Raw genomic sequence first — 55,861 nt, forward strand, 5'->3', positions numbered from 1 at the left:
CGCCGCGCCCGCCGTCGGTGGTGCCGGCGGCGCGGTACGCGCGCTCTCGGTTGGCCTCGGCGCGGACGCGCTGTCTGGCGCGCTCTCGCGCCGTCGGCCCCGCCTGCGCCGCCGACCGCCGGGCCTGGTCGTGGAGGCGCCCGCTGGCGTGGTACCAGAGGAAGTACGACACGGCGCCGAACGGCACCGCGAGCGCTAACGCGATCGGGTGGAGGACGATCCCGCCGATCACGAGCAGCGCCGTCATGCCGACGAACGTCCCGGCGAGCCCGACGACGATCGTTCGGTTCGTCACGGGCGTAATGGGGGTCGAAGGACCGTAAGACTCTCGCCGCCGCCGGGGCGGAACGCCGTCGGCTCCGCACCGTTTATGCCCGCGGCCGCCCGGATACGGGGTATGCAACCGGCGGACAGAGAGACGGTGACGGGGCTGCCGCCCGGGATCGCCGCCGCCCGCGATACGCTCACGCCGATGCTCTCGCAGTACGCCGACCTGTGTGCCGCCCACGAGGACGCACTCGTGTTGTTCCAGGTCGGCGACTTCTACGAGGCGTTCTGCGAGGCGGCCGAGACGGTGGCACGCGTCTGTGAGGTGACGCTGACGGAGCGGTCCGACTCCACCGGCGACTACCCGATGGCGGGGGTTCCCATCGACAACGCCGCGCCGTACCTGGAGTCGCTGCTCGACGCCGGCTACCGCGTCGCCCTCGGCGACCAGGTCGAGGACGCCGAACAGGCATCCGGGCTCGTCGACCGCGCCGTCACCGAGGTGATCACGCCCGGTACCGTCGTCGAGGACGACCTCCTCGAATCGGGGACGACGAACTACGTGGCGGCGGTGGCGGCCGACGACGCCGCCGGAGAGAGCGGTTCTGCGGCCCGCGTCGGACTCGCCGCCGTCGACGTCTCGACGGGCGAGTGCCTCGTCACGTCGGGCGACGCGGACGCGGTCGCGGGCGAACTCGACCGGATCGCGCCGGCGGAGCTCATTTCGGGGCCGGACGCTCCGGACTTCGCGCCGAGCGACGCGGCCCGCGGCTGGACGCCCCACGAGTACGACGACGGCGCGTTCGACCGCCGGCAGGCGGCCGAGCGGCTGGAGCCGTACCTCTCCGCGCCCGACCGACGCTTCGCGTCCGACGCGGAGCTGCGGGCCGCCGGCGCGGTGCTCGCGTACGCCGAGTACACGCAGGGCGACGACGGGCCGCTCTCGTACGTGACGCGAATCCGCCGGTACGACCCTCACGACCGGCTCCGGCTCGACGCCGCGGCCCAGCGGAGCCTCGAACTGTTCGAGAACCGCGGGCTCGGCGCGAGCGACACGCTGTTCGACGCGCTCGACGAGACGAACTGCGCGCTCGGTCGGCGGTGTCTCGAACGCTGGCTCCGGCGCCCGCTCGTCGACGCCGACGCGATCCGGAGCCGCCACGACGCGGTCGGCGAACTCGCCGACCGGAGCCTCGCGCGCGAGGGAGTCGCCGACGCGCTCGCGACCGCCTACGACCTCGAGCGGCTGGTGAGTCGCGTCTCTCGCGGGCGAGCGGACGCCCGCGACCTGCGCTCGCTCTGCCGGACGCTCGCGGTGGTCCCGGAGCTGAAGGCGACCCTCGCCGACGCGTCGGGCGACGCCGGGGGAACGGACGCCGTCGCCGAGGAAGCGGGCTCAGACGCCGAGTTCCCGCGGACCGACCACCTCCGCGACCTCCGCGAGCGGCTCGACGCGCTGGCCGAGGTCCGCGAGCTGATCGACACGGCGATCGCGACCGACCCGCCACAGGAGATCACGGAGGGCGGCGTGATCCGCGAGGGGTTCGACGACGACCTCGACGACCTGCGCGCCACGGAGCGCGAGGGCCGCGAGTGGGTCGCGGACCTCGAGACCGCGGAGCGCGAACGGACCGGCATCGACTCGCTGTCGGTGGGACACAATCAGGTCCACGGCTACTACATCGAGGTGACCGACGCCAACCTCGACCGGGTGCCGGACGACTATCGCCGGCGCCAGACGCTGAAGAACAGCGAGCGCTACGTCACGCCGGAGCTGAAAGAGCGGGAGGAGTCGATCGTCGGCGCCGCGGAGCGCGCGGACGCCGTGGAGTACGAACTGTTCGTCGACGTCCGCGACCGCGTCGCGAGCGAGACCGAGCGAATTCAGGGACTCGCCGACGCGCTCGCCGAACTCGACGCGCTGACCTCGCTCGCGGCCGTCGCGGTCGAGCGCGACTACGTCCGCCCCGAACTGCGCGCCGAGGCCGAGGGGAGCGTCGAGAGCGACGCGGGGATCGCGATCGAGGGCGGACGACACCCGGTCGTCGAGCGGACCGAGACCTCCTTCGTCCCGAACGACGCCGACCTCCCCCGCGGGTCGGTCGCCGTGATCACGGGGCCGAACATGAGCGGGAAGTCGACGTACATGCGGTCGGTCGCGCTCGCGGTCGTACTCGCGCAGACTGGGTCGTTCGTCCCCGCGCAGGCGGCGACGCTCCCCGTCTTCGACCGCGTGTTCACCCGGGTGGGGGCCTCGGACGACATCGCGGGCGGGCAGTCGACGTTCATGCGCGAGATGAGCGAGCTGACAGAGATCCTCCACGACGCCGGCCCCGACTCGCTCGTCCTCCTCGACGAGGTGGGGCGGGGAACGGCGACGACGGACGGGCGCGCCATCGCCCGCGCGGCCGCGGAGTTCCTCCACGACGAGCTCGGCGCCACCGCGCTGTTCGCGACCCACTACCACGGGCTCACCGACCTCGCAGACGAGCGCGAGCGCGTCTTCAACCTCCATTTCACCGCCACCCGCGAGGACGGTGACGTGACGTTCCTCCACCGAGTCGTGCCCGGCGCGTCCTCGTCGTCGTACGGCGTCGAGGTCGCCGAGTTGGCCGGCGTCCCCCGTTCCGTCGTCGACCGCGCCCGCGACCTCGTCGCCGCCGACGAGGCGGACCGCGATCGCCGGACGAACGGGACCGACGCCGGCGCGCGCGTCGACGACGGAGCGGCGAGCGGCGAGGAACTGTCGGGCGATAAGGACCGTGACGGCGACGCGTCGCTCCGCGAGTTCCTCGCGGAGGAGGCCTCCGACGAGCGCGGCGCGAGCGGCTCGGACTCGGGCGACGTTCCCGGCGCTCCGGCCGAGAGCGGCGACGCCGGGAACCGCTCGCCCGACGGCGACGCGGAGGTCCCGGCCGGGGGCGGGACCGACCTCGCCGCGGCCCTTCGCGACCTCGATCTCGCTCGCATGACGCCGATCGAGGCGCTGAACGCACTCTACGACCTCCAGTCGCGAATCGACGATGACGGGTGACGGAGACGAGGGTCGGGGCGCGCCCGGAGCCGAAGACCGGAGAGGGAACGCCGGCCGCGTGCGCCGGCTCGACGCCGAGACTGTCGACCGGATCGCGGCCGGCGAGATGGTGACGCGGCCGGCCAGGGTCGTCGGCGAACTGGTCGAAAACGCGCTCGACGCGGGGGCCTCCCGGGTCGAAATCGCGGTCGACGGCGACGGGACCGATCGAATTCGCGTCGCGGACGACGGCCGCGGGATGGCTCGGGCGGACGCGACCCGGGCGGTCGAGCGTCACGCCACGAGCAAGCTGGCACCGGACGGCGATCCGGTCGGAGTCGAATCGCTCGGGTTCCGCGGCGAGGCGCTCGCGGCTATCGCCGAGGCCGCCCGGCTCGAACTCGTGACCAGCCCCGGCGACGGCGTCGGGACGCGGGTCGTCGTCGACGGGACCGCGAGCGAGGGCGGTGGCGTAAGCCGCTCGGCGGACGACGCCGAGTCGGGCGCGGCGGTCGAACCGGCGGGGCGAGGCCGGGGGACCACGGTCGTCGTCGAGGACTTGTTCGCGACCCGGCCGGCCCGACGCGAGTCGCTCGCGGGCGCGAACGCGGAGTTCTCGCGGATCTCCGGGCTCGTCGCCGACTACGCCCTGGCGAACCCGTCGGTAGCGTTCGCGCTCGAACACGACGGGTCGACGACGCTCTCGACGCCGGGAACCGACCGGACAGACGCGCTGCTCGGGGTGTACGACCGCGACACCGCGAGCCGGGCGACGACCCTCTCCGCGAGCGTCGACCTGGACGCGGGCGGGTCGTCGCCGGTCTCGCTGACCGTCTCCGGCGTGCTGGCGTACCCGTCCGTCACCCGAGCCACTCGCGACCACGTCCGCGTGTCGGTGAACGGGCGGCCGGTCCGCAACGACCGGCTCGCGGCCGCGGTCCGCGACGGCTACGGCCGGCTCCTCCCCGACGGCCGTGAGCCGGTCGCCGCGGTCGACGCGTCGCTGCCGCCGGCCCGGGTCGACCCCAACGTTCACCCGGCCAAGCGGGAGGTCGGACTCCGCGACTCGGACGCCGTCGCCGACGCGGTCGAGTCGGTGGTCGCGGACGCGCTCACCGGCGCGGACCTCCGACGCTCCGCCGACGTCGACACCGACCTCGAATCGGCGCTCGACGCGGTCGGCGACGAGGACGGCTCGCGGGCCGGGGCGTTCGCGGACGCGGACCCGATCGGGGTGTTCCGCGACCTGTACGTCCTCGTCGAGGCCGGCGACGAACTGCTCGTGATCGACGGCCACGCCGCCCACGAGCGCGTGAACTACGAGCGCCTCGCGCGGGCGTTCGACGGCGACCCGCTACCGACCGCGACGCTCGACCCGCCCGCGACGGTCTCGCTGTCGACGGACGAGGCGGCGGCCGCGAAGGCGCACGCGGAGGAGCTGGCCGCGCTCGGGTTCGAGACCGAGCCGTTCGGCGGCGGGACCCGCCGGCTGCGGACCGTGCCCGCCCCCTTCGGGCGGACCGCGGACGCGGACGCCTTCCGCGACGCGCTCGGCGCGATCTCCGGACCAGACGGCGGCCGCGGCGCCTCGGCGGACGTGCGCGACGACCTGCTCGCGGACCTCGCGTGTCATCCCTCCCTGAAGCGGGGCGAGTTCGACGACCTCGGGGACGAGAAACTCCGACACCTGCTCGACCGCCTCGGCGAGTGCGACCGTCCCTTCGCCTGTCCGCACGGCCGTCCGACCGTCCTCTCGGTCGACGAGGGGACGTTCGCGGCCGGGTTCGGTCGCGATCGATGAGCGGGGGCCGCGCGCGGCGAGCGCCGACCGAACGGGCGTAACTGACCGGTATCTATTAACGCGAAGAACCCGGGGGTGATCGTATGGGAGAGGAGCCGAACGTGACTCGGGGCTCGCTACCGCAGGAGCGGTCCGCCGGCCGGTTCTCCGGCCCGGACGGCTTCCGCGACCTCGTCGAGCGGCTTCTCGCGTGGCTTCGAAACCGACGAGAGTCGGCCTTGGAGAGCGTCTCGACCGCGACGACGATGCGGAACGTCGTCGACGCGGACGCGATCGCCGACCGGACTCCCCCGAAGTGGAGCGTCCTCCACGACGTGGTCACCTACGGGACGGACTCGCTCACGGACGTGCTCGTCTTCAGGCACGGTCCCACCAGACAGGACCTGGTGGTGATGCCGGAGCGGAACACCGAGCCGGAAGGGGAGATCAGCTTCTATCACGCCGACCGCACGAAGGGCGCGCGGCACCTGCTGTCGATCGGTGCGGACTCGCTCACGGCGGCGCTCAGCTACGTGTTAGAGCGCATCGACCAGTTCGAACGGTTGTTCACCGGACGCGGCTCGCAGCTGCCGAGCGGCTACACCGGGCCGTCGGACCGGTAGCTCCGCGGAGAGGCAGGCGACGTATCTTCGACCGCGTAGCGACGGGACCGGAGTCGCTGGGCTCGTCGACCGTTCCTCCGAACGCATCCGAAGGGAGCCGCAGAGAGCAGTGCGGTCCGAGACGACCCCGACGGGGCGGTCTCAGACCGAGGAGTCCACCGGGCGCCCCTCGCCGTCGACCCGCTCGACGCTCTCCTCGCCGCCCGACGTCTCGGGCGGGTGCGAGACCGTCCGCTGCGGGTACGGGATCGAGATGCCGGCGTTGGCGAAGCGGTCCTGTATCTCCTCGACCGCGGTCGCCTTCGAGCGCCACCGCGCCTGCGGAGTCGGGGGGTCGATCCAGAAGCGGAGGTCGAGCAGGATCGCCGAGTCGCCGAAGCCGGACGGGATCGCGTACGGCTGGGGGTTGTTCGCGATCGTCGCGATCTCGGTGAGGACTTCCTCGGCGATCTCGGCCGCCTCCTCGGGGTCGTCGTCGTACCCGATCCCGACCTCCATGTGGATCCGGAGGCGACCCTCGCGGCTCCGGTTCGTGATCGCCTGGTTGGCGACGATGTCGTTGGGCACCACGACGAACTCCCCGTCGAAGTTGCGCATGTGGGTGTTCATGATCGTGATATCCGTGACGAACCCCTCCTCGTTGCCGATCTCGACCCAGTCGCCGATCTCGAACGGACGGGCGAACATCAGCACGAAGCCGGCGATGAGCGATCCCAGCGTCTGTCGGGCCGCCATCCCCAAGACGATCCCGAGGAAGCCCGCCCCGACCAGCAGGCCGCCGAGGTTCACGCCCCAGATGCCGAGGACCGTGATCAGCGCGAGCACGAGCAGCCCGACCTGTGCGAGCCGCGTGAGCAGCTGTTCCTGGTGGGCGGTGATCCGGTCGCTGTCGGCCGACAGGTCGGCGACGTACGTCTCCAGGGCGTCGCTGACCACGTAGGCGCCCCCGAGCAGCATGACCGAGACGATGACCTGCCCGCCGACCCGCACGGCGTTCTCGGCGACGGGCAGCACCGCGACCACGTACTGGAACTGCCCCCACACCGTCAGGACGGCGACGCCGGCGAGCGCGAACAGCGCGAGCTGCGAGAGCCCGACCGCCACCCGCAGGAGGAAAGAGGCCGGGACGCCCCCGCGGAGCGTCTCGATGGCTCCCTCCCCCGACTCGTCCGTCCGGTCGTCGATGACCTGGTCGATCCATCCAGAGACGGCCTGCTCCCCGGTACGAACGGCCTTCGGAAGCAGTAGCCACCCCACGGCGAGCGTGACGAGCGCGATGCCCGCGGTGGCCGCCAGTCGCCCCTCCGTGCTGGCGACGTCGCTCAACACCGCACCGGCGCGAGTTCCGAGTCCCCCGATCACGGTAGGTGGTTCGTCGCCGGCCGGATAACGGATCCGACGCGAGTCTCACCTGAGAGAATTAGCTCGGCGGAGCGACTCTACCCGAGCCGCGGACCGCCTCGCCGTCACCGGCCTCTGCGGAGCTCTTCGATCAGCTGTTCGATGAGCGCCGACTGTCGGTCCAAGCGCTCGGACTGCGTCTCGACGGTGCGCCGCAGCGCGGCGACCTCGCTCGCGAGGTCGGCGTCCTCGACCCCCGCGCTCTCGAACGGCGAGCCGTCGAACGCGTCGTCCGACGGGACGGCGGCGTCCGCGTCCTCCTCCCCGACGGGGCCGACATCGGTCTCGACGGGTTCCCCTGCCGTCGGATCCGCGGTCGCGGCGTCGGCGACCGCCGACTCCGCCGCGACCGATTCGGCGTCGTTCGGCGCCGCAGGCTCCGCCTCGGGCTCTCCGTCCAGCCGGTCGGCAGCGGACTCGGTCCCCGTCGCGTCGGCGTCGAGCGCGGTCGGGTCGTCGACGGTCGCCTCGTCGACGGCCGCGTCGGCGTCGAGCGGGTCCCCGTCGAAGGACTCCTCGCCGAGCGGATCGGCGGCGTCGCTTCCGTCCGACCCGACGACGGTCTCCGGTTCGGTGGAACCGGCGCCGGCCGTGTCGGTCGCGGCGCTGCCGCCCAGACCCGTCGTAGGGGCGGACTCGTCAGAGTCGGTTCCGGCGGCGTCTGCCTCCGCATCGGCTTCCGCGTCGGCGACCGGCGACGCCGAGAGCGGGTCCGGCCCCTCGCCGAAGTCGGTCGCCCCGCCGCCCGTCTCGGCGTCGACCGCCGACTCGTCCGACTCCGCGGCGACGACCCGGAACTCCTCTAAGCTGTCGACCTCGTGGAACGAACACACCGCGTCGGCGAGCGTCTCTCGGAGCGCCCGGGCGGACTCGTTCGGCGCCTTGAAGCGCTCCGAGCGGCCGTCGTGGACGAGGACGACCGCGGTGGCGACGGTTCCGTCCTCGAAGTCGAGGCCGGTGAGGTCAGCGTAGTGGAACTCCTCGAAGTCGGGGTCCCAGACGGCCGACCCGACGTGTTTGACCAGCCGCTCGCTGGTGACGACCAGGGTGAGCTCAGAGAAGCGGAAGGTTCGCAGCACGGTCTCGCCGGTGCCGGTGACGCCGCTCGCGGAGAGGACGCCGGCGAGGAGCGGATGGAGTACGTCGTCGACGCGCTTGCTAGGGACCGAGAGCGTCTCGTCGCCGTCGAGGCCGTACCCGAGGGTGATCTTGGCCTTGCGGCGGCCCGTCGAGACCTCGATGCGCTCGACGTCGTGGCCGTACTCGTCGACGGACTCGTCGGACAGGAGTCCGTCGCCGCGGTAGACGAGGGTCCGGCTGGGCGTGACCGCGAGCTGATCGCCGCCGCCCAGCGGCACCTCGGCGACGACGTCCTCGTCTCCGACCGTCGCCGCGAGCAGTTCGGGAAGGCTCATACGCCTCGGATACGCCGCGCCCGGCATAAATCCGCTGGGTCGACCGCGAGCACGGGCCGATCGCGGATCCTCGACCCTCGAGAGCGACCGCCCGCGGCGCTCTGCGATCGGTTCACACGCTTCCGACGGATGGGAAGGTTAAAGAGTCTCATCGCGGTACGAAACAGTGAGGCCGGGTGGCTTAGCTGGACATAGCGCCGCACTCATAGGGTTCGGAGATTCGGTGCGGTGACGCCTTGGAAGCGTCCGCGTCCTTCCCGTGGCTCCGCCGAGCCTCGGACCTGGGACATGCGGAGATCGTGGGTTCGGAGCCCACCCCGGCCACTCTCACAGTCTGTTTACTCTGCGAGCGATGGCGCTTTTCAACTGTGGTCGTTCTCGGGGCACGTCGTGGGACCGCTCGGCGATATCGAACCCCAGCCGACGGTTCCTACAGCGCGACCGCCGTCCCCGCGACGAGCGCGACCGTGACGGCGACGCCGCCCAGACCGAGCAGCGCGTAGTTGGCGACCGGATTCGCCGCGGTGAACAGATCCAGCGTGTACTCGGTGTCTCGCACGGGCGCATACGGCCGGATCCCCATCGGCGTGAGCGCGTCGGCGAGGAGGTGCGAGACGATCGTCACGGCGCCGAACAGGAACCCGGCGCCGCCGAAGAGGAGCGCCGCGGCGACGCCGCTCCCGAGGCCGAGTCCCGCCCCGACGACGCCGAAGACGGCGCCGACGAGCAGCGCGAACCAGACGGTGTGCGTGATCCCCCGGTGTTTGACCAAGGGGACGCGCGTATCGAGGTCCGGCACCATCGCGGTCGAGGCGATGCCGACGGCGCCGGCGGCCCCGAGCTCCAGCGAGGTGAGGGCCGTGAGGACGAACCCGAACGGTGCGTACACCGCGAGCGACGCCCCGACGTGGCCGTTACGGTACACGCGATAGGCTGCGTTCCCGGCGCGTAAGTCCGTTGCGTCGACTCGCCGGGCGCTCCGACCTCGGGCGGACCGCGGTGCGGGCTCATCGCTCTCGTTCCGCGGCCGGGCGAAACGCCTACCACGGCCGGCCGTGACGGTCCGGTATGACGCTCACCGCCCGCGACCTGATGGAACCGGACGTGAAGACGGTCTCGCCGGACGACGACGTCACCGACGTGTTCAAGAAGTTCGCTCGGTACGAGTTCAGTGGCTTCCCCGTCGTCGACGAGGCGGAGCGACTGGTCGGTGTCATCACCGAGTCGGACCTCGTCGACCTGTTCGAGCCGGAAGACGAGACGCTGTGGATTCCGATCGGGCTCCCCCCGTTCGTGGACACCCTCAGCTACCAGGTGAAGCGACCGTGGGCCGACCTCGACCTCGGCATCGACCTGATCCGCAACGCCGACCGCCCCGTCTCCGAGGTGATGAGCACCGACGTGGCGACGGTGACGCCCGACACGGACGTCGACACCGTGCTGGACCTGCTCGTCGGCGACGACCCCGACATCAACCGCGTCCCCGTGGTGGACGACGACGAGCGGGTCGTCGGGATCATCGCGCGCCAAGACGTGGTCCGCGCGTTCCGCGACCGCCGACTAGAGTAATTCGACGCGAACAGTCCTGACGGCTCTGTTGAAATCCTCTTGTTCGGATAGGTTCTTACCTGAAACAACTGGTCGCTGAAAGGGTGCGTATGTGTTATATCAAGCAGTAAATTTTAGATGATCCAAATTATAAATCATAATCCGAGAAGTACAAATCTAATACCATAGAACACGATAACAACACCCGCGATCCGGCCGACAGTAATCGATAGTTGAGTCATTCCGATATCAGCCGCAGTCTGTTTTGTCCCCCATGATTGCGCGATGCGATAGTATTTATCCATAATAGGGGGATGTACTGCGAACATCCCGCCTATAAATATAGATATAATTCCAAATCCTATCAGCGGAAGACTGATCATAAGATATTGTGGCAGGTACCGAAGAAAATGTCTTGTCCCTCCTGTTCGGTCATAGGTTCATCTTGATACGCACTTGTCCTGTGCTGAGCGATTGGGGTGGAAAACTATCAGTTACTGAGGATTTCCACAGAGCCAGTACAGGATATCTTTGGAACAGTTCCCAGAGTTTACTCGGTGGAAGAGTCGTTCTATTTTTTCTCAGCTACAGGCGATTGGGTCGGGGGAAATCGCCGTAACACAAACGCAACAGTAGATGATACAGTCCCTATTGGGACGCCATACAAAATTGCTGTCCCCACGCCCGTTAAAACTCCATAGTTAGGTTGGGGGTGAGTAAGAGCGGTGACACCGTACAGGGAATAGCCGCTCATGATGATCACGGCGACGGCGATACTCAGCAGTATTCCGTCGTTGCGATATGTGTGTCTCCCTACCAGAATAATCGCTGATACTGTAACCCCAAGTGGACTCATAAGCAAACCAGATGAGTTTCCCATCTCGGAATTTCCAACAAGATAGAGTTGACCGAAGAACAAGGCCATGAGAATGACGGAGTACCCGAGATACCGAAGCGATAGGTTCAACGACTTCCCGAGAAGGAACGATTCTAACCGCGAATCCATACATGTCGATGGGTCACTGGTTGTATAAGCTTTTCATCAAGAAAGCTCTCCGGAAATCAGACATATAGATAGTAGGGGCTCTGTTGAAATACTCCGTAAAGAGTTTTCAGCGACCGGCCGTTTCAGGCGAGAATCTTCCTAAAGAATAGGGTTTCAACAGAACCGTCTTGACGGACATTTTAAAAATAGTCGATCACGCATCGGCGGTGAATGGCTCTAAAGCCCCAGCCGCGAGGACGGCGCACGCTCGCTGCGCTTCTCGGTCGCTCACTTCGTTCGCTCCCTGCGGTGCTTGCGTCGCCTGCGCCGTCCTCGCGGCTGCCCCTTTGAGTCCCACCCGACCACAACCGCACAGCGCCTCACGCCTCCCCAGCCTCGTCAGTCGCCGTCGCTCCGCTCGCCGACTGACTCCCTCGCACGCGCTCCTCGCGGCCGCCTTCGGCGGCCACTCGGAGGCGCGCGCCGACCGCACAGATGCTACGCTGGTCGTTCGCTGATACCGGACGGACGAGATCGCCCGAGGCACCGAGGGACAGCCTCTTACCGGCCGACCGTCAGAAACGGACGGACATGCTGATCGCCGGAACAGTCGTCGCCGATCCAGAAACCGTCATCCCCGACGGCGCCGTCGTCGTCGAGGGAGAAACGATCGCCGCGGTCGGCAACGAGGCCGCCCTCCGAGAGCGCTACCCCGACCACGAGCGGCGCGCATTCGACGTCGTCGCGCCCGGCCTCGTCGGCGGCCACGTTCACTCGGTCCAGTCGCTGGGCCGGGGGATCGCCGACGACGCCGCGCTGCTGGACTGGCTGTTCGACGCCGTGCTCCCGATGGAGGCCGCGATGGACGCCGCGGCCACTCGGGCGGCCGCCGAACTCGGCTACCTAGAGTGTCTCGAATCGGGGACGACGACCGTCGTCGACCACCTCTCGGTCAACCACGCCGCGGAGGCGTTCGAGGCCGCGGTCGAGACCGGGATCCGCGCGCGACTCGGCAAAGTCCTGATGGACAAGGAGTCGCCCGAGGGGCTGCTGGAGGACACCGACGCCGCGCTGGCGGAGAGCGAGGCGCTCATCGAGGAGTACCACGGCGCCGCCGACGGGCGCGTCCGGTACGCGGTGACGCCGCGGTTCGCGGTCACCTGTACGGAGGCGTGTCTCCGCGGCTGCCGCGACCTCGCCGACCGATACGACGGCGTGACGATCCACACGCACGCCAGCGAGAACGAAGACGAGATCGAGACCGTCGAGGCCGACACCGGGCGCCGGAACGTGCTCTGGCTCGACGAGGTCGGGCTCACGGGGCCGGACGTGACGCTCGCGCACTGCGTCCACACGGACGAGCGCGAGCGCGAGGTGCTCGCCGAGACGGACACGGTCGTCACCCACTGTCCCTCCTCGAACATGAAACTCGCCTCGGGGATCGCGCCGGTGCAGGACTACCTCGACCGCGGGATCACGGTCGCGCTCGGCAACGACGGGCCGCCGTGTAACAACACGCTCGACCCCTTCACCGAGATGCGGCAGGCGAGCCTCCTCGGCAAGGTCGACGCCCGCGACCCGACGCGGCTCCCGTCGGGGACGATACTGGAGATGGCGACGACGAACGGCGCCCGCGCCGCCGGCTTCGACCGCCTCGGTACCCTCGAAGCGGGCCAGCGCGCCGACGTGATCGGGATCACGACCGACCGGACGCGGGCGACGCCGCTCCACGACCCGCTCTCGCACCTGGTGTACGCCGCCCACGGCGACGACGTGGTCTTCACGATGGTCGACGGCACGGTCCGCTACGCCGACGGCGAACACGTCGGCGTCGACGCCGCCGCGGTCCGCGAGCGCGCGACGCGCCACGCGGCCCGCGTCGTCGAGGAGGCCGGGATCGAGATCGGCGCGCCCTGATCGATCGAACGAGACCGGTTTTCGACGATAACCCGGAGCGAAGGCGCAAAACGGCGTTGAGTCGGACAAATTCGGACTGAAGACCTCGATTTTATATGCGTGTCGCGCCCCTCGGAGCAGACACCATGACGGACCGATCGCGGACGACGAACGACGACCGCACTCACGACGACCCCGCCGACCGATTCGGACGACGAGAGTTCGTGGCACTCGGCGCCGGCGCGAGCGCGACGATGCTCGCCGGCTGTGCCGGCGGCGGGAGCTCCGGCTCGCCGGACGGCTCGGACGGCTCGGGCGGGTCCGACGGGACCGACGACGCCGACGTGACCACCGGGAGCTTCCGACTGCTCATCAGCGACGCCCCGGCGGACATCGCCGACTTCGACCGGCTCGACGTCACCCTCGACGAGGCCCGCGTGTTCCAGTCCGGGGGCGAAGGGGAGGACGAGGACAGCGAGGCCGACGAGGACACTGAGAGCCCTGACGACGACGAGTCGGACGCCGCGGGCAACGAGACCGACACGGAGGACGACCCCACGGGCAACGAGACCGACACGGAGGACGACGCAGAAGAGGAGGTCGAAAGCGAAGACGACGACTCGGAGACCGAAGAGGAAGACGACGCGGAGGGCAGCCGCGGCTACACCGTCGTCGACCTCGAAGACGCCACCGTCGACCTGACACAGGTGATCGAAGACGACGCGATCGCCGTGTTCGACGGCGAGATCCCGGCGGGCAGCTACGAGAAGATCGAACTCGAGGTCTCCGCCGTTCAGGGTATCGTCGACGGCGGCGAGGTCGACGTGAAACTCCCCAGCGAGAAGCTCCAGATCACGAACGGGTTCGAGGTCACCCCCGACGGATCTGTCAGCTTCGTCTTCGACATCAACGTCGTCAAGCGCGGCCCGAACAACGGCTACATCCTCAAGCCCGTGATCTCCGGGAGCGGGGTCGCCGGGCGCGACGTCGAGGTCAACGAGATCGACGACGATGACGAGGACGACGAAGCGGCGGAGACCGATGGCGACGAGTCGAGCGACGACGGCGACGACACCGATGAGAGTGGGTCGGACGACGATGACGCCGGCAACGAGACCGCCGAGACCGACGGGGACGGCAGTTAGCGACGCCGACGCTCCGACGGACCCGTCGGTCCGCGTCGCGCGGTACTATCGAGAACGTCCGTCCGAGCCCGCCGCGGTCACAGCGTGGATTCGACCGACGGCGCCGAACCGGGCTCGCCGGACGACGCCCACGTCGCGGCGGTGGACGGGTCGTTGAACGCCTCTACCTCGATATCCTCGACGTCTATCGTCCGTTTGAGAAATCGCCGCTTCGAACGCTCGCCGACGACGGCGAAGCGCTCGACGCCGCGGGCCACGGCGATCTGCGCCGACTCCCGGAGCGCCCGCCGGCCGGCGTCCGAACACGGCCGACTCGTCCGCACGATAATCACGACGGCGTCGACCTGGTCGGGGGTGGCCACGTTCCGCCACCGATCGAGCAGCGCCTCGCTGGCGGCGGGACTCAGCCCGGTTCCGTGCGGGAACTCGACGAGAAGGACGTCCCCCTCGACCCGCAGCAGCCAGCGCTCGCTCGGTTCCATGCCACCAGCTATCATATTCTCGATTATAAATCCGCGGCCCAAAATATCAGAGTTAGTAACTGGTCGCGGCGTCAGAGCGACGGGCACCCGTCGCCGAGAGGCGGACGAACGCGTTCACGGGCCGAACGGAGCGAGGAACCACTCCGTTTCTCGTCGAGAGAACCGCCGGCGGCGTCCGCGCCGTCTTACTTACCTCTCCGCTGATGGGTCTGATCCCGACGACGGCGCGGGCGAAGTGCGCCGCGTCCCGTCGTCGACGCGTCACTCCTCGTCTGCGTCGAGCGTCTCCGCGGTCTCGACGTCGAGCGCCTCGACGACCGCGGTCGCGAGCGCCTCGAAGGACGCTTCGTCCGGGACGACGTCGACTTCGATCCCCCTGTCGGCGGCCGTCTCGGCCGTCGGCGGTCCGATGACTCCGACGACCGCGTCCGCCAGTCCCGCTCGCGCCTCGTCGCGAACCCCGCGGTCGGCGGCCGCCGCGAGGAAGTTCTCGACGGTCAGCGAGGAGGTGAACGCGACCGCGGCGAGGTCGCCGGCCGCGGCCAACTCCGCCGAGTCGCCCGCGTCGGTCGGCCGCGAGAGCCGGTACAGCACCGTCTCGGTCACGTCGGCGCCGGCGTCGCGGAGCCCGTCGAGCAGGACGTCGCTGCCGTGGTCGGAGCGGGCGACGACGACGCGCGTGCCCGCGACGCGGTCCGCGAGCGCCGCGACGAGGCCCTCGGAGGTGTACTCGTCGGGGACGACGTCGACGGTCCAGCCGACCTCACTGGCCGCGGCGGCGGTCGCCGGGCCGATGGCGGCGAGGTCCGCGTCGCCGGGCTTCCAGCCCGCCTCGGCCGCCAGCTCGACCCCCGTCTTGCTCGTGAGGACGACGAGGGGCGCGTCGTCGGGGACGGCGCCGGTCGGCTCGACTTCGAGCATCGGGTCGGGCACCGGCTCCGCGCCGAGCGAGCGAAGCAGATCGACCGCCGCCTCGATCCGCTCGTCGTCGGGGCGGAAGACGGCCACTCTCGGGGGGCCGCCGTCGCTCACGCGCCGTCACCTCGACGGTCGTCTCCGTCCCCGTCGGCCTCTCCTCCCTCGTTCGCGGACTGGACGGGCGCCGAGCCGGCGTTCTCGAGGAAGGTCACGACGCGATCGCGGGTCGCGGCCACGTCGCCGATCACCGTGATCGCGGGCGGTTCGATCTCCGCCTCGTCGCGCGCGTCGACGATGGTGTCGAGCGTGCCGGTCGCGACGCGCATGTCGGGCCAGGTGGCGCGTTCGACCAGGGCGACCGGGGTGTCGCCGTCGAGCCCCGCGTCGCGGAGTTCGGCGGTGTACGCCGGGAGCTTTCCGACGCCCATCAGCACGACGATCGTTCCGCCGGTCGCCGCGAGCGCGTCCCAATTCACGGCGGACTCGTCTTTCGTCGGGTCCTCGTGGCCGGTGACGAACGAGACCGACGAGGCGTGGTCGCGGTGGGTCACCGGGATGCCGGCGACCGCAGGCCCGGCGATCGCCGAGGTGACGCCGGGCACGACCTCGAACGGGACCCCCGCCTCGGCGAGGTGTTCCGCCTCCTCGCCGCCGCGGCCGAAGACGAACGGGTCACCGCCCTTCAGCCGGACGACGCGGTTGCCGTCCTCCGCCAGCTCGACCATGCGCCGGTTGGTGTACTCCTGTGGCGTCCACTCGCCGCCGGCGCGTTTCCCCACGTCCTCGCGTTTCGCCTCGGGGATCTCGCCGAGGATCTCCGGGCCAGGAAGCTTGTCGTGGAGGACAACGTCGGCCGACTCGATCAGGCGCTTCGCCTTGATCGTGAGGAGGTCCGGGTCGCCCGGCCCGGAGCCGACGAGAAAGACGGTGCCGACGCCGTCGTCGCGTCGGCGGGTCGGCGGCTCGTCCGCGCCGGCTCCCGGGCCGGCACCCGTCCCGCCCTCAGTCATCGGCCCCCGCCTCCGATTCCGACTCCTCGCGGGCCTCGGCGATCAGGTCGGCGGCGCCGCGGTCAGCGAGATCCGCGGCGAACTCCGCGGCCGCCGTCGCGTGCGACCGGATCGGCAGGTCGCGGGTGTCGGCCACCTCCTCGGTCCCGTCCGTCGACAGCACCCGCGCCCGGACGTGGACGTGTTCGCCCTTGACGAGCGCGGAGACGCCGATCGGCGCGATACAGCCGCCGTTGAGTTCGCTCAGCACCGTTCGCTCGGCCGTGACGGCAACGCGGGTCCGCGGGTGGTCGACCGCCTCGCGGACCGTCTCGATCACGTCGGGGTCGCTCGCGGTGACGGCGATGGCTCCCTGCCCCGCCGCGGGGACGAACTCCTCGCGCGGGAGTCGCGTGGTCTCGACCTCGTGGAACAGGTTCGAACGCCGGAGCCCCGCTTCCGCGAGGACGACCGCGTCGTACTCGGTCTCGACTCTCCGCTCCATCGCGGCGCGTTCGAGGTCCGACAGCGAGTCGAACCACTCCTCGACGCTCTCGTCGAACTCCTCGTCGACTTCCTCGCCCTCGTCTTCGTCCGCGTCGGTCTCGGCGTCGTCGGCATCGTCCCCGTCACCCTCCGCGGTCAGCGCGCCGGCCTCGCCGGAGGCGATCAGCCGCCGCTCGTGTTCCGCCTGGAGCCCGGGGGCGAGCAGCTTCTCCAGCCGCGTGTCGACGTTTCCGCGGATCGGCTCGACGGTGAGGTCGGGCCTCGCGGCTCGGATCTGCGCGCCGCGGCGGAGCGAGCCGGTCCCGACGACGGCGCCGGACGGGAGGTCGTCGATGCCGAGCCCGTCCGGGTGAACGACCACGTCTCCCGAGGGGGCGCGCTCGGGGACGCCCGCGACGACGAGGTCGTCCATCTCCTCGGTCGGGAGGTCCTTCAGCGAGTGGACCGCGAGGTCGGCGTCGCCGGCGAGTACCTCTTCGTCGAGGGCGCGCACGAACGCGCCGGTCTTTCCGAGGCGGTGGATCAGTTCGTCGGGGATCTGGTCGCCGCGCGTCTCCACCTGCCGGAGTTCCACGTCGCGGCGCCGGCTCGACAGCGCGTCGCGGACGGTCTCGGCCTGTCGGAGGGCCAGGTCCGACCCGCGGGTAGCGAGCCTGAGCGTTTCGGTCATACGCGGACTCAGGCCCCCGCGTTCAAAAGCGCACCAGTTCGGTCGCCTCGGCCACCGCTACGGCGACGTGCTCGTCCGACCCTGTGCGCCGGGCCTACGGCTTCCGAGGCAACTCCCGCCACGGTCACGCCCCCTTTATCACTCCGCCCCGAAGCGACGGGCGAGATGACACGCGCGAGCGCCGGGGCGCGGCTCCACTTCGGCTTCTGTAACCTCAGCCTCTCGCACGAGCGCCTCTACGGCGCCCTCGGGGTCAGTCTCGCGGACCCGCGGGTCGTCGTCGACGCTGAGCCGGCCGACGGCGTGACGGTCTCGGTCGCGGACGTCGCGGGCGGCGCGGGCGGCCGGGGAGGCTCGGAGCGTGGCGCCCCGGACGGCTCCGGCGACTCGGACGCGGCCACGATCGCCGCCGACGCGCGCGAGTACGCCCGGTTCGCGGTCGAGGCGCTCGGGGTCGACGGCGCCCGCGTCACGGTCCGCGAGTCGCTCCCGCGACACGCCGGGCTCGGCAGCGGGACCCAGCTCGCGGCGGCGACGCTCGCGGCGGTCGCGAGCGCCCACGGCGAACCGGCTCGGGTCAGGGAGCGGGCGCCGACGATGGGGCGCGGCGGCCGCTCGGGGATCGGCGTCGCGACGTTCGAGGCGGGCGGGTTCGTCCTCGACGCCGGCCACCCGACCGCGCGGTTCACCACCGACAGACCGGCCGACGGCGAGTGGACGGTTCCGCCGGTCGCCGCGCGCCACGCGGTGCCGGACGACTGGCGGTTCCTCCTCGTCGAACCGGCCGCGGAGCCGGGGCGGAGCGGGGCCGCCGAGGACGACGCGATGCGGACCGCGGTCGAGCGCGCGGACCCCGGGCTCGCCGATCGGATCGGCGGGATCGTCACCCGACGTGTCCTCCCGGCCGTCGCGACCGGGAACGCCGAGGCGTTCGGCGCTGCGGTCGCCGAGATCGGTCGGCTCAACGGCGCATGGTACGCCGACGAGCAGGGCGGCGTGTACCGCCCGCCGGTCGGCGACGTGGTGGCCTCGCTGTCGGAGCAGTCGGCGGTGTTCGGCGCGGGTCAGTCCTCGTGGGGACCGACGGTCTACGGCGTCACCGACGCCGCGAACGCGGACGCGGCGGCCGCGGCCGGGGAGCGAGCCCTCGACGAGGCGGGCGTCGCCGGGTCGGTCTCGGTGGTCCGAGCGGCGAACGGGGGAGCGCGGGTGACGACGGGCGGCGACGAGGGGTAACACTAAGCCCCGCCACCACCCGGTGTGTGACATGTCGAGTCTACCGTTCGGAGTCGCGCGCCTCGACTCGATCCTCGGGGGCGGGGCGCCGCCGGGCAGCGTCGTGCTGCTCGCGGGCGAGTCCGGCGCGGGCGCCCGAGAGTTCTGTTACACCAGTGCGGCGATGAACGCGTTGGCGCGCGCCGACGAGGAGCTGTTCGACCTCTACTACGGCGACATCGACCCCGGCGCCGAGCTTCCGGAGTCGGTCCACTACATCTCTTTCACCGCCGACACCGGCGCTATCACTCGGGAGATGGAGTACACGATGGCCGACGAGATAGTCGACGCCGCGGTCGACGAGATATCGTTTCGTGACCTCTCGCCCGAGTACTTCCAGCTGTCGCCGGTGCCGCGAGACTGGTACGAGACCGAGACGACCTCGATAACGGAGCTCGGCGACCGCGGCGAGTACGAGGACGTACTCACCGCCTTCGGAGACTACCTCTCCGAGCACGGACGAGGCAGCCTCGTCTGTATCGACTCGGTGACCGACCTCGTCTCGATGGTTTCGGACGACACCGAGTGGAGCGACGTCGCCATGGTGATGAAGGGGCTGAAGAAGGCCGCCTACGAGTGGGACGCGCTCGTGCTCGTGCTGGTGAACGTCGACTCCATCAGCGACCGCGAGTTCGGCACCCTGATGGACGCGGCCGGCGGGACCTTCCAATTCAGCTGGGAGAGCGGCGGCTCACAGCGGGCCCGGACGATGTTCGTTCGCGAGTTCCGCGGCGTCCTCTCCCGGCTGGAGGCGGAGAACATCGTTCGCTTCGAGACCGAGATCCACGAGGGCGGATTCGACATCAGCGACGTTCGCAAGATCCGGTAGCGGGCGCTCCGGGCTCCGGTCGGGTCGCCGCCGAGTATCGATTCGGAGAACGGCGCGACAGGTTACTTAACCCTCGCCACTTAACGTCGCACAGATGACGGAGGAACCGCGATGAGTGACCTCGACCCGGTGGCCTCTCTCGACGCGGCCGCCGATGAGGCCGGCGTGACCCGTGAGGAACTCCTCAAGCGCGCTATCGTCGCGCTCGCGGAGTCCGAGGGGGTCGACGTCCCCGACGCCGATGAGGTCGCGGCCATCGAATCGCGGCTCGACGACCTCGACGAGGAGCTAGACGAGAAGGTCGGCGACCTCCGCGAGCGGTTCATCGACCTCTACCGCGAGGTCGAGTCGCTCGAATCGGCCGACGCGGGCGCGGCGAGCGAAACCGCGGACGAGACCGCGGCTCGTCTCGACGAACTCGCCGACGAACTCGAGGGGGTCTCGTCCCGTCTGGACCGCCTCGACGCGACGGCGGCCGACGCCGCGTCCGCGGACCGCGTCGACGACCTCGGCGATCGGATCGAGGCGATCGACGCGCGCCTCGACGGACTGGACGTGGTCGGCGACCGGCTCGACGGCGTCGACGAGCGCGTCGACGCAGTCGGCGGCCGAGTCGACGAGATGGACCGGCGAGTCGCGAGCGTCGAGTCCGACCTCGACGAGATATCCACGGAGGGGCTGACCGAGGTCGACGACAAGCTCTCGCGGGTCGCGAACGCGGTCGTCAAGGTCAAACGCCGGCTCGAAGCGGCCGAGCGCGACCGCGCGGACCGGGAGCGCGTGGACGCGCTGACCCGCACCGCGAACCGGCACGGCGTGCGGAGCGCGGACTGCGACCACTGCGGCGGCGGCGTCGAACTGGGGCTGCTGTCGACGCCGGAGTGCCCCCACTGCGGACACCGGTTCGAAGATCTAGAGCCGAACACGGGCTTTCTCGGCACGTCGCGACTGCTCGTCGGGGACCGCCCGGCGATCGACGGCGACGTCTCCGATGACGGCGCGGAGGCCCGAGACCCGACCGACACGAACAACGCCGCCGCGAGCGACGGCGGCGCGGACGGCGACCGCCGATGAGCGACGACGAGCCGGACGACGAGTTCGAAGCGCCCGACTCGGACGAGGTCGACGACCCCTTCGCGGCGCTCGGCGACGGGGTCGACGACGGCGATCTAGGTGACGAAACCGGCCTCGAGGAAACCGGCTTCGACGATGGCGACGACTCGGACGACCTCGGCCTCGGCCGATCGACGGACGCCGCCGATCGGGCGGACCCGGCGCCGGCCGCGACCGACGAGGACCCGTTCGCCGAACTGGACGCCGACGCCGGCGACGCGGACGGAGGCGATCCCTTCGAGTCGATGGAGGTCGGCGACGTGGGCGATGAGGACGTGTGGGACGCGCTCGACGAGGAGGGCTCGGTCGGCGCCGACGCGGGGACGTTCGACGACCACGAGGCCGGCGCGGCCGCCGACGCGTCGACTCGGTTCCCCGGGGCGGCGGGGCCCCCGGAGGCCGGCGACGAACGCGTGATCGACAAGCGGAGCTACTGCCAGCAGTGCCCGCACTTCGCGGAGCCGCCGGAGACGGCGTGTACCCACGAGGGGACCGATATCGTCGAGTCGGTCGACTTCTCGCGGTTCCGGGTCCGGAACTGTCCGATCGTCGAGGCCAACGACCCCGCGTTCGACGGCGAGTAACCGGAAGCGGTTTCTCGCAAGCGTTCCCGTAGGTCCGAGCGATTGCTGAACACGTTCAAGCGCGCTCGGACGAAAGGGCGCGCGTCTCGTGATACGGCCCGCATCGAAGGGGAGTCGGTCGGTCGAGTTCGGGTCGGGAGCCGTCACCGGCGCGGTAGGGGATTCGATTACGGTCGTCCCGCTCGTCGTCGCGCTGGCGCTGCTGACGGACGTGTCGCTGCCGCACGCGCTCGCCGCGTTCGGCGCGTTCCAGATCGTCTGGGGAGTTCGGTACGGACTGCCGGTGTCCGTCGAGCCGATGAAGGCGCTGGCCGCGCTCGCCATCGCGGGCGCGCTCACCTACGCCGAACTCGCGCTCGCCGGCGTGATCCTCGGTGTCGCCCTTCTCGCGATCGGACTGACGGGGACGCTCGCGCGCGTCGAGCGCTGGATCGGCGAGCCGGTCGTCCGCGGGGTCCAGTTTGCGGTGGGGCTCGTCCTCTTCGAGACCGGGGTCGGACTCGCGGTCGACGACCCGGCGGTGGCGCTCGTCGGCGTCGCAATCGCCGCCGCGCTCGCGCTCGCGGGGCACGGGAAAGCGAGCGCGCTGGTCGTCGCCGCCGTCGGGGTCGCGAGCGCGCTGGTCGTCGCCGGGTTGCCGACGCCGCGACTGCCCGGCACGCCGCCGACGCCGGCGTTCGGGTCGGCCCCCACGCGCGCCACGCTCGACGGCGTCGTCGCGCAGTTGGCGATGACCATCGGGAACGCCGCGCTGGCGACCGCGCTCCTCTTCTCGGACCTGCTCGACGCCGAGGTCACGCCCGACGAACTGTCGACGAGCATGGGCGTGACGAACCTGATCGCGGTGCCGCTCGGCGGGATTCCCATGTGTCACGGCTGCGACGGCGTGGCCGGCAAGCACGCGTTCGGCGCGCGCACCGGCGGCGCGAACGTCGTGTTGGGCGTCGGCTACCTCGCGGCCGCCATGTTCGCCACGCCCGCGGTGATCGCGGCGTTCCCGCTGGCGATGCTCGGCGCGCTGCTCGCGGTCGTCGCCGTCTCGCTCGCGCGCAACGTCACCGACTCCGGGAACCGCGCGCTCTCGGTCGGGATCGGGCTGCTCGCGCTGGCGACGAACCTCGGCGTCGCGTTCCTCGTCGGGATCGCCGCACACCTCGCGTGGGAGCGGATCGGCGGATAACGGGTCAGTGGGAGGAGACCAGTTATAAACAGGATGCGGTGGCGTGTGCCTGCGAGCGGCCGCTAGGCCGCGAGCCAGCACGCGCGAGGGAGTCGGCCGACCGAAGGGAGGCCGACGAGGCTGGGGAGGCGTGAGGTGCGGTGCTGTGCGGGGCGGCCCTCGCGGCTGGGGCTTTGGAGGAGTTCTCCGCCGATCTACTGACACCCATTCATAAGCAATCGGCTGGGGCTTTGGCGGTGTTCGCCGGCGATTACCCGACGACACCGAGATCTCGGGATACGAATCCATCACCTCACGCGACGTATTCGACCGTACCCGCCGAACCTAAACCGCTCAACCACGTACCGAACGAGTATATGCAGTTCTGTGACGACTGCGGCTCGATGATGGTCTCTCGCGACGGAGAGATGGTGTGCCAAAACGACGACTGCGGCGCCACGACCGAGCGCGACGAGACGCTCGCCGCCGCCTTCGAGTCGACGACGGAACAGACCGGCGACGAGGTGATCGAGACGGAGGAGGGGGCCAACTTCGAGGGGAAACCGACCGCCACCGACGTCGTCTGCGACGAGTGCGGTCACGGCGAGGCGTGGTACACGATCAAACAGACCGGCGCCGCCGACGAGCCGCCGACCCGCTTTTTCAAGTGTAAGGAGTGCGGCCGCCGCTGGCGGGGGTACAACTGACGCCGATGGCCGGCAACGGGCGCACGAGCCGGACGCCGCAGGCCCTCCTCACACTCGCGGTGACGCTTCCGGCCGCGTTCCTCCTCGGCCGCGCGCTGGGGTTCTGGCGGCTCCGGCTCGCCGTCGGCAAACTGCTCGCGCTGCTGCCGGACGAGGGGGCCCCGGACCACGTCCGGGTGTTACCGCCGCCGGCCGACGAGTACGCCGGGACGCTCCCGACGACGCCGGCCGAGACCCGCGACCGGCTCCCCGAACACGGCTTCTCGGAGCTGGTCCGAGCGTACTTCCACGCGTACGAGCGCGACGGCGACCTGATTCACGAGGTCGGCAGCTTCGTCCACCGCCCGGAGGGGCTCACCGGCGACTGGCAGGTCCACGTCCGGCTGTTCCCCGCCCCTGACGGCTCGACCGAGGTGTGGGCCCACTGGGAGCGGAACCCGTACGTGGCGCCGCTGGCGCATCTCAGGATGGAGGGGTACGACCCGGCCCGCGGCGAGCGGATGGCGGCGGAGCTGATCGACGACCTCCGGTGAGCGCCCCCGCCCCAGTTCGAGCATCTCCGAGCCCCTCCGACTCCCTGATGAACCCCTCTCATTCCTCTTTTTCGACCGCACCGAGAGCAGCGCAAAGATAGTCGAATGTGACGTAGCGGTCCGGTGCGCGCGACGCCATCGCCCGGGTCGAACCCGAAGTCGCCCCCGATCGAGTCATTCGGTGTCAGTGTGAATGTCAACTATCACCATAGCAGTTCCGTCAGCCGATTTATCTGAATCGGTCGAGATTAAGGGCGTAAATCCGGCCCAAACACGACTGAATTCCGCTGTAGCGTTTGGCCGGTTCATAGGGCTCGACGAGAGAGGTCGGGGCACGATGAACACCGAACGCATCGCACTGGTCGCGGTCACGCTGGCGCTCGTCGTCGGCGGGGTCGCGACGCTGCTCGCACCGACCGTCGTCTCCGGCCCCGGGGGCGCCCCCGGGCAGGCGTCGGCGACCACCGTCGTCACCGACGGCGGACTCGGATCGCTGTTCGGGGTCGCGCTCTGGGGCGTGACGCTCCTGTTCGGCGCGACGGCGCTCGTCTGGTTCGTGCTCACGACCGTCGTGGGCGCGGGCCACGAGACGCCGCCGAACGAGTACGGCCTCGACGAGGTACAGGTCCGGATCATGACCGTCGACGCCGCCGAGGTCGTTCAGGAGACGGTCGACTCGCTCCCCGACGGGCTCGACGACGTTCACGTGATCGCGGAGTCACCCATCGACGCGCGCGGGGCGACGGTTCACGCCGTCCCGGACGAGTTCTCGTGTCACGCGGTCCGGAAGGGCCGCGCACAGGAGTGGGCGCGGCAGGCGCTGGACTGTCGGAAGGAGTTCGTCCTCTACCTCGACGAGGACAGCGTCGTCGAGTCGTTCGACGGCCTTCCTGACGCTGACATCGTCCAGCTGCGCGAGAAGCCGCGTCGCACGGACTCGAACCTCAGCTACCTCGCCGACGTCTACCGGATGGGCGTCCAGCTCGAACAGCGCGCGTTCGCGCGGCTCTCGATCCCGCTTTTCGCCTGGGGCGGCGGCATCGCCGTCCGCACCGAGGTCGAAGAGCGGACGACGTGGGACCGCGAGACGCTGGTCGAGGACACCGCCTTCGTCTGGGCGGCCTTCCGTGAGCTCGACGTGACGTTCGCGCTGTCGGACGCGGTCTGTCGCAACGAGGCGCCCCCCTCGCTGTACGAGATCCTCCAGCAGCGCCGCCGCTGGGCGGCCGGAAACGTTCAGGCGTCGGCGATGCTGCCGCTGCGCTACGAGCTGTTGACGCGGGTCCGCAACTACGCGTGGGCGCTCTCGCCGATCGTCACCCTGCTCGTCGTCCCGCTGTCGCTGCTCAGCGTGACCATCGTCTACAGCGGCCTCTTCTTCGCCGCGTCGATGGGACTGGCGCTGTGTACCCTCGGGTGGTTCCTGCTCGGCGTCCACTACTACGGCGACGACCACCGTCACTGGGCGCTCGCGGTCCCGCTCGCGCCGCTCATCACCGTCGTTCACTCGATGGGGACGGTCGCGGGCATCCTCAACCCGCCGGAGACGTTCCGGGTGACGACGAAGGTCGGGAGCGACTGATCCCGCCGCGAGGCGGCCCTGATCCGCGTTCGCGGACCGAACTCACGAGTCGCCGCGCAGTCGCGGGGCGAAGAACTCGGCGACCGCTTCTCCCGCGCGCCCCGCTCGGCCGACGAAGAAGTGGTCCGACTCGAACGCGACCGTCTCGACGCCCAGTTCGGTCGCCCGCTCGACGACGGGCTCCCAGTCGGCGGTCGAGTCGCGGGTCGCGTACAGCACGCGAACCGGCACCCCGTGGTCGACGACCTCGCCGAGCGCTTCGACCGCGTCGACGTCGGGGTTCAGCCGCGCGGTCGGGGCGAGCGCGCAGACGCCTGCGAGACCGGGTCGCGACGCGGCCGTAACGAGCGCGACCGTCCCCCCGAACGAGAAGCCGAACAGCCCGACGCGGTCGTAGCGGTCGCGCGCCCACCTCACCGCCTCGTCCGCGTCGGTGGTCTCCCCGTAGCCCTCGTCCCAGTCCCCGTAGTCGAACCGGAGGCAGTCGATCCCGCGGTCGGTCAGGGCGTCGCTCACGGCCGTGAGGCGCTCGTCGCCGCGGTGGCCCCGCTGTTGCGGGTGCGGCGGACAGGCGACGACGACCGCGTCGGCGCGGGAGCCGTTCCCGGTGGCGTCGCCACCGCCGTCGCTCGCGGCGGTGTCGAGGGTGGCGCGCACGTCGCGGCCGCCGGGAATCAGGACGGTGTCGCTCACGGGTGTGGTGGCGTCTCGTCCGGCCCGCTCAGGGCACCTGCGTCACGCGGTCGACGTTGCCGAGGGCCGCGAGGTCGTCCGCGAGCGCCTCTTGATCGACGTCCGCCTCGTAATAGAACACGAGGTCGAAGGCGCCGTCGCGGAGCAGCTGCTGGCACTCCCAGACGAACGACTCGTCGTCGAGGGTCAGCCCTTGGAACTGGTTCGACGCGAACTCCGTGTCGTCGTTGCCCGCTTCGATGTACGTCTCGCCCTTCTCCGCGTGGTCGGCGATGACCTCGTTGGCGGCGACCGTCAGCTCGTGCATCTCGAGGTCCTGTTGGCCGTCGAGGTCCGTGTGGACGATACAGCCCGCCAGCTCGATGTCGCCGGGCTCAAGCAGGGCTTTGGTGCGGGCGTACAGGTCCGCGTCGACGGTCTCGCTCATACCCGATCTTTCCCGCTCCCGTAATAAACGGGTGACGGTTCCCGCGGCGGGCCGGAACGAGGTCCCGCAAACACGGAGCGCGAATTCACGGTCCACTTCGTCCGATTCGGTGACCGCCTGCTTCACCGGCGCAGTACGAGCGGGAGAGACCGACTCCTACTCTCTGCGGCGTCGTGGACCACCGAGACGAAACGCTCCGTGTCCAGTGCACTCATGGCGACCCACACTGTAGTCCGTTCGTATGCCTGACAGCGTTCTCGTCGCGTTCGACGGATCTCCTCCCTCCGAGCGTGCCCTCACATACGCTGTCGAGAACTTCCTGAACGCGACCATCGTCGCGACGTACGTCATCAACCCGATTGACTCGATAGCGGACGTCGAGTCCGGCGGTCTCCCCGTCGCCGAAGGGTGGTACGACGACGCCCAAGAGCGAGCAACTGCCATCCAGACGACTGCCAGAACTCTCGCAGCAGATCACGATATCGAACTCGAGACTGTCACCGGAGTCGGGAAACCGGCACGAGAGATCGTCAGATACGCTGAGGAACACGACATCGATCAGATCGTCATGGGAAGCCACGGCCGATCAGGCGTCGGCCGTGCGATCCTCGGGAGCGTCGCCGAGGCCGTTACCCGCCGAGCACGGATTCCGGTGACGATCGTCCGATGACCCGTTTCGACCGGCGAAGCGGTATCAACACAACAGGTGCGCTGTCGATGAAAATACCGGTCCATAGACGACCAGACAACGACTTGTCGCCGTACAGCCCTCGTGAGACACGCGCTACCCGTCGGGAGGGAACGCGTGACAGTAACTGAACCGGCCCCGCCGTCGACGTGTACGATCCGGATCGAGCGTCGAGGCGGTCGGGGTGAAGCCGGCGCACGGGCCCTCGAACGACGGCTCCGGACCGCTCCCGGCGTCCGCGACGTCGAGGTTTCGTTTCGGACGGGAAGCGTCCGGATCACCTACGACGAGAGCGCCACCTCGGAGAAAACGCTCAGACAAGCGGTCCGTGATCGTAACGTCGCGGTCCGAGCGGACGCCGAGCCAGCAACCGACGACGGGAGCTCCCGATCGGAACTCAGGCGGGAGGCAGTGTTCGTCAGCCTGACTCTCGTCGGCATGGTGACCGGCCTAGCGACGGAGTGGCTCAACGGACCGACACCGCTGTTGTGGGCCGGCTACGGCGTCGCATACGTCTTCGGCGGCTGGTACGGACTCAGGGGCGCAATCGAGACGCTCCGCCACCGCGCCGTCGACATCGACCTGTTGATGATCATCGCCGCGCTCGGTGCGCTCTCGATAGGAGCGCCGTTCGAGGGCGCGATGCTCCTCTTCCTGTTCTCGCTGTCGAACACGCTACAGCATTACGCGATCGGGCGCTCGCGGCGGGCGATCAAGTCCCTCGTCGAGATGCGACCGGACGAGGCGCAGGTACTACGCGATGGGCAGGAAGTCACCGTCCCCATCGATGAGGTCACGGTCGGCGACGTGTTCGTCGTCCGCCCCGGCGACCGAATCCCGCTCGACGGTACCGTCACGTCCGGCGAGGGGACAGTCGATCAGGCTTCGCTCACCGGCGAGTCGGTGCCCGTACCGAAGGTACGTGGCGACGAGGTGTTCGGCGGGACGATCAACGAAAGCGGGAGCCTCGAAATCGAAGTCACGCGGCAGGCCCACGAGTCGGCGATCACGCGTCTCATCGACATGGTCGAACGCGCCCAAAGCGAGAAGGCCCCGACCCAGCGCCTCATCGACCGCCTCGAACAACCGTACGTCCTCGGCGTGTTCGCGCTCACGATCGCGGCGATCGCGATTCCGCTCGCGCTCGGCGGCGAGTTCACCGGCACGTTCTACCGTGCGATGACGCTGATGGTCGCCGCCTCGCCGTGTGCGGTCATCATTTCGACGCCGGCGGCGGTCCTTTCGGCGATCGCCTCCGGCGGCAGACAGGGTGTCCTCTTCAAGGGCGGCGAACACGTCGAGGCGGCCGCGAACATCGACGCCGTCGCGTTCGACAAGACGGGGACGCTCACGCGGGGCGACACGCAGTTGACCGACGTGTTCGTCCGTGAAGGCGCGGCCGGCGGGGTCTCGACCGACGACGACCTGCTCTCGCTCGCGGCCGCGGTACAAGCCCGGTCGGAGCACCATCTCGCTCACGCGACCGTGACGGCGGCGGAAGCGCAGTCCCTGGAGGTGCCGAGCGCACAGCGGTTCCAGTCGGTCGCCGGAAAGGGGGTTCGAGCCGACGTCGGAGACGGAACCGTCCACATCGGGAATCGCAGTTACTTCGAGACCGTGCTCGGAGACGCGTCGATCGACGGTATCGAACCGGGTCTCGACCGACTCCGAACACTGGAGGCGGAGGGAAAAACGAGCGTCCTCGTCGCCCGGGCGCGCGGCGGCGACACCACGGTGTTGGGCTGGCTCGCGTTCACTGACACGGTTCGACCGGGCGCCGCCGAGATGATCGACGACCTCCGCTCGCTCGGGGTCGAGCACATCGTCATGTTGACCGGTGACAACGAGCGCGTCGCACGGCAGATCGCCGACGAGGTCGGCATCGACGAAGTACAGGCCGAACTGCTGCCGGAAGAGAAGGTAGCGACCATCGAAGCGCTGGTCAGGAGACACGAGCACGTGGCGATGGTCGGCGACGGCGTCAACGACGCGCCGGCGCTGGCCACGGCGACGCTCGGCGTTGCGATGGGTGGAGCAGGGACGGACGTCGCGCTCGAAACCGCCGACGTGGTGCTGATGGGCGACGACCTCAGCAAGATCTCGTACGTCCTCGGATTAGGGCGGAAGGCTCGTCGGACGCTCACGGTCAACCTCGCCGTCGCGTTCGGCGCTATCGCGCTCATGGTCGGCGCGATCCTCCTCAGGGGAATTCCGCTCCCGCTCGCAGTCGTCGGCCACGAGGGATCGACGGTCCTCGTCTCGCTGAACGGGCTTCGGTTGCTCGGGTACCGGAAGTGAGCTACCGGAGTCGGGCGGTCGTCTGATCGTCCCGGCTCTCGACTCGGACGAGGCCGTCCGCAGAAAGGTCCGAGAGGAGCCCCCGAAGCCACTCACGGCCGTGTTCGCCGTCGGGGGCGTAGTCCACCCGGATTCGATGGCCGAGCGCGTCGAGGGCCATCTCCTCGTGCTCGCCGAGCAGTCGGACGATCCGCCCGCGGAACTGGCGGCGACTCCCCTCGAAGCTCGGCTGCTCCGGCACGTCGGGCGCGGTGAAGTCGCCCGTCTGGTAGGCGTGACACCACTCGCGCCACGGGCACCCCGCCTCGTCGCACTTCGGGGACTTCCCGCAGGCGACGCCGCCGAGTTCCATGATCGCGTTGTTCCAGACCCGGGACTCGCCGTCCGGCATGAGCGCCGAGGCGACCCGGGCGAACGCGTCGTCGTCGTCCGGCACGTCGAACGCGCGGTGGAGGACGCGTTTCACGTTGGTGTCGACGACGGCGTCCCCGTCGTTGAACGCGAACGACGCCACCGCGTTGGCGGTGTACGGCCCCACCCCCATCAGTTCCTGTAGTTCGTCGGGCGTCCGGGGGAACGCGCCGCCGTACTCGGACTCGACCTGTCCGGCCGCCTCGTGGAGGTACTTCGCGCGGTTGTTGTACCCCAGCGAGTGGTCCGACCAGAAGGCGACCACGTCGGCCCGGTCGGCCCCCGCGAGCGCCGCGGTCGTCGGCCACTCGTCGACGAAGTCCTCCCAGGCGGACACCACCCGGTCGAGCTGCGTCTGCTGGCTCATCACCTCGCTGACGAGGATCTCGTAGGGGTCGTCGGTGCGACGCCACGGGAACGCCCGGTGGTCGGCCTCGTACCACGCCACGAGCGCCTCGCGGACCGCGTCGACGTCGTCCGGGAGCTCCGGTTCGTCGGGGGGCGACCCGCCGCCGGCGTCGCCCTCGCTGGGGGCGCCGTCGGCGTCGGCATCCGAGGAGGACCCGTCCGGCTCGGTCATGTTCGTCGGTCGGGCCGGCGACGGTTTATCGGTGCTGTTCCTCGTCGGTGCGGACCGGCGCCATGGTCCGCGGGTCGCGGTCGGGGCCGGGGTACTCGCCGCCGACCGCGTCCGGGTAGAGCTTTGCGGGGTCGAACACCGCGGCGAACGCGCGCGGCTCCCGAACGCTCACGGGCAGACGCTCGCGCAGCCCGGCGGCGGCCCCCGGCCCGGTCAGCGAGGGGTCGAGGCTCACGATCTGCATCGCGCCGCCCCGGTACGCGGACGCCAGCGCGGGATGGTCGCCCGGCGGCTGTGCGACCGGCTCCCGCCACGCCTCGGCCGCGTCGCGCCAGTCGGCCGCCAGTTCCGGGTCCGAGAGCGCCGCGATCACCGCCTCCGCGTCGTCGAGGAGCCGGTCGCTCGCGAGCAGCGTCGTCCACGCGTGCGAGCGCAGCGCGTCGAGCCCCTCGCGGGCGGCCCCGCCGACGAGGAGGTCGGCCGCGAGGGCGTCGGCGTCGGCGACCACGCGAGCCGGACTGGGGTCTGGGGGGTCGGCGGCGAGGTCGCCGGTCGGCTCGTCGTCCTCGGTCGGGTCGTCGTCATCGGTCGGTTCGTCGTCCTCGGTCGGCGCCGACCGCACCTCGTCGAGCGCGCGTCGCACGGCCGCCTCGTCGGGATCGCCGGCGCTCGCGGCCGCGCGGTCGAACAGGTCGCCGAAGGTCATGCTCGTCGGTCGTCGCCGCGGGCGTATCGTCCTTGCGGCCCGAACCACCGCGATGACGCCCGTTTTTACCGCTCCGGCCACAGGTGCTGGTATGAGCTCTCGTGACGAATCCCTGCTGGAACGGCTCAAGCGACCGGAGTACACCGGCGAGAACCGATGCGTGCCGTGTACCGTGCTCAACGTCGCCATCGCCGGGGTGTTGACGCTCGTCGCCGCCGTCCTCGGACCGATCTCGGCGCTCGCGGTGTTCACCGCCTCGATGGTGAGCATCTACTACCGCGGGTACCTGATTCCCGGAACGCCGGAGTTCACGCAGCGGTACCTCCCGGAGCCGGTGCTCGCGGCGTTCGGCAAGACGCCGGACGGCCCCCGCGACGGCTGGGAAGGCGGCGAGCCGACGGTCGTCACCGAGGAGACCGCGGTCGGCGACGACGAGGCCCCCGGTTCGACCGGCGAGTCGGAGCGTTCCGCCGCGGGCGACGATGAGGGCGCAGACGCCGGAACCGACGACGACGAGTACGAGTTCCAGACCGTCGAGCGGATCGAGAACCGCCGTGAGAACGCGGTGGACCCGGTCTCGTTCCTCCTCGACGTCGGCGTCGTCGAGGAGACGGACGGGCCGGAGCAGCTGGCGTTCGAGCCCGCGTTCGCGGACCGCGTCGCCGAGACGGTCGCAGACATCGACCGCGACGCGGTCGACCGCGAGACGCTGGCGGCCATGTTCGGCGTCGAGCCCGACGAAGTGACCTTCGAGGGGCGCTCGTACCCCGCGATCACGGTCCGGCGGCGCATCCGGAAGTGGCCCGGCGACGCCGCGTTCCTCTCCGACGTCGCCTCTCACCTCGCGCTCGCGGACCGCACCGACCGGTGGCTCGACGTGCCGTCCGCACAGCGGCTCTCCATCCTCCAGTCGCTCCGGTCGTTCCACGAGACCTGTCCGGCCTGTGGCGGCGAACTGGTGTCGACGGCCGACACCGTCGAGTCCTGCTGTCTGGCTCACGAGGTCGTCGCGATCCGGTGTGACGACTGCGGCGAACACGTCCTCGAACTGGACCCGAAGGAAGTGAGCCGCGACGCCGAATCGACCGGTATCACGCCCTGAGTCCTGGTTCTTTCTGTTCTCGTCGAGCTCGCGGGACCTATCCGATGTCGACCCGCGGATCGAGGTACCCGTACGCGAGGTCCTGGACGACGTTCCCGATCACGCCGACCCAGATGATGACCACGGTACCGCCGAGCAAGACGGGGAGGTCGCGGTTCTCGACCGCGTCCAGAAGCAGCAGGCCGAACCCCTCGATCCCGAACAGCACCTCGATCACGAACGTCGCGAGCACCAAGAGCCCGAGCGCCTCGGTGAACAGCATCGAGAAGAACGGGATCGCCGCGTTCCGGAGGACGTGAGCGGCCACGCGGCGGTCCGAGGCGCCCTTGGCCCGGACGAGCGAGACGAAGTCGGCGCTCGCGTACTCACGCGAGTGCGCCCGCGAGTAGCTGACGTACCCGCCGAGCAGCGTCGCGGCGGCGAACGCGATCGGGAGCAGGTGGTCGTACAGCAGCGGCGACGCGGCGGTCGAGTCGCCGAGCGTCCGCGAGTAGAGCAGTCCGCCGATCCAGAAGTTCGGGAGCGCGAACAGCAGGTACGCCGCGCCGATTCCGCCCGACGCGAGCCGCCCGTCGGGGTTCAACGCCGCGTACGTCCCGACCCCGACGCCGACGGCGACGGCGATCACGAGGGCCGGGAGGACGTACGTCGCGGTCCGGACGACCGCGTCGGTGACCAGCGGGAAGACGGCGTCACCGCCCAGCGACGTTCCCCACTCGAGCGTGACCATCCTGCCCAGATAGTCGGCGTACACCTCCGTGAGCGGGCGGTCCAACCCGCGAGCGGCGAAGTACTCCGCGCGGATCTCCGCGAGCACTTCGGGGTCGTTCTCCCCGGCGAACCGGGCGGCCCCGATCTGCCCTTGGAGCACCCAGTCCTGCGTGAGGGTGAACAGTCCGAACACCGCCGTGAGGACGACCCACGCGGTGGCGACCCCCATGAGCGCGCGCTTCGCGAGGATCCGGAGCGGGTTCATCCCCGCTGACCTCGTCGTCGACGGGAGGTCGGCTGGTTCGGCGCGGGGCGGCTCGTTTCGACGACCGAAATCGACCGTTTCGGAGGGCATCGGAGCGGCATGGGGCGGACCGACACGGGGAAACAACCCGTCCGAATCCACATCAAGCCACCGGACGGGTTCGAGCCATCGGACGCGTCTCCCCGGAGGCGACCGTTCTCGGGACCCTCGGGGGTCGACGCCGGCCGCCGCGGCGGGTGGTTTTAACTTGTCGTCGGCGAATGAGAACGTAGTTCCCCCGCTCTATGCGATCGGACGATTCCCCTCCCCGATTCGAAGACGTCGACTGGGACAACGTCGAACGGTCTCGCACGGTCGCGACAACCGAGCGAGCGACGCTGCTCCTCGGCGCCGCCCTCGTCGGCGGACTGTACGCGTACAACCGAACGTCGGCCGACCCGTTCCTCGTCGGCCGCTGGCAGCCGGCCGCGATCGACTGGCTGTTCGCGGCCGCCTCGGTCCTGATCGCCGCGTACGGCCTCGTCCCGCTCGCGCGACGCGTCGACTCCCCGGACTCGTGGCTCTCGCTCCTCCGGTCGCGCCCGGCCCCGACGGCGGCCGCGGCGTTCCTGCTCGCGCTGCTCGCGGTCGGGATAGTCGGACCGCTCGCCGGCGCCTCTTCCATCCGGTTTCAACACGCCTTCCATCCGCCGGTCGGGTTCGCGAGCACGGTCCCGCCACAGGAGTGTCTGGGCACCGTGACCGGCGGCCCCTTCGACAGCGTCTGTCACGGATCGTGGGAGTACCCCCTCGGTACGAACGAACGGGGACACCCGCTCGGGTTCCTCCTCGTCGAGGGCGCTCGCGTGGCGGCGTACCTCCTCGTGATCGCCGCCGCGTTCGTCGTCCCGCTCGCGGCGGCGGTCGGCGTCGTCGCCGGGTTCCGCGGCGGGCGCGTCGACGACCTGCTGTCGGCGTACGTCGACGTCCAGTTGAGTCTCCCCGCGGTGTTGCTGTACTTCGTCGGCTACACGTACTACGGGCCGTCGCTCCTGTTGTTACTCGCCACCTTCGGCCTCCTGAGCTGGGGCGGGATCGCGCGACTGGTCCGCAGCGAGGTGATCCAGCGCCGCGAGGACGGCTACGTGTTGGTCGCGCGGAGCCTCGGCGCCTCCGAGTGGGACGTGGCACGCCGCCACGTTCTCCCGAACAGCACGAACACGCTCGTTCCGGCCGCCTTCCAGCTACTGGCGCTTTTCGTCCTGATCGAGGCGGGGATCGCCTTCCTCGGATTCCACGAACTCGGCACCTACTCGTGGGGGTCGACGATAAGCGAGGCGACAAACGCCGCGGTCGCCGGCCAGCTACAGAGCCGCGCCGACGTGCCCGCCGCCGACGTCTGGTGGGTCTCGACGCTGCCGGCGCTGGCGCTGACCGCGACCCTGTTCTCGCTCAAGACGCTGGGAGACGGGATCCGCGACGCGCTCGACCCGCGGGGTGACCGCTGATGGCCCGGCACCCAGAGCCGGACGAAGGGCGGGCGAACGCCGCTTCCGACGAGCCCACCGAAGAGGACCCGCTCCTCTCGGTGCGGGACCTCCGGACGCGGATCGACACCGACGACGGTCCGCTGTTCGCGGTCGACGGCGTGAGCTTCGACGTCGACAGCGGCGAGACCGTCTGTCTCGTCGGCGAGTCCGGCAGCGGCAAGAGCGTCACCTGCGAGTCGCTCACCGGCATCGTTCCCCAACCGCCGGCGGAAATCGTCGGCGGATCGGTTGCCTTCGACGGCCGCGACCTCTCTTCGGTTCCCGACAGCGAACTTCGCGCGGTTCGGGGACGGCGGATCGGACACGTGTTCCAGAACCCGTCGCGCGCCCTCGATCCGGTGTACACCGTCGGCGAGCAGGTCGCCGAGCCGATAGCAATCCACGAGGACGTCTCGCGGGCCGACGCCCGCGAGCGCGCCGTCGACCTCCTCCGCCGCGTGGGGATCCCGCGGGCCGACCGCCGGGCCGACGACTACCCCCACGAGTTCTCCGGCGGGATGCAACAGCGCGTCGCCATCGCGACCGCGCTGGCGGCCGATCCGGACCTCGTCATCGCCGACGAGCCGACGACGGCCGTCGACGTGACGGTCCAGGCGCGGCTGCTCGACCTATTCCGCGAACTCGGCGACGGCGGAACCGGGTTACTGCTCGTCACCCACGACCTCAGAGTGGTCGCCGCCGCGGCCGACCGCGTGGTCGTGATGTACGGCGGGACGGTCGTCGAGCGCGGCCCGGTCGAGTCGGTGTTCGCCGACCCCGCGCACCCGTACACGCAGGCGCTGTTCGACAGTCACGGGACGGACCGCCGCGTCGGGGGTCCCGCGAGGGCTCGGAGCGCGGACGATCACGTCGTCCGCGGAAACAGTCCGACGGACAACGGCCGCGGAAACGCTCCGGCCGACGAGTCCGTCGCCCGTGGAAACGCTCCGGCCGACGAGCCCGTCGCCCGTGGAAACACTCCGGCCGACGAATCCGTCGCCCGCGGAAACGCTCCCGCCGACGAGTCCGTCGCCCGCGGCGACGTTCCGACTGACGGCTGTCGCTTCCGGAAGGAGTGTCCGTACGCCGTCGAGGCGTGTGCCGGCGGCGAACAGCCCTCGTTCAGGGCGGTGGCCGCCGAGGCCGACCGTCACGTCGCCTCCTGCGTCCACTACGCGCCAGACGGCGACGCGAGCGAGATCCGAGCACACGCCGCGTCGCTCGCGGCGAGCGACCGCCGGGACCGGAACGGACGGGGGAGAGACGCCGACCGCGACACCGCAGAGCGAGGTGACCGCCGATGAGCCGCCAGTCGGACCCGCTCTGTGTCGTGCGCGACCTCGAGAAGCACTACCCGATCACCCGGGGCTGGCTCCGTCGCGAGGTCGGCCGCGTCCGCGCCGTCGACGGCGTGAGCTTCGCGCTCGAACGGGGAGAGGCCCTCGGGCTGGTCGGCGAGTCCGGTAGCGGGAAGACGACGGTCGCACACACGCTGCTGGGACTGGAGACGCCGACGGGCGGCACCGTCGAGTTCGACGGAGACCTGGTCTCGGAGCTGTCCGGCGACGCCGAACGCTCGTTCCGGCGGCGCACGCAGCTCGTCGTTCAGGACCCGGACGACGCGCTCGACCCGCGGATGCGCGTCGGCGAGAGCGTCGCGGAGCCGCTCCGGGTCCACGGGATCAACCGGGTCCGCCGCGAGGCGATCGTCGCCGACGTGCTGGAGCGAGTGGGACTCGGCGAGGACGACGCCGACCGCTACCCGCACGAGTTCTCGGGCGGGGAGAAGCAGCGCATCTCGATCGCCCGCGCGCTGGTGACTAACCCCGACCTGATCGTCGCCGACGAGCCGACGAGCGCGCTCGACGCGCGGGTGCGGTCGGACATCCTCGCCCTCCTCGACCGGATCCGGCGCGAGTTCGACGTTGCGATCCTGTTCGTCAGTCACGACCTCGGCGTCGTCGAGCGGTTCTGTGACCGGGTCGCGGTGATGTACCTCGGAGAACTCGTCGAGCGGGGGAGGGCACGCGACGTGCTCTCTGACCCGGACCATCCGTACACGCGGGTGCTCCGGTCGTCGATCCCCTCGCTCGACCCGACCGACCGGCGGCTCGGACGGCCGCTGACCGACACCGTTCCGGAGCCGAGCGACCCGCCCTCCGGCTGTCGCTTCCACCCTCGGTGTCCGGCCGTGATCCCGGCGGTCGACCTCGACCTCTCTCACGAGACGTGGCGCGATGTCGCCGCGTTCCGCTTCGCGGTCCGCGCGGACGAACTGCCGCCCGAGGCCGTGGGTGACGGGCCGGGGACGACGGACGCCGACGCGGTGGCCCCGACCGACGTTCGACGGGCCGTAGGCCTCGAGGGCGAACTGGCGGACCCCGACGCCGAGCGGGCGGTCGTGGAGGCTGCCGCGTCGCTCGCGGCCGGCGACGCCGAGGCCGCCGCGGCGACGCTCGACGAGGCGTTCCCGACGCGCTGTGAGCGGGAGTCGCCGACCGCGGTCGAACGCGAGACGGGCGGCACCGTCGCGTGCCTGCGACACGATCCGACGACGGAAGCGCCGCCGGTCGCGGACGGCGGGACGGACCGCGAGAGATAGTCGCCGCGAAGCAGGCCCGACCGCGCGTCAGCGAACGATCCGGACGGTCGTCTCCGCAGAGAGCCCCTTCGCCTCGGCGTCGCCGGTGTTGATCGCGGCGCCGATGGTGTACTCGCCGGGCGTGGCGGGCTCCCACTCCGCGTCGGCCACGCGGAACATCTGGTCCCAGCGCTTGCGGAACTCCTTGCGCTCCCCGCGGTCGAACCTGAACTCTCCGGGCTCGTCCGGCGGGTCCCGCAGCGGGACGCTCGACGCCTCGACGTCGCCGTCGACGGACCACTCCCACAACAGCGGGGACTCCGTCGCCAGCGAAACCGGGATCGGGAGGCGGTTGCGCATCGTCACGGTGAACGGGATCAGGTCTCCGGCTTCGTACTCCTCGCTCGGCGTCGACACCTCGACCGAAATGAAGCGGTGCCGGAGACTCGCGGGCAGGAAGAGGTCACTCAGCGACCCCGAGGGAACCGATCGCAGCGACTGGAGCGCCGTCTCCCGATCCCGTTCGGTCGGGGCGTGCGACTCGTCGTCATCGCGATGGAGCGCGTCCGATTCGTAGATGCGACGCATTACCCTCCGTACGCGAGGGCGCCGATAAAGTGTTATGCCCGGGGAGAGCCGTCACCGAAGTCGGATCGGCCGGGCGGGCGCCGCCCGGCGAGTGACACCGCCGATCAGTCGTCCGCCCGGCCGCGGTCGGCCTCGCCGTCGGCCGGCGGGGCGTCGGCGTGGAACGCGTTCGCCTCCTCGTCGAAGCCCTCGTCGAAGCGGAGGCACGCGATCTCGTGCCCGTCTCCGACGGTGTAACCCGTCGGGTGATGTTGGGAACACGGCGAGGTGAACGCCTCTTCGAGCGCGCTCCCGGCCGCGTCGATCCGGCCCTCCTGGAGCGTGCCGATCGCCTCGGTGACGACGGACTCCGCCGCCGGGTCCGACAGCTCCTCCGGCAGGTCGAACTCCTTGCGGACCATGCGGTCGAAGACGTCTATCGACGCCTCGGCGGGATCCGATCGGTCCCCGTCGATCTCCGAGTCGAGCTCCGCGGTGACCGACTCCACCGAGTCCGCCTGCCGCGTGCGGAGCTTCATGTCCATCACCGAGCGCCAGACCTCCTGTGAGAGGTCGTACTCCTCGTCGGGGATGACCTGCGGACACCGCGTGTGGAACCGACAGCCGGACGGCGGATTAATCGGCGAGGGAACCGTCCCCGAGAGGAAGATCTGCTCGCTGTCCCACAGGGGGTCCGGCTCCGGAATCGCCGAGAGCAGTGCCTCCGAGTAGGGGTGATACGGCGGCTCGAACACGTCCCCAGTCGCGCCGACCTCGGCGACCTCGCCGAGGTACATCACCGCGATGCGGTCGGAGATGTGTTCGACGACGCTGAGGTCGTGTGCGATGAACACGTACGAGAGCCCGAACTCGTCTTGGAGGTCCTCCAAGAGGTTGAGGATCTGCGCTTGGACGCTCACGTCGAGCGCCGACACGGGCTCGTCGCAGACGATCACTTCCGGATCGACCGCGAGCGCACGGGCGATGCCGATCCGCTGGCGCTGACCGCCGGAGAACTCGTGCGGGTAGCGGTTCGCGTGGCTGGGGTTCAGCCCGACGGTCTCTAACAGCTCGTAGATCTGCTCGGTCCGCTCTTTGCCCTCCGCGATGCCGTGGATGTCCAGGGGCTCGCCGATGATGTCACCGACGGTCAGCCGCGGGTTCAGGCTGGAGAACGGGTCCTGAAAGATGTACTGGATGTCAGTGCGCAGCGACCGCAGATCCGAGCTCGACAGCTCCGTCAGGTCCTGTCCCTTGTAGTAGACGGACCCGCCGGTGGGCTCGATCAGTCGGAGCATGCTCCGACCGAGCGTCGTCTTCCCGCAGCCGGACTCCCCGACGACGCCGAGCGTCTCGCCCTCGTGGAGCGTCAGGTCGACGCCGTCGACGGCCTTCACCGGCTGCGAGCGGCCGAGCAGGGTGTCGACGAATCCGCTGCTTGACTCGTAGTACTTCTCTAACCCCTCGACGCGGAGGATGGGCTCGGACTCACTCACCGGCCCCACCCCCGGTGTACCGCTCGACGGTGTCGTTCGTCGGCCCGTCGACGTCGACGGAGTAGGTGAGCCCCTGCGAGAGCCCCTCCGTGTACTCCAGACACGCCGCGGCGTGCTCGGTGTCGAGCGTGGCCTCGGTACCGGTCTCGACGTCCGTCAGCGCCGGTTCGCTACGGGTACACGCCTCCTCCGCGAACGGACACCGCGGGTGGAAGCTACACCCCGAGGGGAGTTCGACGAGGTCCGGCATCGTGCCGGGAATCGTCTGGAGACGGTCCCGCTCGTCGCCCACACGCGGGATCGAACTCATCAGTCCGACCGTGTACGGGTGTTTCGGGTCGTAGTAGAGCTCCTCGGCCGAGGCCTTCTCGACCGCCTTGCCGGCGTACATCACCATCACGCGGTCACAGACCTCGGCGATGACGCCGAGGTCGTGCGTGATGAGCTGGACGGCCGTGTCGAACTCGTCGGCGAGCTCGCGCAGTTCGTCGAGGATCTGGGCCTCGATCGTGACGTCGAGCGCGGTCGTCGGCTCGTCGGCGACGATCAGGTCCGGGTCACACGACAGCGCCATCGCGATGATCGCCCGCTGTTGCATCCCGCCGGAGAACTCGTGCGGATAGTCCGAAAAGCGCGTCTCCGCCTCCGGGATCCCGACGCGGTCGAGCAGCTGGATCGTCCGCTCGCGCGCCTCCTCGGAGGAGTAGTCCAGATGGTGTTCGATCGCTTCGGATATCTGCCCTCCCACGGTGTACACCGGGTTGAGGGCGGTCTGTGCGTCCTGGAAGATCATCGCGATCTCGTTGCCCCGGATCGAGCGGATCTCCGATTCGGACATCTCGAGGAGGTCCTCGCCTTTGAAGAGGATCTCCCCGCTCTCGATCTGACCGGGGCTCTCGATGAGCCGGAGCACAGAGAGCGCGGTGACGCTCTTTCCGGCTCCGCTCTCGCCGACGACTCCGAATTTCTCGCCGCTCTCGATACGGTACGAGAGGTTGTCGACGGCGGTGACGACGCCTTCCTGCGTGTAGAATCTAACCGTCAGATCGTTGATTTCGAGAAGTGCCATTACTCTTCACCTCCGCGACCGACGCCGGTCTGCTGGGCGTCGAGCGCGTCGTTGATCCCGTCGCCGATCATGTTCATCGCCATCACGAAGATGAAGATGGCGGCGCCGGGGTACACCGTCGCCCACCAGGGGATCCGTCCGCCGGGACCCTGGATGAGCGTCTCGCGAGTCGCGTCGAGCATCGTTCCCCACTCGGCCGTGCTCGGCGCCAGACCGAGCCCGAGGAACCCGAGCGCCGCGACGCCGATCACGACGCTACCGATGTTGAGCGAGGCCAACACGACGAGCGGCGGCATCGCGTTCGGCGCGATGTGTCTGAACACGACCGATCGGTCGCGCGCGCCGAGCGCCTTCGCCGCCAACACGTACTCGTTCTCCTTGATCTGTAGCACCTCACCGCGGACGAGCCGGCCGTAGCCGGCCCAGCCGAACAGGCTGAACGCCAGCACGAGCTGCCAGTAGCCGCCGCCGAGGATGGCGACGATGATGAGCGCCAACACGAGACCGGGGAACGCGTAGATCGTGTCGACGATCCGCATCATCAGTTCGTCGACGTTACCCCCGTAGTAGCCGGAGACGGCGCCGTAGATGAGGCCGAACGAGGCCGTCAGTCCGACCACGATGAACCCGATCGAAATGCTGTACCGGCCGCCGACGAGCATGCGGGAGAACAGGTCCCGGCCCGAGCCGTCGATCCCCATCGGGTAGTCCCACGACGGCGGGCCGTAGACGTCCACGCTCGGGTCCTGGAGATAGAGGATCGTCGTCGGGTCGTACGGCGCCAGCGAGAACGGCTGGACGACGACCCCGGCGACTTCGATGGGACGCGCGAAGAACGCGGCGAGCGCCATCAGGACGACGATCACCAGCGCCCCCATCGCCGATCGGTTCCGGGTGAACCGACGGAGACCGCGCCGCCACCGCCCGACGGTCTCGCCGCCCGTGTCGTCGGTCCAGTTGGAGAGCGGTTCGCGTTCCGTGACGCGCTCGGAGTCGAACCCGGAGACCCGGATGCGACCGCGATCGCTGTGATGTTGTCGTTCGTCAGTCATATCGAATCCGTGGGTCGAGCGCCGCGTACACGATGTCCGCGACGAAGTTCGCGAGGATCACGAAGAAGCCGGTGAACAACGTGATCGCCATCACCACGTTGATCTCGCGTGCGTTGATCGCGTTAATGAACTCACGGCCGAGTCCCGGCCAGTTGAAGACGACCTCGACGACGACCGAGCCCGCGACGATGGACGCGGTGAGCGTCGCCGCCAAGGTGACGACCGAGATGAGCGAGTTCCGCAGTACGTGTTTCAAGATCACGGTCCGCTCCGGTAGCCCCTTCGCGCGGGCCGCGGTCACGTACTCTTTGTTCAGCTCTTCGGTCATCGAGGTCCGCATGACGCGCATGATGCTCGCGGCAGATGCGGTCCCGATCGTGATGCCCGGCAAGATCAGGTACCAGAGCATACTCGGGTGGTACAGCGGGACGCCCGAGGGGGCCAACACCGGGAACAGTCCGAGGTACAGGGAGAATATCAGGATCAGCATCAGCCCGAGCCAGAAGTTCGGGATCGAAATCCCCGAGAGCGCGAGGAAGCGGCTGATCGTGTCGCCGATCTGGTCTTTGTTGACCGCGGCGTAGATACCGGCCGGGATCGCGATGATCAGCGCGAACGCCCAGCCGAACAGACCGAGTGCGATGGTTTCGGGAAGTCGCCGCCAGACGATGTCCGAGACTGCGCGACCGGTCCGCAGCTCCTGCCCGAAGTCGCCGACGAGGACGTTGGTGATCCAGTCGTAGTACTGGACCCAGACGGGGCCGTCGAGGCCCCAGCGCGCCCGGAGTGCCGCCTTCTCGGCGGCTGTGACGTCCGGGTTCAAGGCGACCAGCCGCGTGACCGGGTCACCGGGCGTGAGGTGGAACAGCCCGAAAGTGATCACCGAGACCCCGAACATAATCGGGATTATCGACAGTGCGCGTTTCACTATGAAACGTTGGAGGCTCATCGTCGCTGAGGTACCGTGATAGTCATCAGTTGTGAGTAGTGGTGTGTGCGTGTGGGAACGAAACCCGGTCCGGAGGGACCGTTACTGCTCGGCGGCGACTTCTTCGAGCAGCTCGACGGCGCGTTCGGGGTCGTACTCGTTGGTCGGCTTCACTTCGCTCAGGAGTTCCTCGTAGTCCGCCGTTCCCGAACCGCGGGCGAGCTGCGGGATGTCGGTGAACGCCGGGCTCCCGAAGCCGCTCAGGACGTTCTCGACGATGCGTTCCCGCGGGACCAAGTGGTTGATCGCTTGGCGGACGCGCTTGTCGTCGAACGGCTCGATGTTGACCGGGTACTGGATGTACGTGTACCCGCCGGCCTCGACGGAGTCCAGCAGGAAGTCCTCGGACTCGTCGAAGTCTGCGAGCGTCCCCGAGTTGAGACCGTAGGTCATGTCGATTTCGCCGTTCTGGAGCGCGGCGGAGCGCGTGGAGTTGTCCGAGACGATCTGGAGCTCGAACGCGTCGATGACGGGACCGTCGGGGAACTCCGAGGGACCGTCGAACCAGCTGAACGCCTCGCTGACGCCGACGTTCTCGAGCCAGTAGTTACCGAACTTGTTGACCTCGTAGTACTGCTCGTCTTCGAACTCGGTGAACTCGTACGGGCCCGTCCCGACGGGCTGGTTGCCCTCGCGGGGGTCGAGGCTGCCCTTGTCGACGTCGGATATCTGGTTCTCGTTGAGAATCAACAGACTGGGCAGGAGGCGCTCGGCCTCCGCGTCGGCGATCTGCGCGTAGATGTCGACCGTGTACTCGTCGACTTCGACGACGGCGAGGACGGAGTCGAACGTCTGCGGGGCGACCACGGAGTTCTCGGCGTACTCGTAGGTCGCGACGACGTCCGACGCCGTGAGCTCGTCGCCGTTGTGGAACTCGACGCCCTCACGCAGGTTGTACCGGTACTGCATCCCGTAGGTGCCGTCCTGCGCCGCCTCGACGGCGTCGTCGGGGAGCAGCACGCGGACCTCGTCGTCCTCGGCCGGGTTGTCCTCGGGGTGCTGGATGATGACCTGCTCTTCGGTGTCGACGGCGCCCTCCTCGGTGGTGCCGGCCGTGCTCATGTAGTCGGCGTACGCGGTCACGTCCACGTCGGTCGCGTCGAGCAGCTCGTAGCTCTCGGCGAGCCACGGGTAGACGTTCCCCTCCTCGTCGCTCGTGGTGAGGCCCTCGAAGATGAAGTTCTGCGCGATCGTCGAGGTCGTGTCGCTGCTGTGCGGCGGGTCGAACGACTCGGGGTTCGCGGAGAGGGCGCCGGCGAGCGTACCCCCTTCGACGAGGTCACCGAGCTCGCTGTCGCCGGCCGCAGTGTTCTCGCGGTCGATCCACATGACCTGCTCGTCCTGCGGGGCGTACATCGCGTAGCTGAACGTCCCCTCGGTGAACGGGAAGATGGAGTAGCCGTGGATGTCGGTGCTGGTCACCGCGCTGTTGAGCCCGAAGTGCGTGATGGAGCTGTATCGCTCCTCGGCGAGGTAGTTCCAGACCTCGTCGTAGCGCTCGCCGCGGAGCTCGGAGTCGCCGGCGACCTCCGGCCCGTACCGCGCGGCGTCGATCATCTCGTCGAGCTCGGGGTCGTCGATCCCGTTGAGGTTACAACAGGCGCCCTGGTTCTCGGAGTAGTGGAGCGCGTTACAGAAGCTCCCCGGATTGAACGTGCCGGACAGGCCGATACACGGAACGTAGCCGTTGTTCTGATACTCGGGGTCGAGGACGCGGCCGACGTACGTGTTCCACTCGAACGTCTCGATGGAGGTGTTGAAGTACTCCGTCTGGCTCATCGACTCGGCGATGAGTTCGAGGAGCTGGACGCGGTCGTCGTTGCCCGCGTTCGTCTCCAGCCGGACGTCGAGCGGGAAGAGGCCGTCGGAGCCGTCTCCGCCGTCTCCGCCGTCGCCGCCGTCGCCGCCATCTCCGCCGTCTCCGCCGTTACCGCTACACCCCGCGAGACCGGCGCTTCCTGCCGCGCCGATCGTCACGAGAACGTTCCGGCGATTGAGCTGACTGCCTGCGTCGGATGGTTCGTGCCTGCTTGGCATACTAGACATCCAACAACCAAACACTATAATAACTTACGAAACCCCCGGTCGTCAAGTCCGTATCAGATTTTCAAACGTTTGTCTGGGAAGAACGGTTCTTTTCATCCTTATAGCGTATGTCACCGGCGCACGGGCAAATGTTACCACACAAACTATCATGAATCCACACAAACGGCGTGAGCGATTCTACGCCGCGAGCCGTCGCACCGTTCGTTTTATTCATGGAGCGTGATGCTGTATCCGTGTCCGATCTCTCCCCCGTCAACCCGACCGTCGCGGTCCCCCAGATCTCCGTCGACGATCTCCACGTTCGATCGAACGTCGAGCGCCTCCGGAGGAGGGCTGCCGAGCTGCCGGCCGCGGTGGACCTCGCGGTCTTCCCCGAGTACGCGCTCACGGGCTTCGCGCCGGATGACAGAATCCGCGACGCCGCGCTATCGCGCGACGAAGCGCGGGATTACCTCGACGAGATCGCGGACGTAGCGAGCGCCGCGGTGGTCGCCGGCTACGCCGAGCGCGACGGCGACGCGGTGTACAACGCGAGCGCGTACGTTCCGCCGCCGAACCACGCACCTCACGACGGCGTTTCGACCGACGGCGTCGGCGGAGGCGCGACCGACGCGCGGACCCCCGACGCGAACGGCCCGAACACCGGTTTCTCCGTCTACCGCAAGCGACACCTGTGGGACGCGGAGGGTGAGCTGCTGACGCCCGGCAGCGACCGCGTCGTCGTCGAGGCGCCCGTCGGCTCGGCCGGACTCCTGACCTGCTACGACCTCAACTTCGTCGCGGAGAGCGCGTGGTTCGCCGACCGCGCCGTCGACGCCCTCGTCGTGGTCGGGGCGTGGCCCGCCGACCACGCCGCGAACTGGCGGCTCCTGTGCCGCGCTCGCGCGCTCGACGGCGTCAGGTGGGTCGTCGGCGCCGGCCGCACCGGGACCGCGGGCGGCGAGCGCGCGGCCGACGAGGCGACGTACGCCGGCGGATCCCTCGTCGCACGACCGGACGGCGCGGTCGCGACCGAACTCGACCGGGAGGCGACGACCCTGACCGCGACGCTCGACCGCGACACGCTGGCCGCACAGCGCGACCTCGTCGGGGTCGTCGACGAATAGCAGAAAATAATTTTGCTAATGTGAAAGAGTAGTTTTCTCAGTGGGAAGCATTAAGTAGGTCGCGCGCGTATGTACAATTGAAATGAGTACCCAGAAGCAGGCCCGTCAGCGATACGGCGACGTCCACGAGAGCGAAGCGCTCCGCGTCCCCGAGGAGAAGGCGGAACAGCTCGTCGACGCGCTCAACAGCGACCTCGCGGCGACGTACGTCCTCTACCACCAGGTCAAGAAGCACCACTGGCTCGTCGAGGGCGCCGAGTTCCTCGGCATCCACGAGTACCTCGGCGAGGTCGCCGGTGACCTCGAAGAGGGGGCGGACGTGCTCGCGGAGCGAGCGCAGGCGCTCGGCGGCGTGCCGCTCTCCGGCGGCGCGAACTACGAGGAACACGCCCCCGTGACTCCCGAGGACGCCGACGCCTACGACATCCGGACGTCGCTGGAACACGACCTCGAGATGTTCGGCGACATCACAGAGCAGCTCCGCGAGCACATCCAGCTCGCGAACAACCTCGGCGACTACAACACCGAAGAGCAGCTCCGCGACATCCTCGAAGACGTCGAGGAACACGGCCACCACCTCGAGCACTACCTCGAGGACGACACGCTCGTCACGAGCGAGACGCTCGAGTAAGCCGACCGCGACGGACCGCTTTCGGGACGCCCAGCGTCCGAGTCCGACTTCTTTCGAACCGCACCCGCACAGCGATCGCTCTCCGGCGTCCGCTTCCCCTAGCCTCAGATCAGTCGAGCGACGGTGCCCGCTCTCCGGCCGGAATCGCGATTTCCAGCCAGTTCTCCTCGGGCGGCAGCGGACAGGAGAACGTCTCGCTGTACGCGCAGAAGGGGTTGTACGCGAGGTTGAAGTCGACGGTGACCTCGTCGCCGTCGCCGAGATCTCGGTCGGGCGCCAGCTCCATGTACCGGCCCTGACGGTACGACTGCTGGCCGGTCGTCTTGTCGCGGAAGGGGACGAACAGCGCGCCGTCGTCGCCCTCCTGTCGGTACCCCGCGAGCGCGTGTTCCTCGCCGCCGATCTCGAACGCGAAGGTGACGGCCCGGAGGTACCGCACCGGGTTGCTCGCGGTCGTCTCCATCTCGACCGGGTCGGGCTCGTCGTGGACGGTGACGGTCGCGTCGACGCGGTAGTCCGGGTTCGGCGGGAAGTAGTCGAGCCCCTCGAACGCGTCGCGCTGCTCCGGCGGGATCGGCGACTGCTGGTGTTCGGCGAAGAACTCGTCCTTCTCTCGGCGGTTCGCGCGGAGCCGCTCGGCGTAGTCGTCGGTCATGGGCCACTCGACGGCCGCCGGCCGTTTCAGGCTCGCGGTTCGGCCGGCCGACCGCAGCCGACTGGCGGCGTCGGCCGGCCGCTCACAGCGCCTGGAGGTCCGCGAGGCAGTCGTCGAGGTCACGGTTCGACGTGGCCAGCGAGACGCCGTCGACGCGTGCGAGGTCGGCCGCGTGGTCCCACAGGGCGCCGTCCTCGATGCCGTGGAGCACGACCGCGTTCGGGGTCGGGCTCACGACCCGCAGCGCCACGAGCGGGGACTCGCCGCGGGTGACCCGCGTGAACACGAGCGCGCGGTTCGTCGACTGTCCGTACAGGCGGTAGAACTCCTCGCTCGACAGCCGCGTGATCGCCTGTATCGAGTCGATCACCGTGTGACCGTTGACGTGGTCGTGGTCGCCGCGCACGATCTCCGTCGCGCCCATCGCCTCGTAGAACTCCTCTAGGGGGACCGCCGTCGAGTACTCGCGGAGGTCGTGGACGATGTCGCTCTCGAACCCGGCCGAGAGCACCCGGGCGTGCTGGCGGAGGCGACCGCCGCCGCGCCGCTCGTCGATGTCGAGGAGCCCCTCGACGGTACGGCGGACGACGCCGATACCCGGGCTCTCGCGGCGACCGCTCTCGTAGTCGGAGACGACCGAGGAGGAGACGCCGAGCTGGTCGGCGAGCTCCGTCTGGGAGACGTCGAAGTCGGTCCGCCACTTCCGGAGCGTCGCGCCCGGGTCGTCGCTCAGCGTTATCTCGCCGGCGATCCGGCGGGAGAGCTCCTCTCGTGCGTCGCTCATACCCCGAATCGAGGACCGAGCGCCGCAAAAGGGTACCGTTCGTCACTTGTCGACATCGACCGGGTCATCGGACGCCGGTCGCGGCCCGTCTTCGAATCGAGCGTCACTCCAGGTACAGCGAGTAGACGATGACGGCGAAGCCGACGGCCGTGAGGAGCCCGTCGATGGCGATACCGACCGCGAGGTCGGCGCCGATGATCTGGTGGGAGACGCCGCCCAGCAGCGCGCCGACGGTGACGACGCCGAAGCCGACGCCGAGCTCTCGGAGCGACCGGTCTCCGGTCCGGTCGTACGCGCGGAGCGCGTAGTAGGTGATGCTGCCACCGAGCACCAGGATGGCGGTCTTTGCGACGATGATCGTCAGGTCGATGTACGGGTTCATGTTTCCTCTCGTAGCTCCGACCACAGGTCGGCCAGTCGCTCGTCTCGCGTCCGATCCGGTCGGGAGAACTCCACGTCGAACTCGCGGCGGTCCTCGTCGCCGTCGGCGCCGTCGTCGACCGAGACGGTGACGGCGTCGAACGACACCGAATACCGCGTCGTGTGTTGCCCGTCCCTGCGGATGTCGGTCGACTCAGAGAGCAGGGAGGCGTCGGTGAGCTTCTCCAGCTTCCGGTAGGTCGTCGACAGGGGGATGTCGCACTCCTCGGAGAGCTCGCTCGCGGTCATCGGCTCGGTGAGCGCCGCGACGATCCGACGGGCCGCGTCGTCGGCCAGCGCGTCGAGCACCTCGTCGACCGACGGCGGATCCGGGTCTCGCGACGGGTCCCGCACCATGCGTGACCGTTCGGCCCCCGGGACTTAAACCATCGAACTTCGGCCCGAGACCCGGCCGCTCCGATCGTCCGACTGTCGAGCGCCGGACTCGGTGCGTGTTAGCACTGCGAGTCCACCCGTTTTTGTGTGGCGCCGGCGTACCGGCGGTCAATGGACACGTGGAAGCGTCGCGTCGGCGGATACGTCGGGTTCGTCGCCGTCGTGCTCGTGTTCACCGCGCTCGCCTATCGGTGGGGGATGCGGGTGTACGAGAACGACCCGCGAACCCTGATCGAGTCGTTCCAGTTCGCGATCGAGATGTTCACCACGACCGGCTTCGGGGGGGACTCGGCCGACTGGCAGAGCCAACAGATGCACGCGTTCATCGCCGTTATGGACCTGGTCGGCATGATGCTGCTGATCGGCGCGCTCCCGGTCGTCGCCACGCCGCTCCTCGAGTCCGCCTTTGCGACGACCGTCCCGCGAGCGCTCGAAACGGAACTGGAGGACCACGTCGTGGTCTGTTCCGACACCACGCGCTCCGACGCGCTCCTCACCGAGTTCGCGTCGGAGTCGGTCCCGTACGTGGTGGTCGAGCCCGACCCGGACCGGGCGCTGGCGCTGTACGAGGCGGGTCACGAGGTGGTCCGCGCCGACCCGGAGACGACCGCAGGGCTCGAAAGCGCGCGGCTCGGCGCCGCCCGCGCCCTCGTGACCGACGTCTCCGACCGCGTCGACGCCAGCATCATCCTCGCGGCCAAGGAGCTCTCGCTCGACGTCAAGGCGATAAGCATCGTCGAGGACCCGGAGCGCGAGCGGTACCACCGTCTCGCCGGGGCCGACGAGGTGCTCTCGCCGCGGTCGCTGTTGGGCGAGAGCCTCGCCTCGAAGGTGACGACGGCGGTGCGGACCGACCTCGACGAGGCGGTCGCGATCGGCGACACCCACCGGATCGCGGAGGTGTCGGTCCACCACGGGAGCGGGCTCGCCGGGTCGACGCTCGCGGGCAGTCGGATCGGCGAACGGACCGGCGTCGACGTGATCGGCGCGTGGTTCAACGGGTCGTTCGAGGCGGCGCCGCCGCCGGACGCGACGCTGTCGGCCGGCACCGTCCTGCTCGTCTCGGGAACGGAGGACCAGGTGGAGCGGCTCGTCGACATGACCAACTCGGCGGCCCGTCGGTTCGGCGCGGGCGAGACGGTCGTCGTCGGCCACGGACAGGTCGGGAAGACCGTCGCGGACGCCCTCGAGGGCGCGGATCTCCCCGTGACCGTCGTCGACCGGGAGGACGACGAGGCCGTCGACGTGGTCGGTGACGCGACCGATCCGGAGACGCTGCGGGAGGCCGGCGTCGCCGACGCCCGGACCGTCGTCCTCGCCCTGCCCGACGACGCGACCGCCGAGTACGCGACGCTCGTGGTCCGCGACCAGGCGCCGAACGTCGAACTGCTCGCGCGGGTCGAAGAGCCCGAGAGCGTGCCGAAGATGCACCGAGCGGGCGCGGACTACGTCCTATCGCTCTCCCTGGTGACCGGCCGGATGTCCGCGTCGGCGGTCCTCACGGACCGGGACGTGCTCTCGCTCGATACGCACGTCGAGGTCGTCAGGAGCGAGACGCCGACGCTGGTCGGCCGGACAGTCGGGGAGGCGGCCGTCCGCGAGACCACCGGCTGTACCGTCATCGCCATCGAGCGCGGCGACGAGGTCATCACCGACGTGGGGCCGGAGACGCGGATCGAGCGGGGTGACGAACTCATCGTCGCCGGCACCGACGAGGGCGTCCGCGCGTTCGAGCGCGCGTTCGCCTGAGCTCCGTCGAGACCCGCTCGTCCCGCCGAGCCCGCCGCGACGAGTCGAACGCTTCAAGTATTCGCTGGCTGTTCGTACCCGTATGAAAGATCAGGGACGCTCCGCACGCAAGCGCACCGGCGGCCGACTCAAGCACGCCTCGAACAAGAAGCGCCATCAGCTCGGTCGCGAGCCCGCAGAGACGACGGTCGGCGAGACGCGACTCCAGTACATCGACTCCCGCGGCACGGAGAAGAAGGTCCGCGCGCTCTCGACGAACGTCGCGCAGGTCGCCGCCGACGGCGACATCAGCGAAGCCGAGATCGAGAACGTCATCGACAACCCGGCGAACGTCAACTACGTCCGCCGAAACATCATCACGAAGGGCGCTATCATCGAGACGTCGGCCGGCCGCGCGCGCGTCACTTCCCGACCCGGCCAGACCGGTCAGGTCAACGCGGTCCTGCTCGACTGAGTTCGCCGCAGCCTTTCTGAAGGTATTTCTCCCCGCCGCCCCACCACCGACGCGTGTACCTCGGCGTCGACGAAGCCGGCAAAGGCCCCGCGCTCGGACCGATGGTCGCGGCGGCGGTGCTCGCCGATCCGACGAGCCTCCCGGCCGACGTGGACGACTCGAAACGGGTCGCGCCGGACAGACGCGAGTCGATGGCGGCGGCGTTCGACGAGGACGCCCGCGTGGCGGTCGGCGTCGCGTTCGTCGAGCCGGCCGAGATCGACCGCCCGGACACCGACATGAACACGCTGACCGTTCGCGGACAGGCCCGGGCGGTCCGGGCCGCGCTCGCCGACGCGCTCGCGGCGGGGGTCGACGAGCCGATCCGCGTCGTCGCCGACGCCGGCGACACCAGCGAGGAGCGGTTCGCGCGGCGACTCGGCGAGTTCGTCGCCGCGGGCGAGGCGTCCGCGGAGGACGCCGACCCACTCCCGCCCGTCGACGTGACGGCCGCACACGGCGCCGACGGGGACGATCCGGTCGTCGGGGCTGCCAGCGTCGTCGCCAAGGCGGCCCGCGACGATCGGATGGCCGGCGTCGACGCCGCGTACCCCGACTACGACGACCTCGGCAGCGGCTACCCCAGCGACCCGTCCACCCGGCGGTTCCTCGCCGCGTACGTCGCCGACCACGGGACGCTCCCGGACTGTGCGCGAACGTCGTGGGCCACCTGCGAAGACGTGCTCGCGGCCGCCGAACAGTCGGCGCTCGACGAGTTCTGACCCGTTAGACCAGTCCGGCGACGAGGCCGCCGACCGCGCCGACCAGCGTCTCCCAGACGGAGAACCCGGTCGTGATCGCGAGGACGGTGTCCGCGCCGAAGAAGGCGAAAAGCAGCGCCGAGCCGAGGTGGGCGAGCCGCATGTCGACTCGCCCGGCGAACTTGTGGAAGAAGTAGGCGTTCGCGATGCTCACCGGGATGATCGCGAGCATCTCGCCGGCCCAGATCGCGGAGGTCGCGCCGTACTGGGCCGCCAAGCCGATCGTGACGAGCTGTGTCTTGTCACCGAACTCCCCGGTCGCGGTGAGCGCGAAGATGGGCAGGAAGCCGCCGAGCGACCCCGAGTACCGCGAGAGCGGACCGGGAAGCGAGAGGTCGTCGAACCGGGCCGTCCCGCCGTCGGTACGCTCCGCCTCCATGCTCGTCCCCCGCTCCGGCGCGGAACGGTACAGCAACACCGCGAAGGTGAAGAACAACACCGCGGTGACCGCGTTTAACGCGAGCGGGGGGAGCGCCGACTGGAGGGCCTCTCCCACCGCGATCTCGACCGCTGTCCAGCCCGCGAACGCGGTCCCGGCGGCGGCGACGACGATCTTCGGGTCGTACTTCGTCGAGAGCCCGGCGATCATCAACTGGACCTTCTCGCCCGGTAACACCGTCAGCTGTGCGATGAACGCGACGACGACGATCTCGAAGTAGCCCGTCATGCGTCACTCGCCTCCTGCTCGTCGGTCGGTCCCACCGAGTCCGCCCCGCGGCGCACGTACACGCGGTCGGCGACCGCCTCGGGCAGACCGTGTTCCGCTCCGTCGTCCGTTCTGACGGTGACCAGCCCGAACGACGTGACGTCGACGACTTCGACGGTCGTCCCCGGCGTGATGCCCGCGTCGACGAGGAACTCCAACACGTCCGGGTCGCGGTCGCTGACGCGAATGACCGTCCCGTGCTCGCCGGGCTCTAACGCCGCGACGAGGGTCGTCCCGGTGCTCTCGGGCGTCGACAGGTCCGCCGGCGGAATCGGATCGCCGTGCGGGTCGGCGGCGGGGTAGTCGAGGACCCGCTCGACCCGGCGGGTGAACTCCTCGCTGACGTGGTGTTCGAGCGCGTCGGCCTCGTCGTGGACCTCGGTCGCCTCGTAGTCCAACTGCTCGGCGAGGAACGCCTCGATGAGCCGGTGCCGCCGCACGACCTCCAGCGCTGCGACCTCGCCCGCGGGCGTGAGTTCGACGCCCTTGTACTTCTCCCTGGAGAGCAGCCCGCGGTCGGAGAGCGTCTCGATCATGCTGGTGACGGTGGCGGGAGTCTTATCGAGCGCCTCCGCGATCTGCGAGGTCGAAACGGGGGGCCCGCCCCGCGATTCGATCCGGTAGATCGCCTTGAGATAATCTTCGACTGCGTCGGTGGGCATACCCGCTTTTGACCGGTCTAAAGTAATAGTTTGACGGATTGATAGCTAAACCGAGACGGAGCGCGCTCACCGGGTCGGTCGATCGAACGAACGGTCATTTCCGCGCCCGTCAGGCGAGATTCCTGATCGATATCGGTGTAGCGGCGGCGTGACCCTCGATCGGCGGCGCGAACCGCCGGCCCGTCAGTCGGCGGTTCGGATCACCGAACCGTCAGCAGCCGCCGCAGGATGTCCCCGTACGCCGGCCGAGTGATCAACACGCCGACCAGCACGCCGAGGATCGTGAAGATGGCGAACCCGGAGAGGTCGCCGAGCGAGAGCACCATCAGCGGCGACATCGCGATGATCGTCGTGGCCGCGGCCGCGCCGATGACCCAGAACGCCTGGCGGAACCGCGAGTCGAACACCGTCTGGGAGTTCACGTCGCCCTCGCTCATCACCTGGTCGGCGATGATGACGAGGTCGTCGACGCCGGTCCCGACGACCGCGATGAAACCGGCTATCACCGCGAGTTCGAGCGGGTACCCTAACAGCGCCGCGAATCCGAGCAGCGCGTACACCTCCGCCAGCGCCGTGAGGATCATCGGCAGCGCGACGCGCGGTTCGCGGTAGCGGAGGAACACCATCCCCGCGACGGCGAACACGGAGAGCACTCCGATGATGAGCGAGTACGTCCGGAAGTTCTCGCCCTGCGCGGCCGAGATGGACGAGGACGTTCCCTCGCCGCTGATGTCGAGGTCGGCCGGGAGCGCGCCGGCGCGGAGGTTCAGCGAGATGGTCTGCGCCTCGGAGAACTCGCCGGTCGTGAGCCGGAAGTTACCGGTGTCCGCCCACGAGCCGCCCGCCATGCTGTCCGCGAGCCCCGGGTCCATTCCGAAGGAGTTGACGACCTCGCCGTCCACGACGAGCAGGAGGCACGGGTTCGAGTTCTCGATCTCGCCGGTCTCCGCGTTGTACCCGCAGCGGTCGGCCTGCGTCTCGTACGCGTCCTGGAAGCCGCGCTGTGCGACGGCGTCTTGGAAGGAGTGAGCCGGCGACTGGCCGTTTTCGGCGGTGTTACGAACGGTGACCGGGACGTACGCCCCGGTGCCTCGCTCCCGCTGGCTCGCGGTCCCGATCTGCTCGAAGTCGTCCTGGATCAACGCGCCCTCTTGGACCGCGGTTCCGTTCCCGTCGGGGTACGCGATGTCGATCCGGACGGTCCCGCGCTCTTCGAGGAGGTCGATCACGTTCTGGCGACCCTCGCCCGGCACCTCGACGAGGATGAAGTACTCGCCGCTGAGCGACTCGACCTGTTGGACGCTCCCGCCCGAGAGGCCGGCCTCGTTGATCTTCCCTTGGATGATGTTCATCGTCGCGTCGCGCGTCTGCTGGGTGACGCCCGACCGAATCTCTTCGTACTCGTAGCCGGAGGCGTCCATCGCCTGCCGGAACTGCGCCTCGGTCACGGACGGCTCCGTGACCTCCACCGCGCTCTCCTCCGGGACGACCCCGACGTCACGCGTCGAGGCGTTGTCGAGTTCGGCCGCGACCGCCTCCGCGACCGCCCCGGGTTGGTCCCCGCCCAACGCGACTTCAGTGGCGGTGTACCCCGACAGCGGCGCTCGGACGCGCGTCCCGCCGGCCAGATCGAGGCCGTACTGGAGGTTCGTGATCCCCTGTTGGGCCTCGCTCGCGTTCTCGCCCGGCGCCGGCTCCGGGCCGAACCCGGGCGCGAACAGCGCCACCGACGACCCGATCACGACGACGACGAGCAGCAGGATCCGCCAGTTGTTCTTGATCGGTTCGAGCATTACCGGTTCACCCCCTCGAACTTGTACCAGCGAAGCAGTGAGACGTTCATTAGATACGTGTTCATGAGGTCGGCACACAGTCCGACGGAGAGGATGATCCCGATGTCACGGAGCAGTCCGAGCCCGAACACCGAGGCGACGACCGCCATCACGACCATGGCCGCGATGGAGGTGAGCGTCATCGTCACGCCGGTCCGCATCGCGCGGCTCACCGACTCGTAGAACCCGCCGGTACGGCGCAGCACCGAGTCGTTCAGCAGGATGTCCGAGTCGACGCTGTACCCGATGATCATCAGAAGCGCCGCGACCGTTCCGAGCGTCATCTGGATACCGAGTAGATTCATCGCTGCGACCGGTATCAGTAGGTCGGAGAACGCGGACGCGACGACCGCCAACGACGGAATGAACGTCCGGAACAGTGCGAACACGAGGACGCTCATGCCGAGGAACGCGAGCAACACGCCGAACACCGCGGTCCGTGCGGTGTCGCTCGCGAAGCTCGGCGACACCTGGTCGACCGCGGTCGTCGTCAACCCCGCCTCGTCCGCTTGGTCCTGTAAGTCGTTCGCCAGTCCCTCGGGATCGTCATTGGCCGCCCGGAACGTCACCACGACGACGTCGTCGCCGGGGATCGTCTGGATCGAGTCAGGCTCCCGGTCGAACGCCGCCCGGATGCGTTGTTCGACGTCCTCGTTCGTGTCGTCCGCGACGCGCAGTTCGACCCCGCCCGTGAACTCCAGCCCGGGATTCGCCGGCGCACCGGTGGCCACGAACCAGCCGCCGATGATCGCCAACGCGAGGACCAGAAACGCGAGCGGCACCGCCGCAAGCTGCCGGTTCGAGTAGTCGGTGTAGTTGACCTCCGGCACCTCGATCGATACCATAAATACCGGTTCCTCCGCGGGCGCGAATAAGCCTTCTTATCTGGCGAGATTCCGCGTCTCGCCGGACTGCGGGAGGACCCGTGACCCCGACGCGAACGCCGACCTCACGGGAGGTACCGCACGGCGACGACCCCCGGCTCGGAGCGTATCTCGACGCGGTTCACGCCGAGTCGAGCCGCGCGGGAAAGCGTCCCTTCGCGGTCGTCGATCAC

Annotated in this window: 52 protein-coding genes, 1 tRNA gene and 1 pseudogene (1 of these 54 cut by a window edge); 26 read left to right on the forward strand and 28 right to left on the reverse strand. The window is 69.4% G+C overall.

Going from position 1 to position 55,861, the window contains the following annotated elements; genetic code table 11:
- Positions 1 to 295 (reverse strand): annotated as a pseudogene (locus ABDZ89_RS13235) (molecular chaperone DnaJ); the annotation flags it as partial.
- A gap of 102 nt (positions 296 to 397) precedes the next feature.
- Between ABDZ89_RS13235 and mutS the strand changes: the two are divergent.
- From mutS to ABDZ89_RS13250, 3 genes are all read left to right on the forward strand, one after another.
- Entirely contained in the window at positions 398 to 3,301 is a 2,904-nt protein-coding gene (mutS, locus tag ABDZ89_RS13240) for a DNA mismatch repair protein MutS (RefSeq protein WP_343779871.1), read from the forward strand.
- Positions 3,291 to 5,081: a DNA mismatch repair endonuclease MutL gene (gene mutL, locus ABDZ89_RS13245; protein WP_343779873.1), complete on the forward strand. Its 1,791-nt coding sequence runs from the start codon at positions 3,291 to 3,293 to the stop codon at positions 5,079 to 5,081. Before mutS ends, mutL begins: the two co-directional genes overlap by 11 nt.
- A gap of 83 nt (positions 5,082 to 5,164) precedes the next feature.
- Complete coding sequence (locus ABDZ89_RS13250) at positions 5,165 to 5,683, forward strand: hypothetical protein (RefSeq protein ID WP_343779875.1); 519 nt, start codon at positions 5,165 to 5,167, stop codon at positions 5,681 to 5,683.
- Positions 5,684 to 5,824: 141 nt separating this feature from the next.
- Here the strand turns inward: ABDZ89_RS13250 and ABDZ89_RS13255 are convergent, their stop codons facing one another.
- Together ABDZ89_RS13255 and ABDZ89_RS13260 are read right to left on the reverse strand one after the other, a co-directional pair.
- Positions 5,825 to 7,045 (reverse strand): mechanosensitive ion channel family protein, encoded by a 1,221-nt coding sequence (locus ABDZ89_RS13255; RefSeq protein WP_343779878.1) that lies wholly within the window; start codon positions 7,043 to 7,045, stop codon positions 5,825 to 5,827.
- Between the two features lie 104 nt (positions 7,046 to 7,149).
- Positions 7,150 to 8,499, reverse strand: coding sequence for a DUF7115 domain-containing protein (locus ABDZ89_RS13260; protein ID WP_343779880.1), 1,350 nt, complete (start codon positions 8,497 to 8,499; stop codon positions 7,150 to 7,152).
- 170 nt (positions 8,500 to 8,669) lie between these two features.
- Between ABDZ89_RS13260 and ABDZ89_RS13265 the strand changes: the two genes are divergently transcribed.
- Positions 8,670 to 8,823 (forward strand) — tRNA-Met (locus tag ABDZ89_RS13265).
- 106 nt (positions 8,824 to 8,929) lie between these two features.
- On the opposite strand, the gene ABDZ89_RS13270 is transcribed toward ABDZ89_RS13265, so the two are convergent.
- Positions 8,930 to 9,424 carry a metal-dependent hydrolase gene (locus tag ABDZ89_RS13270; RefSeq protein ID WP_343779883.1) on the reverse strand — a complete coding sequence of 165 codons (495 nt, stop codon included), beginning with the start codon at positions 9,422 to 9,424 and terminating at the stop codon, positions 8,930 to 8,932.
- A 143-nt stretch (positions 9,425 to 9,567) separates the two neighbouring features.
- Here ABDZ89_RS13270 and ABDZ89_RS13275 point away from each other — a divergent pair, with 143 nt between their 5' ends.
- The 3 genes from ABDZ89_RS13275 (at position 9,568) to ABDZ89_RS13285 (ending at position 14,073) form a co-directional block, all read left to right on the forward strand.
- Positions 9,568 to 10,068 carry a CBS domain-containing protein gene (locus ABDZ89_RS13275; RefSeq protein ID WP_343779886.1) on the forward strand — a complete coding sequence of 167 codons (501 nt, stop codon included), beginning with the start codon at positions 9,568 to 9,570 and terminating at the stop codon, positions 10,066 to 10,068.
- Between the two features lie 1,555 nt (positions 10,069 to 11,623).
- On the forward strand, positions 11,624 to 12,949 hold the full coding sequence (locus ABDZ89_RS13280) for a 5'-deoxyadenosine deaminase (protein WP_343779888.1): 1,326 nt from the start codon (positions 11,624 to 11,626) through the stop codon (positions 12,947 to 12,949).
- A gap of 125 nt (positions 12,950 to 13,074) precedes the next feature.
- Complete coding sequence (locus tag ABDZ89_RS13285) at positions 13,075 to 14,073, forward strand: DUF4382 domain-containing protein (protein ID WP_343779890.1); 999 nt, start codon at positions 13,075 to 13,077, stop codon at positions 14,071 to 14,073.
- Positions 14,074 to 14,150: 77 nt separating this feature from the next.
- On the opposite strand, the gene ABDZ89_RS13290 is transcribed toward ABDZ89_RS13285, so the two are convergent.
- The 4 genes from ABDZ89_RS13290 to hemC all read right to left on the reverse strand — a co-directional run bounded on the left by ABDZ89_RS13290 (position 14,151) and on the right by hemC (position 17,639).
- A complete protein-coding gene (locus tag ABDZ89_RS13290; RefSeq protein ID WP_343779892.1) occupies positions 14,151 to 14,555 on the reverse strand; it encodes a hypothetical protein in 405 nt (134 codons plus the stop codon).
- A 261-nt stretch (positions 14,556 to 14,816) separates the two neighbouring features.
- Positions 14,817 to 15,587 carry a uroporphyrinogen-III synthase gene (locus ABDZ89_RS13295; protein WP_343779893.1) on the reverse strand — a complete coding sequence of 257 codons (771 nt, stop codon included), beginning with the start codon at positions 15,585 to 15,587 and terminating at the stop codon, positions 14,817 to 14,819.
- Positions 15,584 to 16,483, reverse strand: coding sequence for a uroporphyrinogen-III C-methyltransferase (gene cobA / locus ABDZ89_RS13300; RefSeq protein WP_343779895.1), 900 nt, complete (start codon positions 16,481 to 16,483; stop codon positions 15,584 to 15,586). Before cobA ends, ABDZ89_RS13295 begins: the two co-directional genes overlap by 4 nt.
- Positions 16,476 to 17,639, reverse strand: a complete 1,164-nt coding sequence (gene hemC, locus ABDZ89_RS13305; RefSeq protein WP_343779898.1) for a hydroxymethylbilane synthase — start codon at positions 17,637 to 17,639, stop codon at positions 16,476 to 16,478. Before hemC ends, cobA begins: the two co-directional genes overlap by 8 nt.
- Positions 17,640 to 17,804: 165 nt before the next feature.
- On the opposite strand from hemC, the gene ABDZ89_RS13310 reads away from it, so the two are divergent.
- From ABDZ89_RS13310 to ABDZ89_RS13345, 8 genes are all read left to right on the forward strand, one after another.
- Complete coding sequence (locus tag ABDZ89_RS13310; RefSeq protein WP_343779900.1) at positions 17,805 to 18,875, forward strand: beta-ribofuranosylaminobenzene 5'-phosphate synthase family protein; 1,071 nt, start codon at positions 17,805 to 17,807, stop codon at positions 18,873 to 18,875.
- Positions 18,876 to 18,906: 31 nt separating this feature from the next.
- Positions 18,907 to 19,743, forward strand: coding sequence for an RAD55 family ATPase (locus ABDZ89_RS13315; protein ID WP_343779902.1), 837 nt, complete (start codon positions 18,907 to 18,909; stop codon positions 19,741 to 19,743).
- A 111-nt stretch (positions 19,744 to 19,854) separates the two neighbouring features.
- Positions 19,855 to 20,817 (forward strand): hypothetical protein, encoded by a 963-nt coding sequence (locus tag ABDZ89_RS13320; RefSeq protein WP_343779904.1) that lies wholly within the window; start codon positions 19,855 to 19,857, stop codon positions 20,815 to 20,817.
- Positions 20,814 to 21,440, forward strand: coding sequence for a DUF8135 domain-containing protein (locus ABDZ89_RS13325; protein WP_343779906.1), 627 nt, complete (start codon positions 20,814 to 20,816; stop codon positions 21,438 to 21,440). The genes ABDZ89_RS13320 and ABDZ89_RS13325 overlap by 4 nt, the downstream gene beginning before the upstream one ends.
- Before the next feature lie 88 nt (positions 21,441 to 21,528).
- Positions 21,529 to 22,620: a putative sulfate/molybdate transporter gene (locus ABDZ89_RS13330; protein ID WP_343779908.1), complete on the forward strand. Its 1,092-nt coding sequence runs from the start codon at positions 21,529 to 21,531 to the stop codon at positions 22,618 to 22,620.
- A 356-nt stretch (positions 22,621 to 22,976) separates the two neighbouring features.
- Positions 22,977 to 23,306: a transcription factor S gene (locus ABDZ89_RS13335; protein WP_343779910.1), complete on the forward strand. Its 330-nt coding sequence runs from the start codon at positions 22,977 to 22,979 to the stop codon at positions 23,304 to 23,306.
- Between the two features lie 5 nt (positions 23,307 to 23,311).
- Entirely contained in the window at positions 23,312 to 23,839 is a 528-nt protein-coding gene (locus ABDZ89_RS13340) for a hypothetical protein (RefSeq protein ID WP_343779912.1), read from the forward strand.
- Positions 23,840 to 24,176: 337 nt separating this feature from the next.
- Complete coding sequence (locus ABDZ89_RS13345) at positions 24,177 to 25,421, forward strand: glycosyltransferase family 2 protein (protein ID WP_343779914.1); 1,245 nt, start codon at positions 24,177 to 24,179, stop codon at positions 25,419 to 25,421.
- Between the two features lie 42 nt (positions 25,422 to 25,463).
- Here ABDZ89_RS13345 and ABDZ89_RS13350 read toward each other — a convergent pair whose 3' ends face one another.
- Complete coding sequence (locus ABDZ89_RS13350; protein WP_343779915.1) at positions 25,464 to 26,114, reverse strand: CocE/NonD family hydrolase; 651 nt, start codon at positions 26,112 to 26,114, stop codon at positions 25,464 to 25,466.
- 28 nt (positions 26,115 to 26,142) lie between these two features.
- Positions 26,143 to 26,541 (reverse strand): DUF5778 family protein, encoded by a 399-nt coding sequence (locus ABDZ89_RS13355; RefSeq protein WP_343779916.1) that lies wholly within the window; start codon positions 26,539 to 26,541, stop codon positions 26,143 to 26,145.
- Positions 26,542 to 26,782: 241 nt separating this feature from the next.
- Here ABDZ89_RS13355 and ABDZ89_RS13360 point away from each other — a divergent pair, with 241 nt between their 5' ends.
- Positions 26,783 to 27,211, forward strand: a complete 429-nt coding sequence (locus ABDZ89_RS13360) for a universal stress protein (protein WP_343779919.1) — start codon at positions 26,783 to 26,785, stop codon at positions 27,209 to 27,211.
- A 135-nt stretch (positions 27,212 to 27,346) separates the two neighbouring features.
- Positions 27,347 to 29,527, forward strand: a complete 2,181-nt coding sequence (locus ABDZ89_RS13365) for a heavy metal translocating P-type ATPase (protein ID WP_343779922.1) — start codon at positions 27,347 to 27,349, stop codon at positions 29,525 to 29,527.
- A gap of 1 nt (position 29,528) precedes the next feature.
- Here ABDZ89_RS13365 and ABDZ89_RS13370 read toward each other — a convergent pair whose 3' ends face one another.
- Together ABDZ89_RS13370 and ABDZ89_RS13375 are read right to left on the reverse strand one after the other, a co-directional pair.
- Positions 29,529 to 30,518: an HhH-GPD family protein gene (locus ABDZ89_RS13370; RefSeq protein ID WP_343779924.1), complete on the reverse strand. Its 990-nt coding sequence runs from the start codon at positions 30,516 to 30,518 to the stop codon at positions 29,529 to 29,531.
- Between the two features lie 25 nt (positions 30,519 to 30,543).
- Positions 30,544 to 31,224, reverse strand: coding sequence for a DUF7384 family protein (locus ABDZ89_RS13375; protein WP_343779927.1), 681 nt, complete (start codon positions 31,222 to 31,224; stop codon positions 30,544 to 30,546).
- A gap of 91 nt (positions 31,225 to 31,315) precedes the next feature.
- On the opposite strand from ABDZ89_RS13375, the gene ABDZ89_RS13380 reads away from it, so the two are divergent.
- Entirely contained in the window at positions 31,316 to 32,326 is a 1,011-nt protein-coding gene (locus tag ABDZ89_RS13380) for a DUF8054 domain-containing protein (protein WP_343779930.1), read from the forward strand.
- Between the two features lie 37 nt (positions 32,327 to 32,363).
- On the opposite strand, the gene ABDZ89_RS13385 is transcribed toward ABDZ89_RS13380, so the two are convergent.
- Positions 32,364 to 33,392, reverse strand: a complete 1,029-nt coding sequence (locus ABDZ89_RS13385; protein WP_343779932.1) for an ABC transporter permease — start codon at positions 33,390 to 33,392, stop codon at positions 32,364 to 32,366.
- Between the two features lie 194 nt (positions 33,393 to 33,586).
- Between ABDZ89_RS13385 and ABDZ89_RS13390 the strand changes: the two genes are divergently transcribed.
- The 3 genes from ABDZ89_RS13390 to ABDZ89_RS13400 are packed head-to-tail and all read left to right on the forward strand — an operon-like array spanning position 33,587 to position 37,412.
- Entirely contained in the window at positions 33,587 to 34,789 is a 1,203-nt protein-coding gene (locus ABDZ89_RS13390) for an ABC transporter permease (RefSeq protein WP_343779934.1), read from the forward strand.
- Entirely contained in the window at positions 34,789 to 36,114 is a 1,326-nt protein-coding gene (locus tag ABDZ89_RS13395) for an ABC transporter ATP-binding protein (protein WP_343779937.1), read from the forward strand. The genes ABDZ89_RS13390 and ABDZ89_RS13395 overlap by 1 nt, the downstream gene beginning before the upstream one ends.
- Positions 36,111 to 37,412, forward strand: a complete 1,302-nt coding sequence (locus ABDZ89_RS13400; RefSeq protein ID WP_343779940.1) for an oligopeptide/dipeptide ABC transporter ATP-binding protein — start codon at positions 36,111 to 36,113, stop codon at positions 37,410 to 37,412. Before ABDZ89_RS13395 ends, ABDZ89_RS13400 begins: the two co-directional genes overlap by 4 nt.
- Positions 37,413 to 37,439: 27 nt before the next feature.
- Here the strand turns inward: ABDZ89_RS13400 and ABDZ89_RS13405 are convergent, their stop codons facing one another.
- From ABDZ89_RS13405 to ABDZ89_RS13430, 6 genes are all read right to left on the reverse strand, one after another.
- Positions 37,440 to 37,979 carry a DUF7974 family protein gene (locus tag ABDZ89_RS13405; RefSeq protein WP_343779943.1) on the reverse strand — a complete coding sequence of 180 codons (540 nt, stop codon included), beginning with the start codon at positions 37,977 to 37,979 and terminating at the stop codon, positions 37,440 to 37,442.
- 104 nt (positions 37,980 to 38,083) lie between these two features.
- Positions 38,084 to 39,454, reverse strand: a complete 1,371-nt coding sequence (locus ABDZ89_RS13410) for an ABC transporter ATP-binding protein (protein ID WP_371152498.1) — start codon at positions 39,452 to 39,454, stop codon at positions 38,084 to 38,086.
- Positions 39,447 to 40,523 carry an ABC transporter ATP-binding protein gene (locus tag ABDZ89_RS13415; protein ID WP_343779947.1) on the reverse strand — a complete coding sequence of 359 codons (1,077 nt, stop codon included), beginning with the start codon at positions 40,521 to 40,523 and terminating at the stop codon, positions 39,447 to 39,449. Before ABDZ89_RS13415 ends, ABDZ89_RS13410 begins: the two co-directional genes overlap by 8 nt.
- The gene (locus ABDZ89_RS13420) at positions 40,523 to 41,575 is read right to left on the reverse strand and encodes an ABC transporter permease (RefSeq protein ID WP_343779949.1); all 1,053 of its coding nucleotides are present in this window, start codon (positions 41,573 to 41,575) and stop codon (positions 40,523 to 40,525) included. Before ABDZ89_RS13420 ends, ABDZ89_RS13415 begins: the two co-directional genes overlap by 1 nt.
- Positions 41,568 to 42,524, reverse strand: a complete 957-nt coding sequence (locus ABDZ89_RS13425) for an ABC transporter permease (protein WP_343779950.1) — start codon at positions 42,522 to 42,524, stop codon at positions 41,568 to 41,570. Before ABDZ89_RS13425 ends, ABDZ89_RS13420 begins: the two co-directional genes overlap by 8 nt.
- Positions 42,525 to 42,605: 81 nt before the next feature.
- Positions 42,606 to 44,600, reverse strand: coding sequence for an ABC transporter substrate-binding protein (locus tag ABDZ89_RS13430; RefSeq protein WP_343779951.1), 1,995 nt, complete (start codon positions 44,598 to 44,600; stop codon positions 42,606 to 42,608).
- 242 nt (positions 44,601 to 44,842) lie between these two features.
- Between ABDZ89_RS13430 and ABDZ89_RS13435 the strand changes: the two genes are divergently transcribed.
- Both ABDZ89_RS13435 and dpsA read left to right on the forward strand, forming a co-directional pair.
- Complete coding sequence (locus ABDZ89_RS13435) at positions 44,843 to 45,715, forward strand: carbon-nitrogen hydrolase family protein (protein ID WP_343779952.1); 873 nt, start codon at positions 44,843 to 44,845, stop codon at positions 45,713 to 45,715.
- A gap of 82 nt (positions 45,716 to 45,797) precedes the next feature.
- Positions 45,798 to 46,346 (forward strand): DNA starvation/stationary phase protection protein DpsA, encoded by a 549-nt coding sequence (gene dpsA, locus ABDZ89_RS13440; RefSeq protein ID WP_343779953.1) that lies wholly within the window; start codon positions 45,798 to 45,800, stop codon positions 46,344 to 46,346.
- A gap of 109 nt (positions 46,347 to 46,455) precedes the next feature.
- Here dpsA and ABDZ89_RS13445 read toward each other — a convergent pair whose 3' ends face one another.
- The 4 genes from ABDZ89_RS13445 to ABDZ89_RS13460 all read right to left on the reverse strand — a co-directional run bounded on the left by ABDZ89_RS13445 (position 46,456) and on the right by ABDZ89_RS13460 (position 48,562).
- A complete protein-coding gene (locus ABDZ89_RS13445) occupies positions 46,456 to 47,001 on the reverse strand; it encodes a DUF1684 domain-containing protein (RefSeq protein ID WP_343779954.1) in 546 nt (181 codons plus the stop codon).
- An 82-nt stretch (positions 47,002 to 47,083) separates the two neighbouring features.
- On the reverse strand, positions 47,084 to 47,785 hold the full coding sequence (locus ABDZ89_RS13450) for a helix-turn-helix domain-containing protein (protein ID WP_343779956.1): 702 nt from the start codon (positions 47,783 to 47,785) through the stop codon (positions 47,084 to 47,086).
- Between the two features lie 103 nt (positions 47,786 to 47,888).
- A complete protein-coding gene (locus ABDZ89_RS13455; protein ID WP_343779958.1) occupies positions 47,889 to 48,167 on the reverse strand; it encodes a DUF7521 family protein in 279 nt (92 codons plus the stop codon).
- Entirely contained in the window at positions 48,164 to 48,562 is a 399-nt protein-coding gene (locus ABDZ89_RS13460) for an ArsR/SmtB family transcription factor (RefSeq protein WP_343779959.1), read from the reverse strand. The genes ABDZ89_RS13455 and ABDZ89_RS13460 overlap by 4 nt, the downstream gene beginning before the upstream one ends.
- A gap of 150 nt (positions 48,563 to 48,712) precedes the next feature.
- Here ABDZ89_RS13460 and ABDZ89_RS13465 point away from each other — a divergent pair, with 150 nt between their 5' ends.
- The 3 genes from ABDZ89_RS13465 to rnhB all read left to right on the forward strand — a co-directional run bounded on the left by ABDZ89_RS13465 (position 48,713) and on the right by rnhB (position 51,565).
- The gene (locus ABDZ89_RS13465) at positions 48,713 to 50,350 is read left to right on the forward strand and encodes a potassium channel family protein (RefSeq protein WP_343779961.1); all 1,638 of its coding nucleotides are present in this window, start codon (positions 48,713 to 48,715) and stop codon (positions 50,348 to 50,350) included.
- Positions 50,351 to 50,432: 82 nt separating this feature from the next.
- On the forward strand, positions 50,433 to 50,804 hold the full coding sequence (locus ABDZ89_RS13470; protein WP_343779963.1) for a 30S ribosomal protein S8e: 372 nt from the start codon (positions 50,433 to 50,435) through the stop codon (positions 50,802 to 50,804).
- A gap of 53 nt (positions 50,805 to 50,857) precedes the next feature.
- Positions 50,858 to 51,565 (forward strand): ribonuclease HII, encoded by a 708-nt coding sequence (gene rnhB, locus ABDZ89_RS13475; RefSeq protein WP_343779965.1) that lies wholly within the window; start codon positions 50,858 to 50,860, stop codon positions 51,563 to 51,565.
- A gap of 4 nt (positions 51,566 to 51,569) precedes the next feature.
- Here the strand turns inward: rnhB and ABDZ89_RS13480 are convergent, their stop codons facing one another.
- The 5 genes from ABDZ89_RS13480 to ABDZ89_RS13500 all read right to left on the reverse strand — a co-directional run.
- The gene (locus ABDZ89_RS13480) at positions 51,570 to 52,271 is read right to left on the reverse strand and encodes a TMEM165/GDT1 family protein (RefSeq protein WP_343779967.1); all 702 of its coding nucleotides are present in this window, start codon (positions 52,269 to 52,271) and stop codon (positions 51,570 to 51,572) included.
- Positions 52,268 to 52,972, reverse strand: coding sequence for a metal-dependent transcriptional regulator (locus tag ABDZ89_RS13485; protein ID WP_343779969.1), 705 nt, complete (start codon positions 52,970 to 52,972; stop codon positions 52,268 to 52,270). The genes ABDZ89_RS13480 and ABDZ89_RS13485 overlap by 4 nt, the downstream gene beginning before the upstream one ends.
- Positions 52,973 to 53,172: 200 nt before the next feature.
- Entirely contained in the window at positions 53,173 to 54,765 is a 1,593-nt protein-coding gene (locus tag ABDZ89_RS13490) for a preprotein translocase subunit SecD (protein WP_343779971.1), read from the reverse strand.
- On the reverse strand, positions 54,765 to 55,649 hold the full coding sequence (gene secF / locus ABDZ89_RS13495; protein WP_343779973.1) for a protein translocase subunit SecF: 885 nt from the start codon (positions 55,647 to 55,649) through the stop codon (positions 54,765 to 54,767). The genes ABDZ89_RS13490 and secF overlap by 1 nt, the downstream gene beginning before the upstream one ends.
- 104 nt (positions 55,650 to 55,753) lie before the next feature.
- Positions 55,754 to 55,861: the final stretch of a DUF5812 family protein gene (locus ABDZ89_RS13500; protein ID WP_343779975.1), read on the reverse strand. Its footprint extends 363 nt past the window's final position; the window shows 108 of its 471 coding nt (coding positions 364-471); the start codon falls outside the window, past its right edge; its stop codon occupies positions 55,754 to 55,756.

It is taken from the genome of Halorubrum ejinorense (assembly GCF_039522565.1).
Taxonomy (GTDB): Archaea; Halobacteriota; Halobacteria; order Halobacteriales; family Haloferacaceae; genus Halorubrum; species Halorubrum ejinorense.

Excerpts from the sequence above, each read along its gene's own strand:
- mutS (WP_343779871.1), top strand. The coding sequence starts at position 398 with ATGCAACCGGCGGACAGAGAGACGGTGACGGGGCTGCCGCCCGGGATC.
- mutL (WP_343779873.1), top strand. The coding sequence starts at position 3,291 with ATGACGGGTGACGGAGACGAGGGTCGGGGCGCGCCCGGAGCCGAAGAC.
- ABDZ89_RS13250 (WP_343779875.1), top strand. The coding sequence starts at position 5,165 with ATGGGAGAGGAGCCGAACGTGACTCGGGGCTCGCTACCGCAGGAGCGG.
- ABDZ89_RS13260 (WP_343779880.1), bottom strand. The coding sequence starts at position 8,499 with ATGAGCCTTCCCGAACTGCTCGCGGCGACGGTCGGAGACGAGGACGTC.
- ABDZ89_RS13275 (WP_343779886.1), top strand. The coding sequence starts at position 9,568 with ATGACGCTCACCGCCCGCGACCTGATGGAACCGGACGTGAAGACGGTC.
- ABDZ89_RS13280 (WP_343779888.1), top strand. The coding sequence starts at position 11,624 with ATGCTGATCGCCGGAACAGTCGTCGCCGATCCAGAAACCGTCATCCCC.
- ABDZ89_RS13285 (WP_343779890.1), top strand. The coding sequence starts at position 13,075 with ATGACGGACCGATCGCGGACGACGAACGACGACCGCACTCACGACGAC.
- ABDZ89_RS13290 (WP_343779892.1), bottom strand. The coding sequence starts at position 14,555 with ATGGAACCGAGCGAGCGCTGGCTGCTGCGGGTCGAGGGGGACGTCCTT.
- cobA (WP_343779895.1), bottom strand. The coding sequence starts at position 16,483 with ATGACTGAGGGCGGGACGGGTGCCGGCCCGGGAGCCGGCGCGGACGAG.
- hemC (WP_343779898.1), bottom strand. The coding sequence starts at position 17,639 with ATGACCGAAACGCTCAGGCTCGCTACCCGCGGGTCGGACCTGGCCCTC.
- ABDZ89_RS13310 (WP_343779900.1), top strand. The coding sequence starts at position 17,805 with ATGACACGCGCGAGCGCCGGGGCGCGGCTCCACTTCGGCTTCTGTAAC.
- ABDZ89_RS13315 (WP_343779902.1), top strand. The coding sequence starts at position 18,907 with ATGTCGAGTCTACCGTTCGGAGTCGCGCGCCTCGACTCGATCCTCGGG.
- ABDZ89_RS13320 (WP_343779904.1), top strand. The coding sequence starts at position 19,855 with ATGAGTGACCTCGACCCGGTGGCCTCTCTCGACGCGGCCGCCGATGAG.
- ABDZ89_RS13325 (WP_343779906.1), top strand. The coding sequence starts at position 20,814 with ATGAGCGACGACGAGCCGGACGACGAGTTCGAAGCGCCCGACTCGGAC.
- ABDZ89_RS13335 (WP_343779910.1), top strand. The coding sequence starts at position 22,977 with ATGCAGTTCTGTGACGACTGCGGCTCGATGATGGTCTCTCGCGACGGA.
- ABDZ89_RS13340 (WP_343779912.1), top strand. The coding sequence starts at position 23,312 with ATGGCCGGCAACGGGCGCACGAGCCGGACGCCGCAGGCCCTCCTCACA.
- ABDZ89_RS13345 (WP_343779914.1), top strand. The coding sequence starts at position 24,177 with ATGAACACCGAACGCATCGCACTGGTCGCGGTCACGCTGGCGCTCGTC.
- ABDZ89_RS13355 (WP_343779916.1), bottom strand. The coding sequence starts at position 26,541 with ATGAGCGAGACCGTCGACGCGGACCTGTACGCCCGCACCAAAGCCCTG.
- ABDZ89_RS13360 (WP_343779919.1), top strand. The coding sequence starts at position 26,783 with ATGCCTGACAGCGTTCTCGTCGCGTTCGACGGATCTCCTCCCTCCGAG.
- ABDZ89_RS13370 (WP_343779924.1), bottom strand. The coding sequence starts at position 30,518 with ATGACCGAGCCGGACGGGTCCTCCTCGGATGCCGACGCCGACGGCGCC.
- ABDZ89_RS13375 (WP_343779927.1), bottom strand. The coding sequence starts at position 31,224 with ATGACCTTCGGCGACCTGTTCGACCGCGCGGCCGCGAGCGCCGGCGAT.
- ABDZ89_RS13380 (WP_343779930.1), top strand. The coding sequence starts at position 31,316 with ATGAGCTCTCGTGACGAATCCCTGCTGGAACGGCTCAAGCGACCGGAG.
- ABDZ89_RS13385 (WP_343779932.1), bottom strand. The coding sequence starts at position 33,392 with ATGCCCTCCGAAACGGTCGATTTCGGTCGTCGAAACGAGCCGCCCCGC.
- ABDZ89_RS13390 (WP_343779934.1), top strand. The coding sequence starts at position 33,587 with ATGCGATCGGACGATTCCCCTCCCCGATTCGAAGACGTCGACTGGGAC.
- ABDZ89_RS13395 (WP_343779937.1), top strand. The coding sequence starts at position 34,789 with ATGGCCCGGCACCCAGAGCCGGACGAAGGGCGGGCGAACGCCGCTTCC.
- ABDZ89_RS13400 (WP_343779940.1), top strand. The coding sequence starts at position 36,111 with ATGAGCCGCCAGTCGGACCCGCTCTGTGTCGTGCGCGACCTCGAGAAG.
- ABDZ89_RS13405 (WP_343779943.1), bottom strand. The coding sequence starts at position 37,979 with ATGCGTCGCATCTACGAATCGGACGCGCTCCATCGCGATGACGACGAG.
- ABDZ89_RS13415 (WP_343779947.1), bottom strand. The coding sequence starts at position 40,523 with ATGGCACTTCTCGAAATCAACGATCTGACGGTTAGATTCTACACGCAG.
- ABDZ89_RS13420 (WP_343779949.1), bottom strand. The coding sequence starts at position 41,575 with ATGACTGACGAACGACAACATCACAGCGATCGCGGTCGCATCCGGGTC.
- ABDZ89_RS13425 (WP_343779950.1), bottom strand. The coding sequence starts at position 42,524 with ATGAGCCTCCAACGTTTCATAGTGAAACGCGCACTGTCGATAATCCCG.
- ABDZ89_RS13430 (WP_343779951.1), bottom strand. The coding sequence starts at position 44,600 with ATGCCAAGCAGGCACGAACCATCCGACGCAGGCAGTCAGCTCAATCGC.
- dpsA (WP_343779953.1), top strand. The coding sequence starts at position 45,798 with ATGAGTACCCAGAAGCAGGCCCGTCAGCGATACGGCGACGTCCACGAG.
- ABDZ89_RS13445 (WP_343779954.1), bottom strand. The coding sequence starts at position 47,001 with ATGACCGACGACTACGCCGAGCGGCTCCGCGCGAACCGCCGAGAGAAG.
- ABDZ89_RS13450 (WP_343779956.1), bottom strand. The coding sequence starts at position 47,785 with ATGAGCGACGCACGAGAGGAGCTCTCCCGCCGGATCGCCGGCGAGATA.
- ABDZ89_RS13455 (WP_343779958.1), bottom strand. The coding sequence starts at position 48,167 with ATGAACCCGTACATCGACCTGACGATCATCGTCGCAAAGACCGCCATC.
- ABDZ89_RS13460 (WP_343779959.1), bottom strand. The coding sequence starts at position 48,562 with ATGGTGCGGGACCCGTCGCGAGACCCGGATCCGCCGTCGGTCGACGAG.
- ABDZ89_RS13465 (WP_343779961.1), top strand. The coding sequence starts at position 48,713 with ATGGACACGTGGAAGCGTCGCGTCGGCGGATACGTCGGGTTCGTCGCC.
- ABDZ89_RS13470 (WP_343779963.1), top strand. The coding sequence starts at position 50,433 with ATGAAAGATCAGGGACGCTCCGCACGCAAGCGCACCGGCGGCCGACTC.
- ABDZ89_RS13480 (WP_343779967.1), bottom strand. The coding sequence starts at position 52,271 with ATGACGGGCTACTTCGAGATCGTCGTCGTCGCGTTCATCGCACAGCTG.
- ABDZ89_RS13485 (WP_343779969.1), bottom strand. The coding sequence starts at position 52,972 with ATGCCCACCGACGCAGTCGAAGATTATCTCAAGGCGATCTACCGGATC.
- ABDZ89_RS13490 (WP_343779971.1), bottom strand. The coding sequence starts at position 54,765 with ATGCTCGAACCGATCAAGAACAACTGGCGGATCCTGCTGCTCGTCGTC.
- secF (WP_343779973.1), bottom strand. The coding sequence starts at position 55,649 with ATGGTATCGATCGAGGTGCCGGAGGTCAACTACACCGACTACTCGAAC.